52 protein-coding genes, 1 other RNA gene and 1 other annotated feature (1 of these 54 cut by a window edge) are annotated in these 47,808 nt (G+C 47.4%); of the genes, 20 read left to right on the top strand and 33 right to left on the bottom strand.

Going from position 1 to position 47,808, the window contains the following annotated elements:
• Positions 1 to 6: 6 nt before the first annotated feature.
• An RNA gene (gene ffs, locus QM657_RS14065) (signal recognition particle sRNA large type) lies at positions 7 to 268 on the bottom strand.
• 66 nt (positions 269 to 334) lie between these two features.
• Positions 335 to 802 (bottom strand): tRNA adenosine(34) deaminase TadA, encoded by a 468-nt coding sequence (gene tadA / locus QM657_RS14060; RefSeq protein WP_415067330.1) that lies wholly within the window; start codon positions 800 to 802, stop codon positions 335 to 337.
• A gap of 69 nt (positions 803 to 871) precedes the next feature.
• Between tadA and QM657_RS14055 the strand changes: the two genes are divergently transcribed.
• The gene (locus tag QM657_RS14055; RefSeq protein ID WP_415067329.1) at positions 872 to 1,567 is read left to right on the top strand and encodes an anaerobic ribonucleoside-triphosphate reductase activating protein; all 696 of its coding nucleotides are present in this window, start codon (positions 872 to 874) and stop codon (positions 1,565 to 1,567) included.
• Positions 1,568 to 1,595: 28 nt separating this feature from the next.
• Here QM657_RS14055 and QM657_RS14050 read toward each other — a convergent pair whose 3' ends face one another.
• Positions 1,596 to 2,867, bottom strand: coding sequence for a DUF6128 domain-containing protein (locus QM657_RS14050; RefSeq protein WP_415067328.1), 1,272 nt, complete (start codon positions 2,865 to 2,867; stop codon positions 1,596 to 1,598).
• A gap of 116 nt (positions 2,868 to 2,983) precedes the next feature.
• On the opposite strand from QM657_RS14050, the gene nagB reads away from it, so the two are divergent.
• The 7 genes from nagB (at position 2,984) to QM657_RS14015 (ending at position 8,161) form a co-directional block, all read left to right on the top strand.
• Positions 2,984 to 3,718 (top strand): glucosamine-6-phosphate deaminase, encoded by a 735-nt coding sequence (gene nagB / locus QM657_RS14045; protein WP_415067327.1) that lies wholly within the window; start codon positions 2,984 to 2,986, stop codon positions 3,716 to 3,718.
• 299 nt (positions 3,719 to 4,017) lie between these two features.
• Positions 4,018 to 4,848, top strand: a complete 831-nt coding sequence (locus QM657_RS14040; protein ID WP_415067326.1) for a hypothetical protein — start codon at positions 4,018 to 4,020, stop codon at positions 4,846 to 4,848.
• Positions 4,838 to 5,674, top strand: coding sequence for an ABC transporter permease (locus tag QM657_RS14035; protein WP_415067325.1), 837 nt, complete (start codon positions 4,838 to 4,840; stop codon positions 5,672 to 5,674). The genes QM657_RS14040 and QM657_RS14035 overlap by 11 nt, the downstream gene beginning before the upstream one ends.
• Complete coding sequence (locus tag QM657_RS14030; RefSeq protein WP_415067324.1) at positions 5,628 to 6,638, top strand: ABC transporter ATP-binding protein; 1,011 nt, start codon at positions 5,628 to 5,630, stop codon at positions 6,636 to 6,638. The genes QM657_RS14035 and QM657_RS14030 overlap by 47 nt, the downstream gene beginning before the upstream one ends.
• 66 nt (positions 6,639 to 6,704) lie before the next feature.
• A complete protein-coding gene (locus QM657_RS14025; RefSeq protein WP_415067323.1) occupies positions 6,705 to 7,106 on the top strand; it encodes a bacteriohemerythrin in 402 nt (133 codons plus the stop codon).
• A 53-nt stretch (positions 7,107 to 7,159) separates the two neighbouring features.
• The gene (locus tag QM657_RS14020) at positions 7,160 to 7,579 is read left to right on the top strand and encodes an HIT family protein (RefSeq protein WP_415067322.1); all 420 of its coding nucleotides are present in this window, start codon (positions 7,160 to 7,162) and stop codon (positions 7,577 to 7,579) included.
• Positions 7,580 to 7,612: 33 nt separating this feature from the next.
• Positions 7,613 to 8,161 (top strand): TIGR01440 family protein, encoded by a 549-nt coding sequence (locus QM657_RS14015; protein ID WP_415067321.1) that lies wholly within the window; start codon positions 7,613 to 7,615, stop codon positions 8,159 to 8,161.
• Positions 8,162 to 8,316: 155 nt separating this feature from the next.
• Here the strand turns inward: QM657_RS14015 and QM657_RS14010 are convergent, their stop codons facing one another.
• Positions 8,317 to 10,050, bottom strand: a complete 1,734-nt coding sequence (locus tag QM657_RS14010) for an oleate hydratase (protein WP_415067320.1) — start codon at positions 10,048 to 10,050, stop codon at positions 8,317 to 8,319.
• A 208-nt stretch (positions 10,051 to 10,258) separates the two neighbouring features.
• Here QM657_RS14010 and QM657_RS14005 point away from each other — a divergent pair, with 208 nt between their 5' ends.
• Complete coding sequence (locus QM657_RS14005) at positions 10,259 to 10,492, top strand: hypothetical protein (RefSeq protein WP_415067319.1); 234 nt, start codon at positions 10,259 to 10,261, stop codon at positions 10,490 to 10,492.
• On the opposite strand, the gene dhaS is transcribed toward QM657_RS14005, so the two are convergent.
• The 5 genes from dhaS to metG all read right to left on the bottom strand — a co-directional run bounded on the left by dhaS (position 10,489) and on the right by metG (position 15,520).
• Positions 10,489 to 11,052, bottom strand: a complete 564-nt coding sequence (dhaS, locus tag QM657_RS14000) for a dihydroxyacetone kinase transcriptional activator DhaS (protein ID WP_415067318.1) — start codon at positions 11,050 to 11,052, stop codon at positions 10,489 to 10,491. The two genes, QM657_RS14005 and dhaS, sit on opposite strands and share 4 nt — an antisense overlap.
• Positions 11,053 to 11,068: 16 nt before the next feature.
• Positions 11,069 to 11,938, bottom strand: coding sequence for a 16S rRNA (adenine(1518)-N(6)/adenine(1519)-N(6))-dimethyltransferase RsmA (rsmA, locus tag QM657_RS13995; protein WP_415067317.1), 870 nt, complete (start codon positions 11,936 to 11,938; stop codon positions 11,069 to 11,071).
• A gap of 29 nt (positions 11,939 to 11,967) precedes the next feature.
• Positions 11,968 to 12,735 (bottom strand): TatD family hydrolase, encoded by a 768-nt coding sequence (locus QM657_RS13990; protein ID WP_415067316.1) that lies wholly within the window; start codon positions 12,733 to 12,735, stop codon positions 11,968 to 11,970.
• Positions 12,736 to 12,747: 12 nt separating this feature from the next.
• On the bottom strand, positions 12,748 to 13,473 hold the full coding sequence (locus QM657_RS13985; protein ID WP_415067315.1) for a TraX family protein: 726 nt from the start codon (positions 13,471 to 13,473) through the stop codon (positions 12,748 to 12,750).
• Positions 13,474 to 13,540: 67 nt separating this feature from the next.
• Entirely contained in the window at positions 13,541 to 15,520 is a 1,980-nt protein-coding gene (gene metG, locus QM657_RS13980; protein WP_415067314.1) for a methionine--tRNA ligase, read from the bottom strand.
• Between the two features lie 74 nt (positions 15,521 to 15,594).
• Positions 15,595 to 15,874, bottom strand: a binding site (T-box leader).
• Positions 15,875 to 16,048: 174 nt separating this feature from the next.
• On the opposite strand from metG, the gene QM657_RS13975 reads away from it, so the two are divergent.
• A complete protein-coding gene (locus QM657_RS13975) occupies positions 16,049 to 17,869 on the top strand; it encodes a DUF885 domain-containing protein (RefSeq protein WP_415067313.1) in 1,821 nt (606 codons plus the stop codon).
• A 76-nt stretch (positions 17,870 to 17,945) separates the two neighbouring features.
• On the opposite strand, the gene QM657_RS13970 is transcribed toward QM657_RS13975, so the two are convergent.
• The 3 genes from QM657_RS13970 to QM657_RS13960 form a co-directional block, all read right to left on the bottom strand.
• Complete coding sequence (locus QM657_RS13970) at positions 17,946 to 18,482, bottom strand: GerMN domain-containing protein (protein ID WP_415067312.1); 537 nt, start codon at positions 18,480 to 18,482, stop codon at positions 17,946 to 17,948.
• Positions 18,483 to 18,572: 90 nt separating this feature from the next.
• The gene (locus QM657_RS13965; protein ID WP_415067311.1) at positions 18,573 to 19,028 is read right to left on the bottom strand and encodes a MarR family winged helix-turn-helix transcriptional regulator; all 456 of its coding nucleotides are present in this window, start codon (positions 19,026 to 19,028) and stop codon (positions 18,573 to 18,575) included.
• A 107-nt stretch (positions 19,029 to 19,135) separates the two neighbouring features.
• Positions 19,136 to 19,663, bottom strand: a complete 528-nt coding sequence (locus tag QM657_RS13960; protein ID WP_415067310.1) for a nucleoside recognition domain-containing protein — start codon at positions 19,661 to 19,663, stop codon at positions 19,136 to 19,138.
• 118 nt (positions 19,664 to 19,781) lie between these two features.
• Here QM657_RS13960 and QM657_RS13955 point away from each other — a divergent pair, with 118 nt between their 5' ends.
• Positions 19,782 to 20,141: an arsenate reductase family protein gene (locus QM657_RS13955; protein ID WP_415067309.1), complete on the top strand. Its 360-nt coding sequence runs from the start codon at positions 19,782 to 19,784 to the stop codon at positions 20,139 to 20,141.
• 12 nt (positions 20,142 to 20,153) lie between these two features.
• On the opposite strand, the gene QM657_RS13950 is transcribed toward QM657_RS13955, so the two are convergent.
• Positions 20,154 to 20,477, bottom strand: a complete 324-nt coding sequence (locus QM657_RS13950) for a hypothetical protein (RefSeq protein WP_415067308.1) — start codon at positions 20,475 to 20,477, stop codon at positions 20,154 to 20,156.
• Positions 20,478 to 20,629: 152 nt separating this feature from the next.
• Here QM657_RS13950 and QM657_RS13945 point away from each other — a divergent pair, with 152 nt between their 5' ends.
• Complete coding sequence (locus QM657_RS13945; RefSeq protein WP_415067307.1) at positions 20,630 to 21,697, top strand: undecaprenyldiphospho-muramoylpentapeptide beta-N-acetylglucosaminyltransferase; 1,068 nt, start codon at positions 20,630 to 20,632, stop codon at positions 21,695 to 21,697.
• 1 nt (position 21,698) lies between these two features.
• Here the strand turns inward: QM657_RS13945 and QM657_RS13940 are convergent, their stop codons facing one another.
• The 15 genes from QM657_RS13940 to QM657_RS13870 form a co-directional block, all read right to left on the bottom strand.
• Complete coding sequence (locus tag QM657_RS13940) at positions 21,699 to 22,235, bottom strand: RNA polymerase sigma factor (protein ID WP_415067306.1); 537 nt, start codon at positions 22,233 to 22,235, stop codon at positions 21,699 to 21,701.
• Between the two features lie 17 nt (positions 22,236 to 22,252).
• On the bottom strand, positions 22,253 to 22,669 hold the full coding sequence (locus tag QM657_RS13935; protein ID WP_415067305.1) for an HIT family protein: 417 nt from the start codon (positions 22,667 to 22,669) through the stop codon (positions 22,253 to 22,255).
• Positions 22,670 to 22,687: 18 nt separating this feature from the next.
• Positions 22,688 to 23,308, bottom strand: a complete 621-nt coding sequence (locus tag QM657_RS13930; RefSeq protein WP_415067304.1) for a rhomboid family intramembrane serine protease — start codon at positions 23,306 to 23,308, stop codon at positions 22,688 to 22,690.
• Positions 23,309 to 23,442: 134 nt separating this feature from the next.
• Positions 23,443 to 24,345, bottom strand: a complete 903-nt coding sequence (locus QM657_RS13925; protein ID WP_415067303.1) for an Rpn family recombination-promoting nuclease/putative transposase — start codon at positions 24,343 to 24,345, stop codon at positions 23,443 to 23,445.
• Between the two features lie 281 nt (positions 24,346 to 24,626).
• Positions 24,627 to 25,964, bottom strand: coding sequence for a DUF6382 domain-containing protein (locus QM657_RS13920; RefSeq protein WP_415067302.1), 1,338 nt, complete (start codon positions 25,962 to 25,964; stop codon positions 24,627 to 24,629).
• Between the two features lies 1 nt (position 25,965).
• Positions 25,966 to 26,376, bottom strand: coding sequence for a hypothetical protein (locus QM657_RS13915; RefSeq protein WP_415067301.1), 411 nt, complete (start codon positions 26,374 to 26,376; stop codon positions 25,966 to 25,968).
• Positions 26,352 to 26,786: a prepilin peptidase gene (locus tag QM657_RS13910; RefSeq protein ID WP_415067300.1), complete on the bottom strand. Its 435-nt coding sequence runs from the start codon at positions 26,784 to 26,786 to the stop codon at positions 26,352 to 26,354. The genes QM657_RS13915 and QM657_RS13910 overlap by 25 nt, the downstream gene beginning before the upstream one ends.
• A gap of 56 nt (positions 26,787 to 26,842) precedes the next feature.
• Positions 26,843 to 27,769, bottom strand: coding sequence for a TadE/TadG family type IV pilus assembly protein (locus tag QM657_RS13905; protein ID WP_415067299.1), 927 nt, complete (start codon positions 27,767 to 27,769; stop codon positions 26,843 to 26,845).
• Between the two features lie 13 nt (positions 27,770 to 27,782).
• The gene (locus QM657_RS13900; RefSeq protein ID WP_415067298.1) at positions 27,783 to 29,672 is read right to left on the bottom strand and encodes a DUF5702 domain-containing protein; all 1,890 of its coding nucleotides are present in this window, start codon (positions 29,670 to 29,672) and stop codon (positions 27,783 to 27,785) included.
• Entirely contained in the window at positions 29,672 to 29,857 is a 186-nt protein-coding gene (locus QM657_RS13895) for a Flp1 family type IVb pilin (RefSeq protein ID WP_415067297.1), read from the bottom strand. The genes QM657_RS13900 and QM657_RS13895 overlap by 1 nt, the downstream gene beginning before the upstream one ends.
• Before the next feature lie 15 nt (positions 29,858 to 29,872).
• On the bottom strand, positions 29,873 to 31,138 hold the full coding sequence (locus QM657_RS13890) for an immunoglobulin-like domain-containing protein (protein WP_415067296.1): 1,266 nt from the start codon (positions 31,136 to 31,138) through the stop codon (positions 29,873 to 29,875).
• 13 nt (positions 31,139 to 31,151) lie between these two features.
• Positions 31,152 to 31,991 (bottom strand): type II secretion system F family protein, encoded by an 840-nt coding sequence (locus QM657_RS13885; protein ID WP_415067295.1) that lies wholly within the window; start codon positions 31,989 to 31,991, stop codon positions 31,152 to 31,154.
• Positions 31,876 to 33,099 carry a CpaF family protein gene (locus QM657_RS13880; RefSeq protein WP_415067294.1) on the bottom strand — a complete coding sequence of 408 codons (1,224 nt, stop codon included), beginning with the start codon at positions 33,097 to 33,099 and terminating at the stop codon, positions 31,876 to 31,878. The genes QM657_RS13885 and QM657_RS13880 overlap by 116 nt, the downstream gene beginning before the upstream one ends.
• Before the next feature lie 11 nt (positions 33,100 to 33,110).
• Entirely contained in the window at positions 33,111 to 34,097 is a 987-nt protein-coding gene (locus QM657_RS13875; RefSeq protein WP_415067333.1) for a hypothetical protein, read from the bottom strand.
• A 29-nt stretch (positions 34,098 to 34,126) separates the two neighbouring features.
• Positions 34,127 to 34,645, bottom strand: a complete 519-nt coding sequence (locus QM657_RS13870; RefSeq protein ID WP_415067293.1) for a prepilin peptidase — start codon at positions 34,643 to 34,645, stop codon at positions 34,127 to 34,129.
• Positions 34,646 to 35,074: 429 nt separating this feature from the next.
• On the opposite strand from QM657_RS13870, the gene QM657_RS13865 reads away from it, so the two are divergent.
• The 5 genes from QM657_RS13865 (at position 35,075) to QM657_RS13845 (ending at position 39,940) form a co-directional block, all read left to right on the top strand.
• Positions 35,075 to 35,416: an ArsR/SmtB family transcription factor gene (locus tag QM657_RS13865; RefSeq protein WP_415067292.1), complete on the top strand. Its 342-nt coding sequence runs from the start codon at positions 35,075 to 35,077 to the stop codon at positions 35,414 to 35,416.
• Positions 35,417 to 35,556: 140 nt separating this feature from the next.
• Positions 35,557 to 35,775, top strand: a complete 219-nt coding sequence (locus tag QM657_RS13860; RefSeq protein WP_415067291.1) for a YaaL family protein — start codon at positions 35,557 to 35,559, stop codon at positions 35,773 to 35,775.
• Positions 35,776 to 35,806: 31 nt separating this feature from the next.
• Positions 35,807 to 37,141, top strand: a complete 1,335-nt coding sequence (locus QM657_RS13855) for an alpha-amylase family glycosyl hydrolase (RefSeq protein ID WP_415067290.1) — start codon at positions 35,807 to 35,809, stop codon at positions 37,139 to 37,141.
• Between the two features lie 4 nt (positions 37,142 to 37,145).
• Positions 37,146 to 39,056, top strand: coding sequence for a 1,4-alpha-glucan branching protein GlgB (gene glgB / locus QM657_RS13850; RefSeq protein WP_415067289.1), 1,911 nt, complete (start codon positions 37,146 to 37,148; stop codon positions 39,054 to 39,056).
• A 134-nt stretch (positions 39,057 to 39,190) separates the two neighbouring features.
• Positions 39,191 to 39,940, top strand: a complete 750-nt coding sequence (locus QM657_RS13845) for a phosphotransferase family protein (RefSeq protein ID WP_415067288.1) — start codon at positions 39,191 to 39,193, stop codon at positions 39,938 to 39,940.
• A gap of 75 nt (positions 39,941 to 40,015) precedes the next feature.
• Here the strand turns inward: QM657_RS13845 and QM657_RS13840 are convergent, their stop codons facing one another.
• From QM657_RS13840 to QM657_RS13820, 5 genes are all read right to left on the bottom strand, one after another.
• Complete coding sequence (locus tag QM657_RS13840) at positions 40,016 to 40,426, bottom strand: DUF3783 domain-containing protein (RefSeq protein WP_415067287.1); 411 nt, start codon at positions 40,424 to 40,426, stop codon at positions 40,016 to 40,018.
• 26 nt (positions 40,427 to 40,452) lie between these two features.
• Positions 40,453 to 41,439, bottom strand: coding sequence for a diaminopimelate dehydrogenase (locus QM657_RS13835; RefSeq protein WP_415067286.1), 987 nt, complete (start codon positions 41,437 to 41,439; stop codon positions 40,453 to 40,455).
• Between the two features lie 194 nt (positions 41,440 to 41,633).
• Positions 41,634 to 41,918 (bottom strand): septation regulator SpoVG, encoded by a 285-nt coding sequence (spoVG, locus tag QM657_RS13830; protein WP_415067285.1) that lies wholly within the window; start codon positions 41,916 to 41,918, stop codon positions 41,634 to 41,636.
• A gap of 25 nt (positions 41,919 to 41,943) precedes the next feature.
• Entirely contained in the window at positions 41,944 to 43,065 is a 1,122-nt protein-coding gene (gene glgD / locus QM657_RS13825) for a glucose-1-phosphate adenylyltransferase subunit GlgD (protein WP_415067284.1), read from the bottom strand.
• Positions 43,062 to 44,336 (bottom strand): glucose-1-phosphate adenylyltransferase, encoded by a 1,275-nt coding sequence (locus QM657_RS13820; RefSeq protein ID WP_415067283.1) that lies wholly within the window; start codon positions 44,334 to 44,336, stop codon positions 43,062 to 43,064. Before QM657_RS13820 ends, glgD begins: the two co-directional genes overlap by 4 nt.
• 279 nt (positions 44,337 to 44,615) lie before the next feature.
• On the opposite strand from QM657_RS13820, the gene asnS reads away from it, so the two are divergent.
• From asnS to QM657_RS13805, 3 genes are all read left to right on the top strand, one after another.
• Entirely contained in the window at positions 44,616 to 46,007 is a 1,392-nt protein-coding gene (gene asnS, locus QM657_RS13815; RefSeq protein WP_415067282.1) for an asparagine--tRNA ligase, read from the top strand.
• 91 nt (positions 46,008 to 46,098) lie between these two features.
• Positions 46,099 to 47,169: a metallophosphoesterase family protein gene (locus QM657_RS13810; protein WP_415067332.1), complete on the top strand. Its 1,071-nt coding sequence runs from the start codon at positions 46,099 to 46,101 to the stop codon at positions 47,167 to 47,169.
• Between the two features lie 3 nt (positions 47,170 to 47,172).
• Positions 47,173 to 47,808, top strand: partial view of an ATP-binding protein gene (locus tag QM657_RS13805; protein WP_415067281.1) — the 5' portion only. The gene runs 1,227 nt beyond the window's last position; only the first 636 of its 1,863 coding nucleotides appear in the window; its start codon is at positions 47,173 to 47,175; its stop codon lies beyond the right edge, outside the window.

The raw sequence follows: 47,808 nt of genomic DNA, 5'->3' as shown, positions 1-47,808 counted from the left end.
TTTAATCCGTGCGTCTCACTTTGAACCGCTACCACAAGCGTTACCCTGACAGTTAGCTCGGTCCAGGCTGCCTCACGGCACACAGATGATTTCACTTAGTGCTGCTGCATTCCTGCCCTGACACGGTTCATGAAGATCTGTTGCGTAAGACCCAAACGTCATCGCCACTTATCAGGGGCAGCCCTGCAATAGACGGCCCTGGGTAAGACATCACCCCTGCTAGAGCGGATTGCAGGTACAGGGCACCGCTATCTCCCCGGCTGCACGGAAACTTTATGACATAATCGGTTGAATCGGAGTTTAGTATACATGGAAATGGGGCCGTTGTCAAGGATTACGGCTGCTTTTTCTTTTCCCGCAGTTCTTTAAAAAAGTTTTTCATCATCTGGGAACACTCTTCTCCCAAAACCCCGGTTTCCGTAATGACCTGGTGGTTAAAGCCTTCTTCGTGAAGTAAGTCAAGGACAGAGCCGGCGCAGCCTGCCTTTGCGTTCATGCAGCCCATAACAACTCTGGGAATTCTTGCCTGGACAATGGCTCCGGCGCACATGGGGCAGGGCTCTAAGGTCACGTACATGGTGCAGCCTTCCAGCCTCCAGTCTCCCATTTTTTTACAGGCTTTTCGGATGGCGTTGATCTCCGCATGGGACAGGACATTTTTATCTATGGTGCGGCGGTTGTAGCCTCTGGCGATTATCTTATCTTCATAGACAATGACACAGCCTATGGGGACTTCGCCTGCTGCCGCTGCCTTTCGGGCTTGTCTCACCGCTTCCCGCATATATTTTTCATCTATGGTCATATTGGCTCCTTGTGGTTTCTTGTGGTATACTCGTATCAGTATATCACGAAATAAAGGAATGGTGAAGATATGAAGATTTGCGGACTGCAAAAAACCACGCTCCTGGATTTTCCGGGCCATGTGGCTGCGACGGTTTTTCTTGACCGATGTAATTTCCGCTGCCCTTTCTGCCATAACAGCGGACTTTTGGACGGATCGGCTGAGGCTTTGTTTTCTCAGGAGGAGGTTCTTGATTTTTTAAAGAAGCGGAAAGGGATTTTGGAAGGGGTCTGTATCACGGGAGGCGAGCCCACCCTGGCGGCTGATTTAGAGCCGTTTATCAGGGAAATACGGGAGCTTGGCTATCTGGTGAAGCTGGATACAAACGGATACAGGCCAAAAGTCTTGAAAAATCTGGTTCTTTCGGGGCTTTTGGATTACGTTGCAATGGATATTAAGGCGGGAAGGGAGAATTATTCTAAGGCGGCGGGGAAGGAAAACATTGACATAAAGAACATAGAAGAAAGTGTTTCTTTTTTGATGTCAGGAAAGGTGCCCTATGAATTTCGCACCACGGCTGTGAAGGGGATTCATGAGCTTTCAGACTTTTCTGATGTCGGAAAATGGCTGGCCGGCAGCTCTCCTTACTATCTTCAAAACTTTGAGGATTCGGGACAGATTTTATGCCCTGGATTTCAGTCTTTTTCTAGGGAGGAATTAGAGGAATTTTTAGATGTTTTAAAGCCGTTTCTGCCTGATGCGGTGATGAGAGGTACACAAATCTGACCGGTACGGCAAAAAAAAGGGGCTGATATCAGCCCCCCAGTTTTACATCCGTATACCAGAATCCAAATCTGCCATCTTCCATTGGCTGGTCTTTAGACAGCACAAAGTTCGGGAATCCGAACATGGAGGCCATGTAGCGCTCGTTGCTGTAATAATGGCCCGGAACTCCCAGAAGATAGCGGGGCATTCCCTGAGGATTGAAAAGCTTTGCAATGATTAAGTAGCGGTAATTATAGTATCCGTGCAGAAGAAAGCTGTTATTGCCGTAAACCCAGGCATCTCTGGGAAGAAGGCCGATATCCTGAGGCTTGATGGTGAGGATTTCACATCCATGCTCATAGTCAAAGGCAAGGATACGGGTATGTTCCCGTTTCAGTTTATCCCAGATCATATCGTGGGAGCTTCCGTCCGGTTCTTCTTTTTGACGGAGGCGTTCCAGTTGGTCGGGATTTCCGAGTACAGGCTGTTCCTCTTCGGGCATCTGACCGGTCTCATCTGCCGCCGGTTCCTGATTGTCATAGGGCAGGATGGGCTCTCCGAATGTCATCATCCGTTCGCGGGGTGTTTCCTGTTCCTGGCTGACCGTCTGCTGGCGGCTCTGCTGATTGACTTCATCAGTTTCTTCCGGCTCTGGCTCCTGGGATTTTTCTGATTCTTCCGGCTGGGCCTCTTCTTTTTCCATCATTTCTGTGGGGAGGTTTTCCTCCTGGGAAAATTCCTGGGCCTCTTCAACAGGGCTTCCTTCTTCTGCGCTGGAGGCATCCGAAGAGGAAACCGGTTCTTCTTCCGGTTCCTGGCTGGCTGACCGGACATTTTCCGGCTCTAAGGGGAATTCTTCTTCAATTTCCTTCACTGCCCGCTTGATCCGCTCTTCTGAAATGGCTTCCTGATCTTTTTCAAGAGATGCGGAAACGGCACTCTGCAAATCTACTTCTGCTGCGTGGGCGACAGAGTCCTCCCATATGGTCGTGTAGGACCGCCATGTGTTTTTGACATCGTGGACGGTCAGTCCGTAGCACTGATCCATGGAGATTCCGGAATGCTCTATATCGTCGGCAGGCACTGAGGTCCTGAATTCTCCGGAACCTCCGCGCACAAAAATATTTCCCAGATATATTTCCTGATCTCCGGACAGCAAGTAGACTCCGATGTCATTGCCTCCTACATAAATTCTTTTGGCACTGACCGTAACTTTACACTGGGTTCCCCTGGTTTCTATCTTGGCGAATCCGATGTTTTTTCCTTTGACTCCGCCTTCGTAGGCATAAATATATGAGATTAGTCTCCGATAGTTCGACATGCCATCACTCCTTTATAACTATTTTATGGAAATATCATTGCAACTATGACATAAAAATGATATCCTGTTGAAAGAATAAACAAAAATATTTTCAATACCGATGGAGGGTAAAAAATATGAAGATTTACCAGGCTAAAGATTATAATGATATGAGCCGGAAGGCCGCAAACATTATTTCCGCACAGATTATTATGAAGCCGGACTGCGTGCTGGGACTGGCTACCGGTTCCACTCCTGTGGGAACGTATGAGCAGTTGGTTGACTGGTATCATAAGGGGGATTTGGATTTTTCCAAGGTAAAGACTGCAAACTTAGACGAATACAAGGGGCTTTCAAAGGATAACGACCAGAGCTATTACCACTTTATGCAGGAGCATTTATTTAAGCATGTAAATATCAAGGAAAAGAACACCCATATCCCTGATGGTACGGAGACAGATGCTGAGAAAGCGGCTGAGGATTACGAGGCAATCGTGAGCGGCCTTGGCGGTGTGGATTTACAGCTGCTGGGCATTGGACACAATGGACATATCGGTTTTAATGAGCCTTCTGACGTCTTTCCAAAGGATACTCACGTGGTTGACCTTCAAGAGAGCACCATTGAAGCCAATAAGCGCTTTTTTGAGACCGTTGATGAGGTTCCCCGCCAGGCTTATACCATGGGAATCGGCACGATTATGAGGGCAAGGAAAATCCTGCTTTTGGTCAGCGGGACTGAGAAGGCGGAAGTTCTGTATGAATCCATCTGCGGGCCGGTTACTCCCCGCGTTCCTGCTTCTATTTTACAGCTTCACCCTGATGTGATCATCGTAGCTGATGAGGCGGCTTTATCCAAGATGGGAATAAGCTGATTCCCGTTTCATTCCGCTTGACTTTTATTTTTTATGCTGTTATTGTTTTAAACAAATCTTGAAAAAAGGAGGTGAGACGCTGTGTGCCGTACTTCGATGAAAATCAGTTCTTTATGGATGAATATTGAGCATATTTCCGTTATTTTGGGTAATTTTGATCTGTCCGTGTATCAGTGCGCCCATTTTTACGAAAAAAACAGCGTCTTGCCTCAAATTTTGTCCAATAGCAGGTAACTTTTGTTGACTGGTATGTGACTGAATTTCCGGCCGGATGCGTTCGCAATGGAGGAATTTCATTCATGAAACAGAAAAAAGAGTTTCTTACCGGCTTCGGCTCTCATTCCAGAGCCGTTTGTTCCACTATGTTCATGTGCACCAAACAGATTTTTGACGGCGGTTTCCTGTCTGTGTCAGGCGGATATTTTGTTCAGGCCGTCCAGTTTGTCATGCTTATTTTTATCTGGAAGTCTTTAGGGGAGGACCGTATTTTATCTAACGGCCTCTCCTTGGACCAGTTGATGACTTATACCCTTATGGCGGCGATTTTTCATCAGGAGCTGAATATTATTTCTCCTGCCACCGCCTCCCTTTGGGAGGGTTCGGTCATCGGGCGCTTTCTTCGGCCCATGCCTGTAGAAGTCAGCTTTTTTGCGGAAACCATTGGAAAATGGTGGATTCCTAATTTTATATTCTTTGGCCTGCCTCTGTGGCTTTTATCCCCTCTTTTGGGAATCAGTCCCTGGCCGGCCGGGGTCTTATCAGGAATTCTGGCTGTTTTCAGCCTTATTCTGGCGGCTTCTCTGGGTTTTGCCATTGATCTGCTCTTTGCGTCTCTGGCTATTTATTTAAAAAACGGCTGCTTTGCCGCTCTGGCTGTGCGGGAAGCGGTTTATTCCCTGCTGTCGGGAGAGATGATTCCATTTTCCTTATTTCCCTTTGGAATCGGGAACCTGTTTTCTCTTCTGCCCCTTGGGTCCGTTGCCCACGGGCCTTTGACCATTTATACGGGAACGGCGGAAAACCCCTTTAAGGTTCTGGGGCTTCAGGTTTTCTGGAACCTTATTCTGTGGACCGCGGCGGCCCATGTGTTTAAAAAAAGCAAAGAAAGGATGATTTCTTTTGGCGGATAATATTAAAACTCTCTTCCGGCTCTACGGGCAGTATGCAAAAATGGACCTTTTATGGCTTCTCCGTGATACACGGTATTTTCTGCTGCAGCTCGTATCCGATGCTGTGACCGGAATCTGTACGGTTACAGGTGTGTTCCTGCTGTCTGTCAGCTTCGGAGATTTCTCCGGCATGAGCCGGGAGGAGGTCCTGTTTATGATGGGCTATTCCGTATTTCTTGACGGAATTTATACTGTGTTTTTTGTTGGAAATAATACTTCCATGGTCAGCCGGATCATTGGCCGGGGGCAGCTTGACCACATTATGATTCAGCCGGTTCCTCTATGGACCCAGCTTCTGGCCCAGGGCTTTGCTCCATTTTCCGGCTCTCCCCTGCTCTTATTGGGAACAGGGCTTTCCTGGTATGGGGCTGTAAAGGCCGGGGTGGAAGTGAGTCCGGGCTGGGTTATGCTGTTTCTCTTTTACGGAGCCTGCTCCTGCCTGATTATGCTTTCTTTTTTATATCTTTTATCCTGTACGGCTTTTTATTCTCCTGCTGCTGCAGAGGAAATTGCCGGAACGGGAAGGGATTTATTTTCTTCTTTAAAAACTTATCCTTTGGGAAATATGAACAAAACTGTCAGAGGGCTCTTCCTCACAGTGCTTCCCATCGGACTCTCTTCCTGGCTCCCTTCCCTCATTTTGCTTAAAACCGGGGAAAAGGGCGGGATTTATATTCCGGCAGCAGCGGCTCTGCTCTTTGCTGTTACGCTTTTATTCTTTAAGAAAGGACTGAAACATTATGCACTTTGCGGCTCACCCAGATACACCGGCTTTGGCCATCGATAATGTGACGAAACAATACTGCCAGTGGCAGAGAAGCGGGAAAGCCCGCGACATCATAAAAAACATGTTCCACCCGGAAAAACGGGTGGTAACGGCCCTTGACAACTTATCTTTAACCATCCGTCAGGGAGAATTTGCGGCCTATGCAGGGTCTAACGGGGCGGGAAAAAGCACTACCATAAAAATTCTCTCCGGCATCCTGCTGCCTACAAAAGGGCAGGTGTCTGTCCTCGGATTCGATCCGGCAAAGGAGAGGACCGCTCTTATGCGGCACATTGGGGTGCTGTTCGGGCAGAGGACGGAATTGTGGTGGGATCATCCCGTCATCACCAGCTTTGAGTGGAAAAAGGCGGTCTGGAACATTCCGGAAAAAGTTTATCAGGAAAATCTAAGGCTTGTGACAGAGCTTTTAGACCTTGGGGACATATTGAAGACTTTTGCCAGGGAGCTGAGTCTGGGGCAGCGGATGCGGGCGGATATCGCCATGCTGCTTTTGCACGGCCCTGAGCTGATCTTTTTGGATGAGCCCACCCTGGGCCTTGATGTTCTGGCTAAACAGCAGATGATCCGTTTTTTGAAAAAGATCAACAGAGAGCGGGGCACTACCGTTGTGGTGACCAGTCATGACATGGATGATCTGGAGGAAATGGCCCAGAGGATCGTGCTCCTCAACAAAGGGCAGATCGCTTTTGACGGGAGTTTTGACGAGCTGAGAGGTGTTCTGGGGGGATTTTACAGAATTCAGATCACCACGCCTTCCCACGAGCCTGCACCAGCGCTCCCGGCCCTGAAACTGCTGAGCTCAGAAAACGGTCTGCACGAATATGAATTTGACCGGAAGAAGCTGGAAATCCACGAAATTCTGGGCATGCTGGCCGAATTCACCCAAATTCAGGATGTGGAAATCAAAAAAGCACCGATTGAAGATGTGGTGGCGGGCCTGTATTTAAGCTGGAGGGAAATTTAACAGTTGGATTTCTTTTCAAAATGAGGTAAAATATGTATAACCTACAAAGATAAGGAGGCCATAACCATGGCATATACATTTACAAAAGAATTAGAGACAGGAAATGCGTCCATTGATTCGGAGCACCGTCAGCTCATTGATGCGATCAACAACCTGCTTGCTGCCTGCGGAGCAGGAAAGGGGCGGTTGGAGCTTGCCAATACGACTAAATTTTTGCAGGAGTACACTGCAAGGCATTTCAGCAACGAGGAAAAGCTTCAGCTTCAATACCAGTATCCGGATTATGCTGCGCACAAGCGTTACCACGATGACTTCAAAAGGGTTGTGGCGGGAATCTGTGTCAAGCTGGAGAAGGAAGGCCCTACCATCCCTCTTGTGGGAGAGGTTAACAGCACCATTGCGGGCTGGCTGATCAGCCACATTAAAAAAGAAGATGTAAAGGTTGCCGCCTATATAAAGAGCAGGTAATAATCTTCTAAACCACGGGAATAATACATAATCAGAAAGAGGGTATCGGCACAATGAAAGACCCAAACTGCGCATATTGCATGCAGGGAGACTTAGTAGCCAAATTCGGCTATTTGATCTGCGAAATGGAAACGGGATTTTTATATTTATTCAGGGAACAGAGCAAAAAAGGCAGGGTGATTCTGGCGTATAAGGATCATGTCAGTGAAATGATTGACATCAGTGACGAGGAGAGAAATGCCTTTTTTGCTGATACGGCCAGGGTTTCCAAGGCTGTTCACAAGGTATTTCACCCGGATAAGGTCAATTACGGCGCTTATGGAGATACAGGCTGTCACCTTCACATGCACATCGTTCCCAAGTACAATGGTGGGGATGAATGGGGCAGTACCTTTGCCATGAATCCGGACAAGGTGTATTTAACTGAGAAAGAGTATGAAGACATGGCCGCTGCCATCAGGGCCGCTTTATAGGTTATGAAATGATTGTAAAAGGAGGTGTCCGCTGTGTTGGAAGAAATCAGGTTACAGGCTGAACAGGCGGCTGAAGAATTGCTGGAGGCTGCTCATTTAAAGAAAGGGAATCTGGTTGTGATCGGCTGCTCCTCCAGTGAGATTTCCGACCACCGCATTGGTTCTCATTCCAGCGAAGAGATTGGTCAAGCAGTTTTTTCGGCCATCCATGAGGTTTTTAAGGCTCGTGAAATCTATGTGGCAGCCCAGTGCTGCGAACACTTGAACCGGGCGCTGATTCTGGAGCGGGAAGCGGCAGAGCTTTACGGCTATGAGCCGGTGAGCGTGATTCCCCAGCTAAAGGCCGGAGGTTCTTTTGCTTTAGCGGCTTACAGGACGTTTCAGGAGCCTGTGGCTGTGGAGGCAATCAAAGCCCATGCAGGAATTGATATTGGAAATACCCTCATCGGGATGCATTTAAAGGCTGTGGCTGTTCCTGTCAGGCTTAAGATCAACCGCATCGGGTCTGCCCCTGTGGTGGCTGCCCGCACCAGGCCCAAGTATATCGGGGGAGCACGGGCGTGTTATGAGGACTCTAAATAGCAGGCTGATGCCCGATGGATTTTTTTGAAAATACTGCATAAAAATGCGCCTTGAACCGGAGTGTGCTGTCCTTATATAGGACAGCATATCACGGTTTGGGCGCATTTTTCTGTCTTGCCTGATGTTTACGATATTTTATTTGCGGTCTTATCCTCTTAGCGGTATGAGGTCTGGACTGCCTTTGCTAAAACCTTGGGGTCTTTGACGTAAGGTGTGATCGGACAGATTTTTTTATCCGATCCCATAAGGGTGTATACGGCTATTCTGGCGGCGCGGACTGAATATTCCTCGGTGAATACCATATCATCGGGGATTTCCACAAACTGGCTCACCATGGCAAAGTTGGTGGAGCCTGCAGGAACTACATTGGGACGGTCAGTCATTTTGCGGGGCTGGAACTGGGCATCCACGTAGGGCATCATACAGGGGATGACATTGACTACGTCGGCAAGGATTTCCTCTAAGCGGTCTTCCATATGAAGATGGTGAAGGAGCTCTGTCAGCATCTCTTCTCCGGTGCAGTCCTTCATGGGCTTCTTTACATAATCGCCCACCCGGTCGGTATAAAGTCCGTAGCCCCAGAAAATAGTCTGGTCCATGGGCTGGTTGATGAAGTGAGGCTGGGCGGCCACTACAATGCTCATGAGCCAGTTAGAGTCTTTAAAGGTCATTAAGGCTCCGCTTCCGGGCACATTTCCAGAATAGTTCTCAATCATTTTTAAAAGTTTATTGCCCCGGCTGGTGACGGTAAAACTTTCCCAGTTGGTCTCCTGTACGTCGCAGAAAAACGGATAGGGATTTCCAAGGCCCGGCTTCTTTGCGGCGACCTTGCTCCAGAGCTCTCCTGATATGGGTCTTAAATTAGGGGCAGGAGCGGGGGTGCGAAGGTCTCCCAAGGTGGCGCTGTCGGTCATACAGGCATTGGTCATGATGCAGATATCGCCCTTTTGAAGCTCGATGGTGCGCTCTTTTCCTTTGTCTTTTAAGTGAAGCACTTTTGCCGTGATTCCAGCGCCGTCAGCGAAGTCAATGTCCTCCACAACACAGTTTTCCTCAAAAATGACTCCCTGTTTTCTCAAATACTCTTCCAGAGGACGGATGACACTGTCATACTGGTTTAAAGGAGTTCTTGTCACTCCTTCCAGAGTTTCAATTCTTGAAAATTCCAAAATCATCCGGCGCATATAACGGCGGAATTCAAACAGACTGCTCCAGGTCTGGAATGCGAAGGTAGTCTGCCACATGTACCAGAAATTAGTGGTAAAGAAGTGGGGCATGTCTGCAAACCACTCTTCAATGGTCATGTCATCCAGCTTTTCTTCCGGGGTGTTCATGAGCTTTAAAAGAGCCATCCGCTCCTTCTGGGTAAATCCCATGCTTTTCACATCCAGAATGTTTCCTCTTTTGTCGATCAGCCTGGCCTTTGCTTTTGTGGGATGGGCGTGGTCAAAATTTAAGATTTCCTCGGTCACGCTCCTGCCTGGATTGCTTAAGGATGGGATGGACCGGAACAGCTCCCAGAAGTTTTCGTAGGTTTCTTCATTGAGCATCCGCCCTCCCCGGCAGACAAAGCCTTTTTCCGGGGTGCCGATGCCGTCGTTGCTGCCGCCTAAAATCGGAAGTCCTTCAAAAATTGTGATCTGCTCTCCCGGCATATTGCAGTCCCTCACCAGATAGGCTGCTCCTGCCAGGCTTCCTAAGCCTCCGCCTACAAAATAGGCTTTTCTGTCTTTGGGGCTATGAATTTTTTCTTCCGGTTTTTCCGGTTCACTTTGTTTTAAATGTTTCTGCTTTTTTGAATAGTCATAGGCTTTCGCTGCTGCCATGGCTGCGGCAGTGGCTGCCAGACTCCAGGTCAATGCCTTTCCAAAACTGTTTTTGTCCTTCATGATCAATGCTCCAATCTTTGATTTGATGTAAGTGATGGCCTCATATTAGCATACTTCGTTTTACTGGTCATCATACATGATTTTTCAATTGTAAAAAAAAACGACACCACGGAAATGGTGTCAAAAAACAGGACATTTTTTGTATTTTGTCTATCGAAATTATTTTCTTCTTCTTTTACAATGAGTAAAAACAAAAGGAGGGAGAATCATGTCAGTGACCCTGCGCAATCATATCCGGGAATCCGTACTCAGGACGGCACTTCTCCATCAGTTAAAAAACGGACAGAAATCTCCGGAGCGGGCCGCCAGAAATATGGAAGAGCTGCTGCTGCGTTTTCATCCCTGTTCTATGGAACAGTTTCATTATACCGAGCTTCTTGCAATGATCAAAAACTGTACTCTGGAGGAATGCTTAAATCTCATTATGAAAAAACTCTTCTAAACCTCTTCCCGGTTTCGAAGATAGCCGATCCGCTTGGTGGCACTAACTAAGCTCTTTAACCTCCGGACCATAAGCCAGGGCTCCTGCTTCATGCCTTTTTCCGCCCAGTTGACGATCATGCCGCAGATGCCGTAGGCGTAAAACTGGGCATCAAATTCCCGTTCTTCCTCTGTAAGCTTCTTTTTTTCGTCAAGGAACAGGATTGCCTCTAAAAACAGAGCCTTTGCCATTTCCAGAAGATAGCTTTCAAAGGTGTGTTCCTGCTCTTTTATGGTATTGATGTAAAAGGCTTTCTCTTTCCGCATATTTTCAAGCAGTTCCAGCACCTTCTGGTCCCAGTTCTCAAGGGTGATATTTTCCGCAATGGCGGCAAAATTTTCATTGTAATAAATCCAGCTTAACAGCTCATATTTATCCTGATAATGATAATAGAAGGTCTGCCGGTTCAGACCGCATACAGCCGTGATGTCTGATATGGATATCTTGTTAAACGGCTTTTCCCTGCACACCTGTTTCAAAGCTTCTGCTATGGCACGTTTGGTAATCAGTGAATCCGACATGTCCCCTCCTGTAAATTTATTTTCTCATATTGGTAAAATAGTTGCTTAAAGCGGCAAACTGCTCTAAGGTCAGGGCCTCTCCTCTTATGGAGGCGCCAAGGCCCAGACTTTCTACGGCCTCTGTGATTTCCTCTTTTGTGAAGGAGACCTCCGGGGAATTGTTTAAGCCGTTTTGCAGGGTCTTTCTCCTCTGGTTAAAGGAAGCCCGGATGAGACGGAACATTAAGTCCGGATCTTCTGCCTTTACAGGGGAATTTTTATGCCGGGTCAGGCGGATTACGGCAGAGCCTACGTTCGGACGGGGCATAAAGCAGTTGGGCGGCACATTGGCTACGATGTAGGGCTGGGCATAGTACTGGACTGCCAGAGAAAGCGCTCCGTAATCCTTGGAGCCGGGCCCCACCTGCATCCGGTCTGCCACTTCCTTCTGAACCATGACCGTAATGTTGTCAATGGGGACATTTCCTTCAAAAAGTCCCATAATAATGGGAGTAGTAATGTAGTAAGGAAGGTTTGCCACCACTTTAATGGGGCGGCCTCCATTGTACTGTTCCGCGATCTGGTTCACGTCTGTCTTTAAAATGTCGCCGTGAATGACGGTCACATTGTCGTAGTCCCCAAGGGTTTCTTTCAGAATGGGGATTAAGTTGGAGTCAATCTCTACTGCCACCACATGTCCCGCATTTTCCGCCAGATACTGTGTCATAGTGCCGATTCCCGGCCCGATTTCCAGCACACAGTCATCCTTTGTCACACCTGCTGATGCGATGATTTTATCCAGCACGTGGGTATCGATTAAAAAGTTCTGGCCGAACTTCTTTTGAAATGCAAATTCGTGTTTTTTTATGATCTCAATCGTTTTTTGGGGATTTCCCAATGATGCCATGCTCGTCCTCCGTTTTCGCTTGCTTCCTGTTATATCAATCCGTATAATTTTTTTCCGTTGCGGTTGGTAATTTCTATGACCTCTTCTTCTGAAATCCCCTTAATAACGCTGATCTCTTTCACCACATAAGGAAGGTTCAAAGAGGAATTTCGCTTTCCCCGGTTGGGAACCGGTGCCAGATAAGGGCAGTCTGTTTCTAAAACCATCTGCTCCATGGGCATATATTCCACCACCTCCCGCAGTTTTCTGGCGTTTTTAAACGTCAGCACTCCGCCGATTCCAAGGTAATAGCCCATGTTTAAGTATTCCCTTGCAATTTCCTTTCCATAAGAAAAGCAGTGAATGACTCCGCTTAAGTTCTTTTCTGCATGGGCTTTCATCAGGTCCAGGGTGTCCTTTGCCGCATCCCGGCTGTGGATGACCACGGGAAGCTTTACTTCTCTTGCAAGGTCTAACTGGCGGATGAACCACGTTTTCTGAGTCTCATGATCCGGTTCCTCCCAGTAGTAATCCAGGCCGATTTCCCCGATTGCCACCACCTTTTTATTGGCAGAGTGTTCCTTCAGCCAGTTTAAATCTGCCTCCCTCATTTCCCCGGTGTCATTGGGATGAATGCCGATGGCGCCATAGACGTTAGGGTATTTTTCTGCCAGCTTTAAGGTGTTTTTGGAAGTCTCCATGCTGGCCCCTATATTGGTCACCGCCTCAATGCCATGCTCTGAAAGGGAGCCCAGCAGCGAGTCTCTGTCTTCATCAAATGCCTCATCATCATAATGGGCGTGTGTATCAAAAATCATAATATTCTCCTTTTAAGTGATGCTCAAGCGCAGCAAATACAGCAAAAGAAGGTGGACCGGATAAAACCAGTAGAAAAACTGTTTTAAATTCTTTTCCCCTCTTTTCCCGTTATACATGCGGATGGGGATAAACGCCAGAGCCGCTGCGCCGGAAAGGCTTAAGCTGGATACCACTGCCAGCATCCCTCCAAACAAGGTCTGAAGCTTTTTATTTCCACGAAACACATAGAAAATCAGGATCATGCCAATTCCAATGGCATCGTAATCACTTCTTATAAAGGAAGCGATTGCCATGCCTGCCAGAGCTATAAGGCCCTGTTTTACCGAATTTCCTGCGGCCTTGTCATAAAAATACAAAACGCAGAGGCCCAGAAACAGGGTGAAATAGACATTCTGGTAGCCGGGCTGAAACCACCGGTCAAAGATGGCCAGGTCAAAAGGGACCTCAGAAATAAAGGCAAAGGCCAGAAGCCGGATTCCATACTTTTTCACATCTCTCGTATGAAGAAAGCCTTCTGTCAGCAGAAAGCAGAATATGGGAAAGGCCAGCCTTCCGATGGTTCTAAGCACCACGTATGCCAGGGGCCAGAGGCTTCCTTCCTGGATCACATTGTCTCCTAATATGCCTCCTGCAACTAAAACCACGCCTGCATGGTCCAAAAACATGGTTACAATAGCAACCATCTTCAACGTATTTCCGGTAATTCCTTTTACAGAAGCTGTTCCTGTCTCGTACATGGAATTCTCCTTTTTTAATAAGGCCGGATCAAAAACCCGGCCTTTTCTTCATTCTCATATATATTTATCAGCAGATTTCTGCTCCTGAAGGCATTGGCTTTTCAGGAACCATGAGGGATAAGTTTCCGTCTGCATCCTCTGCACAGAGAAGCATGCCCTCAGACATGACTCCCGCCAGCTTTGCAGGCTTTAAGTTTACCACAACCATCACCTTTTTGCCAACCATTTCTTCCGGTGAGTAATGGGCCTTGATGCCGCTGACGATCTGCCTTACCTGGCTTCCGATCTTTACCTGGGAGCATAAAAGCTTTTTGGATTTGGCAACGGCCTCGCAGGCGATGATCTCACCTACCTGGAACTGGAGCCTGGCAAAGTCATCGTACTCGATTTCTGCCTTTGCTTCTATATCAATGCCGTCTTCAGAGCCTACCTCAGAAGCTGTTTCTCCTGATCCTGACTCCTGGGCTGCATTCATGGCTTCCACCTTTTCAATGACTTCCTTTATATCCATGCGGGCAAAGAGGATTTCCGGTTTGTCGGTCACCTGATTGCCAGAAGGATAGAGGCCGAATTCATTCATCTGGGACAGCTCTCTTTTTGTCGTGTTAAGCTGGGCCAGGATTTTTTCTGAGGTTTCAGGCATGAAAGAGGCCAGCAGGGATGCACCCACGGTGATGGCTTCTGTCAGGTTATACAGTACGGTTGCCAGACGGGGCTTTGATGCTTCATCTTTGGCAAGAACCCATGGAGCTGTTTCGTCGATATATTTGTTGCTTCTTCGGAAGATGTTAAAGATAGCTGTCATGGCATCGGCAACTCTCAGCTTTTCCATCTTCTCCTGAACCTTTTTCACTTCTTCCAAAACCACTGCCTTTAATTCCTGGTCAACGGCTTCTTCCGTATTCTCATTGGACACAATGCCGCCAAAGTATTTATTGGACATGGAAATAGTGCGGTTTACCAGGTTTCCAAGGATATTGGCAAGGTCTGAATTCATACGCTCCACCATCAGCTCCCAGGTGATGACACCGTCATTGTCAAAGGGCATTTCATGAAGCACAAAGTAACGGACTGCGTCCACGCCGAAGAAATCCACCAGAGTGTCGGCATAGAGCACATTTCCCTTGGACTTGCTCATCTTTCCGTCTCCCTGCAGCAGCCATGGGTGGCCGAATACCTGCTTTGGAAGGGGCACGTCAAGGGCCATAAGGAAAATGGGCCAGTAAATGGTATGGAACCGGATGATATCCTTTCCGATCAGGTGAAGGTCAGCAGGCCAGAATTTTTCAAACTGGGGAGTGCTGTTTCCATTGCAGTCATAACCGATGCCGGTGATATAGTTGGTTAAGGCATCCAGCCATACATACGTCACGTGTCTGGGGTCAAAGGATACAGGAATGCCCCACTGGAAGGTGGTTCTGGATACACACAGATCCTGAAGGCCCGGAAGAAGGAAGTTGTTCATCATCTCATTCTTTCTGGACACAGGCTGGATAAAATCAGGATTCTCATTGATGTGCTGAATCAGCCGGTCAGCATATTTGCTCATACGGAAGAAATAAGCCTCTTCTTTCGCAGGCTTTACTTCCCGTCCGCAGTCAGGACATTTTCCATCCTTTAACTGGGATTCTGTGAAAAAGGACTCACATGGGGTGCAATATAAGCCTTCATAATGGCCTTTATAAATGTCGCCCTGGTCATACAGCCTCTTAAAGATTTTCTGAACCTGCTCTTCGTGGTCCTTATCTGTGGTCCGGATAAATTTGTCATAAGAGGTGTTCATCAAATCCCAGATACTCCTGATCTGATCCGCAGCGCGGTCTACAAATTCCTTTGGTGTGATGCCTGCCGCTGCCGCCTTCTCTTCAACTTTCTGGCCGTGCTCGTCAGTTCCTGTCTGGAAAAATACATCATATCCCTCAGCTCTCTTGTAACGGGCAATGGCATCTGCTAAAATGGCCTCATAGGTGTTGCCGATATGTGGCTTTCCTGAAGCATAGGCAATGGCTGTGGTGATATAATATGGCTTTTTGTCAATATTACACATGTGTTTTCCTCCTGTTATAAAATGAAATAGACTTTCTGCAAAGAAAAAACCCGCCTTAAACATCCTTTCGGAAATTTAAAGACGGGGAACAGTCCCGTGTTACCACTTTAATTCATCTGCGCCTTACAGCACAGACCTTAACGGCTGCGTTCACATCCATAGATACCTCTATGGCTGCTGTTAACAGTCTGACACGATAACGGGTGTAACCGTCGGAATTTAAAAGCAGATGGCTGCCAGTTCAATTCCGCTGCTCCAAGGCCATGTTGGGAAATGCGCTCAAGCTTCCTTTTCAGCTTCCGGAAGTCTCTGTTCATGAGGTGGATTTCTTACTCTTCTTTTCTCAGCATTCTTACAGATATAGTTTGTCGGTATCCTTAGTGTAATGGCTCCCGCCTGGTTTGTCAAGCGGGTAGGCTCCATATGAGCTTATTTGTCATGACTTTTTTTTAAGGATCATATATATAATAATAGTGAAGGTTGGAGGAAGATTCCTTTATCCTGACACAAATTACGGAGGAATCGTATATGAAAAACTGCATCTCAAGGAAAATCCCCTGTCTTTTTCTCATGATTCTGGCGGTTTTCCTGCTCGCTTCCTGTAAGGCCCTGCCCCAGAAACCGACTTCCGCTGATACCGGGAAATATGAACAGTACCGGGCCGGTGATACGGCCATGCAAGACCAGTTCGATCAGTTTACAGAAGATTTGTTCCGGGAGGAAATAGAAAACTCCGGAATCAGTTTTCATTTCAGCATCGCAGATCCTGCTGCACGGGGATTTCACACCATTCCTCTGACTCTCGGCGATTTTTCCCTGGATAAGATGAAGGAGAGCGCTGAGGAATTGAAGCAGTTGAAAAAGAAACTGAGGGAATTTGACCAGCGCCGGTTAACGGCTGAACAAAGGCTGACCTACAAGGTCCTTGATTCCTACATAGACACAGAGCTGACCTCCGAAGGGCTGGAGCTCTATGCAAAGCCTCTCACAAGCACCATTGGAATTCAGGCACAGCTTCCCGTTCTGTTTGCAGAATACAGCTTTTACACCAAAGATGACGTGGACCATTATCTTTCTCTTCTTTCCACCATTGATAATTATTATGGACAGATTCTGGAGTTTGAAAAGAAGAAATCGGAAGCCGGGCTTTTTATGTCTGATTCCGCTGCCGACCACGTATTAAAATCCTGTGAAGCCTATTTAATCCAGCCGGACCACAGCTTTCTGGCGGAAACCTTTAACACCCGGATCGATGCTCTTACAGATTTGACAGACGAGGAGAAGGCCGCTTATAAAGAACAGAATTTAAAGGTTTTAGAGGAACACTTCGTCCCTGCCTATAAAAATCTGATCAATGGAATTACTGCCCTCATGGGAACCGGGACCAACGACAAAGGCTTATTCTGGTATCCGGAGGGAAAACGCTATTTCGAGTACGTGGTGAATTCCGGAACCGGGACCTCTTACGGTTCCATTGAGCAGCTCACAAAGGCCATCGAAAAACAGATGGGAGCCGACATACAGGCTTTAAGTGAGATCACAAAGGAGCATCCTGAGGTTCTTGACTCCCTTGAAAGCTATTCCTTCGAATATCAGTCACCGGAGGAAATCTTGGAAACCTTAAAGGTTCAGATCACAGAGGACTTCCCGGAGGCACCGGAGTGCACCTATACGGTCAAACACGTTCCCGCAGCTTTGGAAGCTTCCTTAAGCCCGGCCTTTTATCTGGTTCCGCCCATTGACCGCTATGAAGAAAATACGATTTATATTAACAATAACCCCCGCTTCCAGAACGAAGACTTATTTCCCACTCTCGCACACGAAGGCTATCCGGGGCACTTATATCAGAACGTTTACTTCCTGAGTAAAAATCCAAGTGATTTGAGAACCATCCTCTCCTTCCCCAGCTATTCGGAAGGGTGGGCCACCTACGTGGAATTTTATTCTTACACTCTGGATAACGGGCTGGACCCCAATCTTGGAAAACTTCTGGCCCACAATACAGCAGTTACTCTGGGCATCTATGCTTATCTGGATATCTGCATCAACTATGAGGGCTGGGATCAGGAACAGGTGGGAAAATATCTGGGAACCTTTTACAACGTGGAAAACACCGATATCGTGGACTCCATCTACAGCAGTCTGGTGGAAAACCCCGGCAACTACATGGAATATTATGTGGGGTATTTAGAAATCATGGAAATGAAGGGAGCGGCTCAGCGGATTTTAAAGGAAAACTTTGATTTAAAAGCATTCCACACCTTTCTTCTGGACACAGGGCCTGCACCGTTTTCTGTCATACAGCCCTTATTCCGAAGCTGGCTGAACGAGCAGCTTCGCGGCAAATAAAAAGAGAATTCAACAAAAAATATGCGCCCTGGGAAGGCTTATGAAGCTGCCATATTCCCAAGGCGCATGTTTTATATTATTTAATTTCCTTGTAATTTTTCACATACTGCAGATAGTCGTTATCTCCCTGCTCAATATGACCGCTGGAATAATTCTTTCCATTCACCAAAAGCTTTAACTGGCGCAGTTCAAAATTCTCGGTAAAGGTATTACCCAATGCCGTCAGCATAAGGAGCTCTCCTGCTGAACCGCTGGTCGGAACCTTGGAAAGGTCCAGAGTGCCTGTCTCGTCTGCTTTATCAAACTTTAAAACTTCTGTTCCCTCTTCTAAAACGCCGTATTCAATCAGCTTGTCCACAAGAGCTTCTGCAGTCAGTTCATCCACCGCATCCATGGCCTGATTGAGGCCTGTTGCGTCATCATTCTGGCTGTATACGGAAATGATTTCCATAGGCTCCACATTGGGATCAGGAACCTTATCAGATGCTCCTCCGGTAGGGCCCATCATCTGAGGGTCCGGTGCCTTGGTCTCCACCTTTGGCTGGGTGGGAGTACAGGCTGCCAGAGAAGACAGCAGCATAATGCTCAATAAAAATAAGAAAATTCTCTTCATAATCGGGTATTGCCTCCTTAAATTCTAGTAAAGCGGACATTCACAATGGGTCTCTCTGCTTGTCCATAAACCAATAAGCCGCTCTGCCGCTTACTGGTTCAAGCCCCGGAACCATCGATTCAGCTTGGTCAGCGCTTTTGTTAAAACTTCTATCTCATTTTCACTTAAGCCTGAAATAGCACCTTCGATCATTTCCTGGTGGAATCTGGCATGGTGCTCATAGACTTCTTTTCCTTTTTCCGAAAGAGAGATATAAACAACGCGGCGGTCTTCCTTTCCCCGTTGGCGGATCACATACCCTTTTTTTACAAGACTGTTCATGGCAATGGTCAATGTGCCCACCGTAACAGATAATTCCTTTGCTATGGCCGACATATTCTTTGGCTCATCGATTCCGATGGCCTCTATTACATGCATATCATTGTTCGTGACATTATTAAATTCCGGTGTAATGACAGCACGCTGTTCTATATCCATAATATCCCGAAACAGTCTTACCAATACTTCGTTAAGAGTTCCGTAAGTATCCACGTCTATCCCCTTCATACCTTTATGACAATAAAAGCTTCCCCGTAATTATACATGATTATGTATTCCAAGACAACCACCTGAATTCTTATGAAATTCTTAAAATCACCATTAAAAAATCCCTTTTATACCAAATAACGGCTTAAAAGGACGCTGACTGCCACTCCTGCGGCAGTTGCAGCCAGGGCGCCGGCCAGGGTGTAACGGGTTTTCTTTATTTTTACAGTTCCAAAATAAATGCTCAAGCAGTAAAATACCGTTTCCGTACAGCTCATCACCACCGAAACCAGCATTCCCACATAGGAGTCTGTTCCGTATTTTTTAAAGATATCAAGAACAAGACCCATTGCCGCTGAGTTTGACACCAGACGGACTAATATCACCGGGACAGCAGGGGCCGGAAGAAACAAAAGGGCCGCCGGCTTTGTCAGCAGCTCTGCCAGAAAGTCTAAAAATCCGGAAGCCCGGAGAACTCCCACAGCCGTCATAAGCCCGATCAGGGTGGGCATGATACCCGCCACAGTTTTCATTCCTCCCTTGGCTCCGTTTATGAAGTCATCAAAAACAGGCCGTTTGGACAGTATGCCAAAGCCTACAATATAAAAAATAATGAGGGGCACTGCTGCCTCCGATAAAAACAATAAAAATCTCATACTTCACCTGAAATCACTGAATTGTTATAGTTTATTCCAGCAACAGCCTTTTCATTCAGCCGGTTTCAGGATATAATAATGGGGAAACAAAAGAGAAACCGAAAGGAGATCTGCAATCATGAAAGTTTTATTTTTACAATATCCGCCCTGCAGCACCTGCAAAAATGCAAAAAAATGGCTGGATGCCCATGGGGTAGATTACGATTCCAGAAATATAAAAGAAGAAAATCCCAATGCCGGCGAGCTTACAGAGTGGATTGCCAAAAGCGGCCTTCCCATAAAACGGTTCTTTAACACCAGCGGCATCCTCTATAAGGAAAAGCATTTAAAGGACCTTCTTCCAGGCATGAGCGAAAAAGAACAGATCGATCTGCTGGCAACAGAAGGGATGCTGGTAAAACGCCCCTTAATCATCGGAACAGATTTTGTCCTGGCCGGATTTAAAGAAGAGGAATGGGAAAAAAGCTTAGTGAAGTAAAGAGCTTTTCATTCAGAGAAAGACCCCGACAGCATAAACTGCTGCCATGATTATGACCGCCATAAAAAGAGTGAGGGGCTTTTGAAAAAAACGGACCGTCCGGAAGCTTTGATGAAAAAGCCTGATCTGCCGCCTCATGACAGTTTCTGGGCCCCTTCTGCCAAGCTCCTCCACAATTTTTTGAAATTCCCCTGTGGGAGGGGCGGTCTGCCCAGGTGTTAATTCCAGGTTTTTTTGCATATAATCAACCAAATGAGCCTCCAGCTTTTCCTGGGACTCTGCGCCGTACATGATCCGTTTTAAAACGGACCTTTTTTCCTTGTTCTCTCTTTCCATCTTTCCGTTTCCACCTCTTATATACAAGTTATCCTCAAATTCCCGGCTGCTTCGGGGTTGACTTTTTACGGCTAGCGTTTACTATAGTATTATAAAATTATTACAGGAACATTCTTGTTTCTGCAGCAGATTGAATTCTGGAGGCAAGCTTTATGAAAAAAATCATTTTAACCGGCGGAGGCACTGCCGGCCATGTCACTCCGAACCTGGCTTTAATTCCGTCTTTAAAAGCAAAAAATTACGATATACGCTATATAGGATCTTACCAGGGAATCGAGCGGACCCTCATCGAGAACGCCGGCATCCCCTATTACGGCATCTCTTCCGGTAAATTCCGCCGGTATTTTGATTTAAAAAATTTCTCCGACCCTTTCCGGGTGCTGAAAGGATATGGAGAAGCGTTAAAACTGATCAGGGAATGCAAGCCGGATGTGGTATTTTCAAAGGGCGGCTTTGTAACCGTACCTGTGGTGCTGGCTGCAAAGCACTGCAAGGTTCCCGTCATCATCCATGAGTCGGATATGACGCCGGGCCTGGCCAATAAGATGTGCATTCCGTCTGCCGCGACGGTCTGCTGCAACTTTCCTGAGACCCTGGCCTATCTTCCAAAGAAGAAGGCAGTTCTGACAGGCTCACCCATACGGAAGGAGCTTTTACAGGGCGACCGGATGAAAGGGCTTTCCCATGCCGGCCTTTCTCCTAACAGACCTGTCATCCTGGTCATCGGAGGCAGCTTAGGCTCTGTTACAGTCAACAAGGCAGTGCGGGGCATTCTTCCAAAATTGTTAAAAAATTATCAGGTGATACATATCTGCGGAAAGGGCAATCTGGACAAAAGTCTTGCCAATACCCCAGGATATGTACAGTTTGAATACGTTGACGCGCCCTTAAAGGACCTCTTTGCCGCTGCCGACCTCATGATTTCCAGAGCAGGCGCCAATGCCATCTGCGAAATTCTGGCCCTTAAAAAGCCCAATATTCTGATTCCTCTTTCTGCCTCAGCCAGCCGGGGAGATCAGATCTTAAATGCCAAATCCTTTGCCAGGCAGGGCTTTAGTTTCCTTCTGGAGGAGGAAAAATTGTCCGGCGATTCCCTTCTGCAGGCTGTCACTGAAACCATGAAAAACCGGCAGGACTTCCTGGCAAAGATGGAGCAGAGCCAGCTAAATAACGCTGTCGACTCCATCATTGACAAAATTGAAGCTCTGGCCGGTCACTAAATTATCTGATATCGAAGCTGGGACCGAGAATCTTTTTTAAGCAGACTCTGGTCCGGTATATCCGGGAACGGCACACAGTTCCCGGAATTTTTAATTTTTCACAGATTTCAGGGATTGTCCGCTGTTCCAGGAAATAGAGAATTGCAAGTTCCCTCCATTCCTCCCGCATGCTGAATATCCCGCTGGTTATCCTTAAAAGTGCTTCTTCTCCAAGAATGACATCCAAAGGATCGGTGACCACAAAACCTGGTATTTCACTGACCGCATCTTCCTCATCTAGGCTCACCTTTTGGTAATGGCCGTTTCTGCGAAGGCTGTCAATGGACTTGCTCTTTAAGATTTTAATCAGCATGCTCTTTTTTCGGGCATCCGTCCATGTTAATGAGTAATTTTGAAAGTAGGAAATAAAGGTTTCCTGTACCACGTCATCCAATTCTATATCCGGTACATTAAGTGCTTTTGCGATCCGCCTGAGCAGGCCCTGATACTGTCCGTATATGGACATCAATAACAAATTTTCATCTTCATGTATGTTCATTGATTTTATTCCTCTGATTATAGGGCGCTTCTTATAGCGGCTCCTGTTTGTTTTAATTCTTCCGGATCTGCTTTTTCCGGTGCCCATGAAACCATGTCAGGGCCTTCCTCATAGCGGGGGATCAGATGCACGTGATAATGAAAAACAGTCTGACCTGCTTCCTTTCCATTATTCTGCACAACGTTAAAGCCCCTGCATCCCAGTGATTTTTTCATGGCATCTCCGATTTTAGCTGCCAGGGGAAGAACTTTTGCTGCCGTTTCCCTGTCTAAGTCACACAGATCCCTGTAGTGCTGCTTGGGAAGAATCAAAGCATGGCCCTTGGAAGCGGGTCCTAAGTCCATAATCGTGCGGAACATATCATCTTCGTAAATCGTTTCAGAAGGGATTTCTCCATTCGCAATTTTGCAGAAAATACAATCATCTTTTCTCATACTCTCACCTCTTTTTAATCAATCCCATATTTCCCTGTAAGGTCGTCTGCCGGGTTTGCGGTATAAAAGAAGACCAAACAAAATGCCCAGCACCAGCCCTGCAATATGGGCCGTATTGTCCACACCCGTACTGGTGAAACCAAAGTACAGGGAGCTGACAATGACGATTGCCAACTGGCGTGTGCTTAAATCTTCTAACTGACCCTTATTAACGGCTACCGCATATAAAAGACCGCCGATCACACCGAATATGGCACCTGAAGCGCCTGCAGAAACCACGGCCCGGTATTCCCTCACATTCACTGCCATGGACACCACATTGGCCCCCACTCCGCAGAGCAGATAGAATATCAGATACTTGATGTGGCCCAGAGCCCTCTCCAGGTTGTCACCCAAAATAAACAAAATGAGCATATTGTTCATAATGTGGTTAATACCAAAATGCATAAAAATTGAAGTGAGCAGACGATAGTATTCCCCGTTTTCCAGAACAAGAGGCGCATACATGGCTCCGTGAGACACCATAAATCCTGTATGGGACGTCGAACCGGTCATTTCCAGATAAAAGAAATAGACTACATTCGCTGCAATCAGCCCCATATTCACATATGCCCTTCTTCTCCATCCCAGGTTTTCCATTACCACTCTCCTTCAAAATAATATGTTTATTTTAGCACAAGCGGGCGGAGTATGTAAATATAAACACGAAATTTCAATGATGAAGTTTTTTCTGCATACAAAATGCAGGTCAGATGAAGTAGTTCTGACAGCATTTATGGGATAACCTGGATTCCCGTTCTCTTTGCAACCTCCAGAACCATTTCTTCTGAAACCCCCAGCATTTCAACAGTATGCTGCACACAGTTATCCTTTTTCAGAAAATTGGCAACGACTATTTCCATGCCTTCCTGCACTCCTTCCTGTCTGCCTTTCGTTACTCCCTGCTTTTCAGCATAATCCATTACAGTACACATACTGACAGCTCCTTTCTCTGCTTCCTTCATAATAACCGGCTTGCAATCTTTAAAACGTTTATCTCTTCCAAAAACCGAGAAAAAATCCAGCATCTCTGACACATGTGTTATTTCCTGTTCATGATACCGCAGTTCTTCTTCCCGTTTCTCCCTCACTGCACAGAAATAATCTGCAATGATCCGAAAATCAGAGGTGAATTGATTTCGGGTCTCCTCCGGGATAAAAGCGACATCAATCACATTGATATGCAGATTTGAAACAATTTCCGGAAAGTACTTCGCATAAGGCAGATTCTGATCAATAGCGGACAGTATATCCTTAGGGCCGTCCCACGGACTCATGCCAAAATGCAGGATCAGGGTTATAACCGGATGCTTAGGGTGTTCATCCTCATCAATCTGTTTCTTATAAGAAGTGAAATCATACCCCATCACCCGAAAAACCATGTCCTTATCCACCCTGCTCTGATTCTCAATTCCAATAACGGCAAGGGTGGTCTTCTGTTTATCATACTTTACAACATCCCGAATATGCTCCCGGATCTTTTTATCTGCATCTTTATATCTGGAAGCTGTCCGGCCATCCGCAATATTGGAAGGCTCCAGCAATCTTTCTCCCTGGAATGCCAAAACATTGATGATATCTGCGAACACATCCGCATAATCCTCAATCAGCTTTTCACTTAAGTCTTTTTCTGCCATCACATTCTTCTCCCAGGCATATTTTTTCTTTTCTCTGTCACTATAGGAACAGTACACAGCCTTCCCGTTTTATATAGAACAGTGGATATGCCTTACAGGGATTCCAGACGCCGAAGGCTCAGTTCTTTATCAAACTGAAACACCCTCTTCAAATGGCGGTTTTCTGAGTAAATTATAACAACATTTGCTTCTTCATGCAATTATAATCTTACACATTCTTCCCCGCCGGCATATCTTCTAAATAATATACAGCAGATCAACCTATCTGCAAAAACATCTGATTATGTAAATATGAATGCAAAATCCGCAATAAGGACCTCATCTCCCTTTTTTAAGACCACAGTCTCATTGGTTTCCAGCAGCCGTCCATTGACGCAGGTCCCATTGGTGGAATTTAAATCGCTGATCCGGTATTCTTCTCCCTCCCGGTCTATTCTGGCATGAATCCGGCTGATGGTTTCACTGCTTAAAACATAATCCACCAGCCCCTCCTGTTTCCCGATCAGATAAGGGATGTAGCTGATCCCAATATCTTCCATATCAGGAGCCGTTGCCCGCAAATACCGGATAGATTCATCTTCTGTCCTGTCTGTCAGAAGAACCGTCTGCAGTGCGGTTTCCCTCCTCACCTCTTCCTGCTTCGGTTCCTTATCCTTTTCTTTGCTCTCTTCCTCAAAAGTCATCCTCCAGTCATATTCTTCTCTCTCCTGGCGGAGGCCTAAATCCTTCATTACAGTGCGCTCCTCCTTAGAAGTTTGGGGCTCCTTTCGGGCCTTAAGTAAAACTGCACTGGCAGTAAGAACGCCTGCTCCAAGGCTTCCATACCAAAATTTCAAGATTCCTTCCATACCAAAAATCAGCCATAAAACCGCAGCGGTTCCGGCTGCCGCGGCCAATGCTGCAGCTGCTGCCGTCCACAGTCCCGGCTCCCAAAGGTTTTCTTTCTTCTTTTTATGGAGGGAATCTTCTCTCCCTGTTTCTTCCATGGAAAAATAAGGTGCTCTCAGTTCAGGAGTTTCACTGATTTTTCTGCTATCCCTGAGTGTTTCCTTTTCCTCTTCCTGCTTTTCTTTCTGTCCCCCATTCCTTCCCACAATCTCCATTAAGTCCCTTATTCCGTAATTTTCCTTGAGGCTTTCCTGATACAGGCCGTAAGCCGTCACCACACACTCCTTATCCTGGTGGTTCACCTTTCCCAGAAGGTATCTCAATAACCCGCTCATTTCCTCCGGAAATCCGCCCTGCCTTCCCGGTATGAGGCAGAGGTAAATTTCAAAGGTTTCAGGGTTTACATAAATATATTCCGGTTCCAGAAGAATCTGCTTTTCATGAAGCAGATAAGCCTCCATCCGGTCCAGCGTCTGGGCTGTTTTGTTGATCAGTTTCTTTAATTCCCCTTCCCCCAGACTGTGATATTCCAAAACCCGGTTCAAAGGCTGCTTTGAAGTGATTTCGTAGTAATAATATCTCCTGCCGTCTATCTGTTTCATCTGGAATCCCAGCAGTCCCTCTATCCGGTTTTTCTCCATCATATAGATTTCATAGCCGTCATATCCGGCATCTTCCGGTTCAATGATCAAATAGTTATGTTTCATTTCCCGCCTGTATGTAGTCTTCATCTCATTCCTCCTGATGAATCAAGGTCAGTATCCGTAAAAAATTTTCAGGGTCAAACACATCCCGTTCCAGTTCAAGGCCCCACTTTCCACCCTTTCCCGACGCCTTTACCTTCCTCCCTGTAATGGGATTTCCGGATAAGTGAATTTGAAATTCATACTGTTTCCAGGAAAAAGGAGTTCCGGCTCTATTAGAGGCCCACGAAGCAGCCTCCGAAGGCAGTTCCGTCTCATTATGGGAGAGCCGCTCTGCAGATTCCGTCAGAGCCATGGCTCCCACCACCTCATCCCGCAGACGGTATGCTGACTGAACGGAAAACAGCAGGGCCCAAAGAACCAGGGCCATGACAAAGGATGCCTCTATGGTATAACTTCCGCGCAGACCTCCCTTCATAATGCCACCAGCCCAATCCACACCGGAACCAGAAACGGCAGGAAGGCCACGGGCTTCTTCCTCACATCTCTCCCCTTCAACCGGCTGTAAAGATAAATTCCTCCGCAGACGAATCCGCTTAAAAAGGTTCCGTAAATCAACAGCTTAAGGTTTAAAACAGGGGTTAAGTAAAATCCGCTGACGGTAAAGAACCAGCCATCCCCTGATCCGATGGCTTCATCAGTCAGGCGGCTCACCATAAGAAGTCCTGCTCCTATCAGGCAGCTCAGCAGCCTTTCCATGCCAAAATCTGCCCGCAGAAAGGACAGGAAAATACCTGCCAGCCCGGCGGAGGCCAAAAGCCATACCCTTATATGCTTCTCTCTCCCGTCCTGCCAGGCTGCCAGCAGTAAGAAAACGCCGAATGCGATTTTATTTATACTTTCAAGCACAAATACACCTCCTCCCCCCCAGGGGGTCTTCTCTTTGCCCTTTTGGCAAATTCACCTCACTGTGAACAGTATGAACAGCCGCCTAAATGGCGTACCTCAGACAACGGCACCGCTTCTGCGTATGCGGCAATGGAGGAGCAGTGGGCATCGCTGTGATACCGTTCCCCTCCGGGCATAATATAAACGCTTCCGTTTTCCTGGGCAAACCTGCCGCACCGGCTGCAAGGCAGATACTTTCTGCCAGAAGCGTTGCGCACACTTTCTGCTTCCTGAAAAGAAATCTTTTTCAGATCATTGTACAGATAATGGCAGGTCCTGTCCCTGTGATATCTGGTGCTGCTTCTTCCCACGTAGACCAGCTCATCCTCTGTATCCCCTTCCTCTTTGACCCCCTCCCTGCCAATCCAGGCTCTGCGGCAGCTCCTGGCCGTCATGGGCACACTGTCCAGTCCAAAGGTGGAAAAAGGAAGCTTTACCTGGTAATTCATGACCAGGTCTATTATTTCCCCATCCCTTAAAACAGAGGAACGGGAAAAGGACACAGATTCCAGCCTTTTAAAATCCAGGTTTTTCTCCACCCGTTTTTTTACATAAAATAATACTCCCTGTTCTGTCAGTCCCTCTAAAAACTCGTCCGGAACGCCTTCCAACCCGGCTTCCTCCAGCTTTTCTCCCAGCTTAAGCTGATCCAGGACATAGGCATACTGGCTCACCTCTTCTCCGGCCTTTTCCAAAGCTGTCTGAACCTTCCGTTCCTGGTTCATCAGCTCCATGGGCATCATCAAAATCACCATGAAAAACAGGAAAAGAGGCAATGCGACAGCTGCTTCTACGGTCAGGCTCCCTTTTTCCCGGAGGCCGGAGGCGGATGATAATGCCCTCTTTACAAAAAGCCCGCATTTCACGAGAGGGACTTGTACCTGGAGAGTAACTTGTTTTTTATCTTTTTTTCCTGAAAGCTCCTTGAAAAAGGGCATCATCATCCACCTCCTTTCCTCAATATGCCTTTTCTGTCCGGACCTCCATCCGGTAATAGGGATCTCTTCCTCCGAAAAACATATGCCTTGCATTGGCCGTCCCCTTAATTTCCGCCTGATAGACGCAGTGAGCCATCCGAAAGCCCTGCTGTTTCCGGCAGATATTCATCTGAATCACATCCATCAGCCGGTATCGGTGAGTTTCTCCGTTTCCTATAAAAAGAAGGAGCTTTAAATAGCCGGAATAGCTCATTCCCTTTTCATCCCCATCTCCTCCCGGACACGTTCCTGTGCTTCCCAGCTCTAAAAGTCCGGTCAGGGATAGATTCCAGGTCTCCTTTGTCTTGACAAATGCCGCCTTTTTCCCCTCCAGCAGCATTTTTACATCTATGATGGATTCTCCCAATGCCCAGACGCTCATGATGAAAAATGCCACAACTCCTGCGAGGGGAAGCAAGCCGACAGAACCGGTAATCACGTTTGCAAGAGCCTTGGCTTCATCACGCTTTTGCCGGTCTGACAGAATGTGGATCAAATTCATGCCTTCCCTCACCATCAAAATATCTCCCACTGCCTTTTTTAAGTTTTCCTCATCCGTATTTTTCCCTGCGATTAAATACTCCAGCTCATACTTCACCTCCTTATCCTCTTCGGAAAGAAAGTCTGTAAGAAACTGATCGCAGTATTCCTGAAACAAAATCCGGTCCACCAACCCGTCCATTTCTGCCTGCCCTTCTTCCAGGGAGGCGGATGGAAATTCTGTAAAATCCAGGACTCCCTTGGATATCTCACTGCCCTCCGGAAGAACCAGATTCATAAGACCGCTTTGGACAAAGCCTTCCACCTGTTCTAAAAGCTTCTGCTTTTCCGGGTCTTTGACTCCGTTGGAATAAGGCAGCGCCGGAATACGGATTTTCTGCCATATTTCTTCTACTGATCCCCACAGTTCTTCTTCATCGGGACCGTCATCCTCTTCATCGTCGTCATCATCCCATTCTGAAATGATTTCTTCTACTTCGACGGAACGCTCCTTTGCCCGGTCTATGATCTCCTTAATCCGGGTCATCTTCTCCGGGAGGGCTTCAATTTCCCTTCTCCGCGCTCCGTCTTCATTGACATAAGACTCATAACAGGCCGTTTCCTCCCGCAGCGTGTCACGGACCTCCTGGCTTAACTCCTCCCGCGCCTGGGACATGGCAGCCTCCGTTCCCTTCAATTTCTCTTTCAACTGATCCGCCATCTTCCCATAGGCTCTCACAAGGGAAGGAATCCCGTTCATCTCCTGTTCAAGCTCTGCAGCCTTTCTCCGAAAGCCCCGCCCGTCATAATCGGACAGCTCAGAGGCGGCTTCCTGCCATAACTCTTTCTGCTTTCTCAAAGAGTCGCTGATATCCTGAAATGCCCGTTCCAGACGGACAGCCTCCTTCGTATGTCCGCTGTAGGCTCCTGATAAGTTTTTTACGGCCCCAGCTTCCTTTAACAGGGTCATCAGATTTTCCGCCCCTGTCTCATCGGTGAGATTTTCAAATATTCCATATTTCATATAGTCCAGGATATCCTGTTTTAAATACTGCCCTCCCTGATCCGTCATGCGGTAGACCTGCAGGGCCTCAGCATTTTCTATTTCCATGGAATACCAGCCGGAACTTTCCGTATAAGGTTCCATAAATTCCTTCCAGGCCTCTTCCAGTTCAGCATTGTCCTTTCCCTCCAAAAGGAAAAGGCGGTACTGGTCCCAGGCTTCCTTGTGGTATTGGCTGAACAGAGAGTCCATGGCTGAATCTGCGGCCATCTTTAAATAATACCTGGAGCCTGCGGTCCGTGCGGACTCTAAAAGTCCGCACATCAGGCTGAATATGCACATCAGCACCATGCTGAAAAACACTGTTATCTGACCGCTTTTTCTCATTAGTACACCTCTTTGGACTGACTGTTGATCTCCTTAAAAATATTATCAAGAAGAGTTGTTATCTGTTTTTTGAACATGATTACAAGTCCGATTAAAACCACCAGGATCAACACGATTTCAATCACGCCTACACCGTCTTCTTCCCTCAAAAAAGCCATTGATTCCTTTTTCAGTAATTCTCCCATCTTATCACCCCCTTTCTAGTAAAATGCCAGAAATGCAGGAACCACAATCATGACCATAACCACTCCCAGCATCAAAAGCAGGGGAAGCAGCAATTTCGTTCCCGCCTCCTCTCCCAGCTTTTTGGCCAGGTTCTTTCTCTGCTCAAAGGCGGAAACCAGCTCCAGCTCCAAAGCAGGGCGAAGCTGGCGGCTTCCATTTTTCTGGCTCTGTTCCAAAAGGGCGGAAAGCTTCAAATAAGATTGAAGCCCGCACCTTCTTCCAAACTCCCCGTAAGCCTTTCCCTCTCCCAGTCCGCTTCCTAACTGCCTCACCGTCTTTACCACTTCCTCATAGGCAGGCCGCCCTCTTTTCTTTCCCGCGCTTAAGGATTCTTCATAGCCTGCTGCCATCCGTTCCAAAGCCCCTCTGACCGTAAGCCCTGCTCCCACATAGACCACCAGCTTGGAAACCACCTCAGAGTAATCAAAAAGAAGCTGCTGCTCTCTCTCTTTGGCCTGTTTTTGCTTGTCCATTTCTTTCTTTGCATGAAGGAGGGCGGCCAGCAAAATTCCGATGATCGGTAAGAACCGGTAATCCTCATCCTTTACCAGGCTGTAGGTCAGTGTCTGCCCGTCATAAACAGCCGGAAGCAGCAGCCTGTCTTCTGTCTGCTGGCTCACATCTGCCTTATCCACCCACTTTTTAAAAGCTGCTGCCAGTTGTTCCTCCGGAGTGAGCACCGGCGGATAGACGACAACTTTATATTCATATCTGCGCTCATGAGTTCCATCTGTCAGCCAGGCACCGAGCCAGACAGGTTCTCCGGCCTCAGAAACGTCTTCATTATGAACAATCCCAAAGGAGTCAACCAACTCAGGATTTTCCGATTCCCAACTGATTTTAAACCCGTACCCGGACAGGCCGGTCTTTAAATTTAAATCGGTTCTCACCTCCTCCAAGGATTCATTTTCTCCCAGAATCTGTACCTTGAGTTCCTCTCCCAGCTTCTGAAGCAGCTCCCTGGCCTCCTGCTCCCTATACCTTCGTTCCCTTACGGGCAGGTCAACGGTTATTTCCCCGGTTCCCTCCTTCTGGTGAAAGCCTGATACGGAGAGCTCATAAGAGGTCTCCCCATTTCCCGGTCCGGCCCTTTTAAGCCCTTCCTGGGATAAATCCCCTCTGCCTTCATTAATAGCGCTCATGACGGCATATAAAATTACTCCTCCTGCCGCGCAGGCTGCCTGGGTTTTCGTGACAGGCAGCTTTGACAGTTTAAACCTGTTTTTTTCCTTTCTCTCCATTCCATGCTCCCTCCTATATCTCAATCCGCATAATTCTTCTGGCAATGACAAATGCGGCTATGTAGGCGGCCATGCAGACAGTCATGAGAATTCTTCCCACACCTGTGCCGTACATCAGATCAAAAAAGCCGGGTGAAGTCATATCAATATAAAGGACAATGAAAAAAGGGATGGCATTCATGATCTTCTGTTCAAACTGCTTGGAAGCCGTCATGGTCAAAATCTCCTGCCTCACCTGAACCTTATCCCGGATCACGGAGGCGGTCCGGCTGATGATGGAAACCAGCTCTCCTCCGCTTCGTTTTGCTGCCGCAAACACCTCTGCAAAGTTTTTCACATCGTCAAGTCCGCTTCGCCCGGCAAATTCCAAAAGGGCCTGTTCCACCGAACGGTTCATCCGGATCTGGCCTGCGATATGGCCGAATTCCATGGAAATCAGCCCTTCCTCTCCATACAGCAGATTCAATTCCCTGACTGAAGCGGAAAATGCATTTTCCACCGAATATCCGGCACTTAAAAAGGAAGATAAGAGTAAAATCCCTTCTTTAAATTCCAGATTCAGCTTTTGAAGCCTCTTTTCTTTTAATTCTCTTTTTTTAATTATGGGAAAAATAATTCCAAATGGAAGAAATATCAGAAATGCCGCCATGCTGCGGTAAAAGACATAAGCGAACAGCCCGCCTGCTGCCACGCCCTGAAATCCGTATAAACACCACTGAGCCGGTGTCAGAATATACTCATCGTATTGTAATGCCTGCTGCTTTAAGCTTTTCGGTGTTTTGAAGGCTTCCCACCTTTTTAAGGCTCCCCTGCACACCTTTTGTTCCTTCCCGGCTTTCTTCGTCTTCTTCAAACCGGAACAGGGTATTAAGCCTGATTTCTCCGTTTTCATAGCCAGCCACCTCCGCAATGGACAAAATTCTCCTGCTCTTATCCCGCAGGCGTCCTAAATGTATCAGGATATTAATGGCTGCCCCGATCTGGCTTCTGACAGCCGCAAGCGGGATGTCCGCTCCCATCAGCACCATGGTCTCCAATCTGGACAGCATATCCCTGGGACTGTTGCCGTGTCCCGTACTGAGGCTTCCGTCATGCCCTGTATTCATGGCCGATATCATGTCCAGAGCCTCCTTTCCCCTCACCTCTCCCACAATAATTCTGCTGGGGTTCATTCTCAAGGATGCCCTGATCAGGTCCCCGATGGTGATCTCCCCTTCTCCCTCTCCATTGGCTTCCCTCGTTTCAAGCCGCACCAGGTTGGGAATATGGGTGATCTGGAGCTCTGCAGAATCCTCTATGGTCACAATTCGTTCATCCTGGGGAATATAAGCTGAGAGGGCATTGAGAAAGGTGCTTTTTCCCGAATTGGTCCCGCCGCTGATGAAAATGTTATATCCGGCCTCCACAATGGATTTTAAAAAGGCTGCCGCCTCTTTGGTGACTGAGCCAAGGGCCAGAAGCCCTGCCATGGTAATGGGCTCCGGGAATTTCCTTATGGTCACCGCAGGGCCGTCTATGGCAATGGGCGGAAGCACCACATGGACTCTGGAGCCGTCCGGAAGCCTGGCATCGGCTATGGGCCTTGATACATTAACGGTGCGGTTTACCCTGCTGACGATCTGCTGTATGGTATCCTCTAACTGTTCCTGGCTGTCAAAGGACTTTTCCCACTGGGCCATATGCCCCTTTCTCTCCACAAAGATGCGGTCTGACCCATTTACCATGATTTCAGAAATCTCCCTGTCATCCACCAGCTCCTGAAGAGCCCCTAAGCGCCGGAAGGAGTCAAAGAGCCTTCCCCTGAGCCAGACCCGGTCCTTTAAAGGCAAAAAGCTGTTTTGTCCCTGACTCAAAAGGCGCCGGTCTATCATCTCATACAGCTCCTCATCACTCACCGCCTGCCTTTCATCCAGCTCTCTCATAATGTCTTCCCGGAGTCTCCTCCTCTGTTCCTCGTCCATCCCTGTCCTCCTTACGGCTGTTTCCTCAAAAGCTGCCTCGTGTAATCTCCCAGCTCTCCCCATAAAAGCTGCTCCAAGTAATTGTCCGTCCTTCCCGGATTGCAGTGGTAAGGAAGTTTCAGCTTCTGAATGCGGTTTTTTAAGGGTTCATGGCCGGAGGAAAGGAGATACTCTTCAAATTCCTCGATCTTTGCCGCGGAGACGCAGTCTTCCTTCACCGGCATATACACCACATCGCAGATTTCCAGCACCTCCAGAGCCTTTGCTCCAAACTGTCCTAAGTCTAAAATCACAGCCTCATAGGCGCTCTCTCTGGCAATCCTCTCCACCAGTTCCGCCATTGACTGAGCCGTCATCTGGAAAAGGTCCTCCGGATAACGGACCGGAGGCACATAGTCCAAATCTCCCCAGGTATAGACGAGAGAGCCTAAACGCCCCCAGTTAAATTCATTCTGGCTGTAATAATACAAAAGCTCCGATAAGCCTCCCCTGTATTCTTCTCCTGTCAGATGCTTTAATCCGGAGCAGTCCTCCAGATTCAAGTACAGCACCTTTAAATCACGGGCCATCAACTGGCCCATGGTCAGGGCGAGAGAGGTCTTTAAGCACCGGTTTACCGGGGAATAAATGCCGATGATCCGCCCTGTGCCAGACACTCCGGCAAATACCGGATCTCCTTCTGCCGAGCAGTAACAGGCCATCACTTCCCGCATCATGCTGTCTGCGGCCTGGTATTTATAAATCTGCACCGGCCCTCCTTCCTCATACTCTTCTTCCTCACCCGCCAGCCGGATCACCCTGGCTGCCCCGATCTTTTCCGCCTCCTCTGCCGAAACAGAGGAGTGGATCAGCAGCAGCTCAATCTCATGATCTTTCGCATAGGCCTTTAACCCCTGCAAAGAGGTGAACGCTTGAGCGGAAAAAGGGACCTGCCCCCTATGGCTGACATATTCAGCAAACCGTTCCCCATAAGCAGGGTCCGGGTCATAAACTGCCATCACTTTTTTTGCCAAATAAAAACCTCCTTCTAATACAGTATTATGATGTAAACCACCATTCCCAGAAACATGCACAGGCCCAGAGGGATGACCACCTCATAACCGTCTCTGGAAGAGCTGTAGTAAGCGGTAAACTTACCCGTCTGGCGTACACGCTTTACATAATCCACAAAATAGGATAACCGCTTAAACAGAATTCCCTTTGAAGCCATCTTGACAAAGGACCAGACAGCACCTATCAAAAGTCCGGGCAGAAGGGCTGCGGCCCCGGCCATGGGACCCAGGTAGGCAAAAATCAGCCCAATGACCTTAATGTCCCCCGCTCCTATCATCCTGCAGAGAAAAAGCGGAAAAAACACGGCTGCGGCGGCTGCAAATTTAAAGCAGAACAGAAACAGAATCTGCCAGAAAACAGCGCCCTTTAAAATTTCCGCCGACTTAAGCAGGTCCAGCAGAATGCCGCTTATAAATCCCGACAGCACCAGCCAGTTGGGAATCCGGTGCTCACGGACATCAAAATAAGCCCCTGCCCCTAAAATGAACAGCAAAATAACGTGTCTGACGATACGATCAATCCCCCTCTTTTTTTAAATATAAGTCCTGGAATTTTTTGCTGGAATATCAGCCTTGGAATAATAAAAATGATACCAAAGAATGTACGCAGAAAGCATACACGAATGTGCCTTTATTATGCACAAGTTACCAGCCGATGTCAACAGTTTTTTCCAAGAAATATTGTATACATCGCTTTTTCCCAAAGTCTTCCTAATTATTGGGATTTCTCTCCTGTTTTTCATATTTTGAACAAATTTTTCTTATTTTTTTGTTTTTTTACAGCATATATTACAATTTTTCACCCTGAAAACATTGACGTTCTCTGCTCCGGATGGTAGAATATAATTAGTTTATCTTTTTAAACCAAAGGAGGGATTTCACCGTTGGAGGCCCAGGATTTTAATAAACTTTTTCAGGATTGCATGCCTCTTTTTATCGCCCTGGGAGATGAGGTCCGCCTGACTATTATTTCAGCCCTTGCACGGACAGGCCTTTATGACAGCCGGGGAAATGATATGTCAGGCGCAATCAGCGGCTACACTGCTTCAGACAGACAGGGGATGAAGGTAAAAGAGATCACGGAGCAGACCAGGCTGTCACGCCCTGCCGTCTCCCATCACCTGAAAATTTTAAAAGACGCGGGCCTGATTGATGTCCGCCAGGAGGGGACAGCCAATTATTATTACCTCACCATTGGGGACAGCACGCAAAAGCTTTACTCCCTGGGACAGTTTTTACAGGGACTTTCAAACCGTATTTCATAAAATCGAAAATTATACAGGTAATTTATGAATAAAGTACCATTTTCCAGATATACTAAACCTTACAGGTATAAGAATGTCCGGACAGCCTATGGCTGATCAAGGAGGTCCTGGTATAAAAATATGAATCTGGAGATGACAATATGAAAAACGGGCTTTTAAAAAAACCTTTGGCTCCATCGGAAGAGGAATGGAATTTAAGATGCGAGATCGAACGTTCCAAAACCGCTATCGATGCCGCCAGAAATCACTTTGAGCAGGTTGTAGACCCAACCTTAATCGACTGTTACATTTACGAGCTTAACGCAGCCCAACTGCGTTATCAGTTCCTCCTTCGCCGCTTTAAGAGCAGGGAGGTATAAAGTACATCACTAGAAACCGGAGGATAAGTATATGAGCAAGTGGTATGAAGGGGGAGTGTTTTATCACATCTATCCCCTGGGACTTGTGGGAGCACCGAAGGAAAACAGAGGAGACTCTGTCACCGACCATTTTGGAGAGCTGGAACAATGGATTCCCCATATCCGTTCTCTTGGGTGCAATGCGATCTACATCGGGCCACTGTTTGAATCCTCTACCCACGGATACGATACCCGCGATTACCGGATGGTGGACCGCCGCCTGGGAAGCCAGGAGGGCTTTTTAAAATTTACAGCCCTCTGCCACGAGGCAGGAATCAAGGTGGTGGTAGACGGTGTGTTCAACCATACCGGAAGAGATTTTTTTGCGTTTCAGGACATTGTTAAAAACAGAGAGCAGTCTCCTTATAAGGACTGGTATAAGGGAGTCAATTTCGGAGGAAGCAGCCCCCTTGGGGATTCCTTTGGATACGAGGCCTGGCAGGGGCATTATGAACTTCCCTGTCTCAACCTCCATCACCCCATGGTAAGGCAGTATTTATTCGATACCGTAAATTTCTGGATTCAGACCTTTGGTATCGACGGCATCCGGTTAGACTGCGCCAATGTTCTGGATTTTGGATTTATGAATGAACTGCGAAAAGAGACTGACCGTATGAAGGAAGACTTCTGGCTCATGGGCGAGGTCATCCACGGAGATTACGGCAGGTGGGTCAACGATTCCACGCTCCACTCTGTCACCAATTACGAACTACATAAGAGCATTTATTCCGGTCACAACGATCACAACTACTTTGAAATTGCCCACAACGTAAAACGGCTTGACCCCATAGGGCTTTGGCTTTATACCTTTGTGGACAATCACGACGAGGACCGGATCGCCAGCAAGCTGCAAAACCCAGAGCATTTATATCCGGTTTATACGTTATTATTTACCCTTCCGGGCATTCCGTCTGTCTATTATGGCAGTGAATTCGGAATAGAAGGAAAAAGGACCAATTGGGATGACTTTGCCCTTCGCCCTGCCATTTCCCTTTCAGACAGGGAGGCAAAATCCAATTCTCTGTCGGGTTTCATAGGCAGGCTGGGACAGATTCATAAGGAAAATCCCCATTTTCACGGAGGGCGGTATCAGGAGCTGCTTCTCACCAACAGGCAGTACGCCTTTGCCAGATTTTACGAGGGACAAGCCCTTGTCACAGCAGTCAACAACGATGACAGGGAAGCATTTGTGCAGATCGCGTGTCCGTCACAAGGGGACATTGCCGTAGATCTTCTAAGCGGGGAAGAGTACCCCGTTAAAGATCAGAAAATCCAGTTAACCATTCCGGCAAACCGGGGTGTCATATTAAAAATTATGGAGGGGTGAGCATATGGCAGAGAAGAAAAAGGAAATCGGAACAGGTTTTATTACGGAAGTAGACCGGTATCTTTACAACAATGGAAGGCATTACGAGATTTATGAAAAGCTGGGAGCTCATCCGAAAACCTATGAAGGAAAAGATGGGATGTATTTTGCAGTCTGGGCTCCTCACGCAGAACAGGCAGGGGTTGCAGGCGACTTTAACGGCTGGAATCCGGACACCACTCCCATGGAACTGCTGGCTGACTCCGGAATCTGGGAAGCCTTTGTTCCAGGCGTGGGCGTTGGAGAGCTTTATAAGTTTGCCATTACCACAAAGAGCGGAAAGATTCTTTTTAAAGCCGATCCCTATGCAGCCCAGGGAGAGTACCGTCCCCAGACAGCTTCTGTTACGGCTGATTTATCCGGATTTAAATGGAAGGATGGCCCCTGGCTGGAAAAGCGGAAGGCAAACGCCCTGTTAGAAGGGCCTGTCAGCATTTATGAAGTCCACTTAGGTTCCTGGAAGAAGAAAAGCAGGGAAGAAAAAGACGGGTTTTACACCTACGTGGAAGCGGCTCACGAGCTGGCGGATTACATATCAGAAATGGGATATACCCATGTGGAATTGATGGGAATTGCAGAGCATCCTTATGACGGCTCCTGGGGCTATCAGGTGACAGGCTATTTCGCCCCTACCTCCAGATATGGGACGCCGGAGGAGTTCATGTACTTTGTGGATTACATGCACAGAAAAGGGATCGGAGTCATCTTAGACTGGGTTCCCGCTCATTTTCCAAGGGATGCACACGGGCTGGCTGACTTTGACGGAGAAGCCTGCTATGAATACGCTGATCCGAGAAAGGGAGAGCATCCGGACTGGGGAACCAAGGTGTTTGACTACAGCAAATCAGAAGTCAGCAACTTCCTCATCGCAAACGCACTTTACTGGGTAGAAAAATTCCATGTGGACGGACTCCGGGTGGATGCGGTGGCCTCCATGCTCTATTTAGACTATGGAAGAGACAACGGAAACTGGGTTCCCAACAGCAGGGGCGGCAATGAAAACCTGGAAGCCATTGAATTTTTCAAGCACTTAAACAGCGTGATGAAGGAGCGGGGAAACGGCGCCATGGTCATTGCAGAGGAGTCCACAGCATGGCCCAAGGTTACGGGAGAGCCCAAGGAAGACGGACTCGGCTTTACCTTCAAATGGAACATGGGCTGGATGCACGATTTCCTGGAATACATGAAGCTGGACCCCTATTTCCGCAAATTCAACCACGATAAAATGACCTTCGGGCTTTCCTATTTTACCAGCGAAAAATACATTCTGGTGCTGTCCCATGATGAGGTCGTTCATTTGAAATGCTCCATGATCAATAAGATGCCGGGGCTTTTAGAGGATAAATTCTCAAACTTAAAGCTGGGCTACACCTTTATGCTGGGGCATCCGGGCAAAAAGCTCTTGTTCATGGGACAGGATTTCGGACAGTTCCACGAATGGGATGAAAAGACGGCTCTGGACTGGTATCTGGCCGATGAGCCTCTGGGAAAAGAGCTTAAGGAATATGTGAGCGATCTTCTCCATCTCTATAAAAAGCATCCGGCTCTTTATGAAAATGACTACGACTGGAACGGTTTCTCCTGGGTCAATGCAAACGACAGCGAACACAGCATTTTCAGCTTCATCCGGTACGGCAAAAACGGCAAAAACAATCTGCTGTTTGTATTAAACTTCACTCCTGTGGCTTATCCGGACTTCCGTGTAGGCGTTCCGAAACGGGGCAATTTCACCCTTGTTTTAAATGAGAGCCACGGACTGTACAAACGGGGAGAAAAAGCCCCTGTCTTCCGTTCCGCACAAAAGGAATGGGATGGACAGGAATACTCCTTTGCTTACTCCCTTCCCGCCTATGGAGCAGCGGTTTTCCGGTTTTAATTCCAGGTCATAAGCAGCCTTTCAGACTTTGATAAAAATTTAACTATACATTTTACAGGAGTTGTAGTAATATATAGGTACAAGTCAATGCATTGCTTGCTTTAAACTTATGGTATGGAAGGAGAGAGGTTTTTATGGCAGCAGAATTAATTGTGACAACTGCAACAAAAAAGGTCTTTCGCGATGGAGATAAAGCGCTGAAGGTTTTTAACGCGGATTTCCCGAAAGCAGAGGTTTTAAACGAGGCCCTGATTACCGCCCGTGTGGAAGAGGTGGGCGGAGTTAACGTTCCAAAAGTGTTGGAAGTCAGTGTCTTTGAAGGAAAGTGGGCCATCACCTTTGATTTCATCGAAGGCAAGACCCTCCAGCAGCTCATGGATGAAAACCCTGAAAAGTTACCGGAATACATGGAAAAGATGGTGGACCTTCACTTGAGCATCATGTCAAAACAGTGTCCTCTTCTCAATAAGCTGAAGGATAAGATGTCACGCCAGATCATGGATACAGAAGTATTGGACGATGTGACCGTGTACGATATGCGGACACAGCTCGACAGCATGCCAAAGCATACAAAGCTGTGCCATGGGGACTTTAATCCGACCAATATCATTGTAAAGGATGACGGAACCATGTTCGTCCTGGACTGGGTACATGCCACCCAGGGCAATGCCAGCGCCGATGTGGCCAGAACCTACTTGCTCTTCTGCCTCCAGGATCAGAACAAGGCCGATATGTATATGGACCTCTTCTGTAAAAAGACGGGAACAGCAAAAAAGTACGTTCAGAAATGGCTTCCCATCGTTGCAGCAGCCCAGTTATCCAAGAAAAGGCCTCAGGAAGCACAATTACTGCAGCAGTGGGCCAATGTCTGCGATTACCAGTAAAGATAAAATCAGTACATATAACAAAAATGGTATCCCAAAAGCCGCAATCTGGCTTGGGATACCATTTTTTCTGTTTTATTTCTGTTCCCTTTTGGACATGACCTCATGTTCCTTCACGAGCTCCTGGTACAGATCATAAAGCTTCCATTTGCAGTTGGTGTCGGTCACCACTGCCTTTAAAGCGATACGCTCCACGCCTGCCCGCCGCAGGCTCATCAAAAACTCATCCAGCCTCGCATTGGAAAAGTTCTTCATGACCAGAACCTCTTCCTTAACAGGCGGACACACCTCTGCTTCCTGTTCCTCAAACCCTTCAAGGCCTGCCAGATAGCCTACGGTCTGTCCCATCTGCTCCTGGGAAATATTTTTAATCCGGATGCCCATGCGCACCAGCACTGCCTTCATCTTAGCAGCCTTTGTATCGTTGCCCTTCTGCTTGTCCGATTCCGGCTGATAGTACAGAACCATCTCTTTTCCTGCTGCCACTTCTGTCCCTCCTGTTCCTGCTCAGATTATAACAGGTTTTTCCTCAATTCTTCCCCGCTTAAGGAGCTTAAATACGCCGGAGCGATATCAAAAACCGTCTTGCAGCCCTGCTGTCCCTCCTGATTTAAGCGGTATGCGGCTCTGGCATAAGCTGCCAGCACGGAAGCCGTAAACTCCGGGTTAGAATCCAGCTTCAAGCTGTATTCGATCACATGGCTGTTCTCATCCTCCCAGCCGGTTGTCCCGGTTCTGATGACAAATCCGCCGTGGGGAATGCCCTTGTGATCCCGCATCAGCTCTTCCCCTGTAATAAACTGAACCGTTGTATCATAATCGGCAAAATAATTTGGCATGGTCACGATCTCTTCTCTGATCCGGTCTAAATCAGCCCCTTCTTCTGCCACCACAAAGCACTCACGGGTGTGTTTCTGTCTGGTGGTCAGCTCTGGGTTACTTCCGTTTCTCACCGCTTTTAACGCTTCTTCCACCGGAACCGTATACTGTCTGGCATCCTTAACACCGGAAATTCTGCGGATGGCATCGGAATGGCCCTGGCTGACGCCCTTGCCCCAGAAAGTATAATCGCTGCCTCCCGGCAAAACAGCTCCTGCGTACAGGCGGTTTAAAGAAAACATGCCTGGGTCCCATCCTGCGGATATGACTGCCACCTTTTTCCCCTTCCCGGCAGCCTCGTCCACCGCTTCAAAATGCTGGGGGATTTTGGCATGGGTATCAAAGCTGTCAACCAGATTGAAATGCTCTGCCAGCTCTTTCGTCTGCACCGGAAGGTCTGAAGCGCTTCCGCCGCACAGAATCAGCACATCAACAGAGTCCTTAAAAGAGAGAATTTCCTCATAGGAACACACCGTGGCACCCGGTGTCAGCACCTTTAAAGACTCCGGATTTCTCCTTGTAAATACTGCGGTAAGCTCTAAGTCCGGGTTATGCCGGATGGCACACTCCACGCCTCTTCCCAGGTTTCCATAGCCTACAATACCGATTTTTATTGTCATATCTTAAGCCGCCTTTCCAGAAAATTTTTCGTTTTTTATTATAACTCCAAAAAGAGCCATGTGTAAATCCTGTTTTGAAAATACTTTTGCATGCCCAGGAAAGAGGCAGTCTCAAATGTTCTGTTTAAAACATCAAAAAAAGCTGATGTTCCGGCAGATATGTCTTTGCCTTTCCAACAGCTTCTTCCTTTTAACTATGCCATTGCTACTGCATCCGGTATTTCCAGGGTCGTAGTCTCATACTTATCCAGAATCACCTTCTGAATCATATCACGGGTTCCTGAATTTATGGGATGGGCAATATCCCGGTATTCTCCATCGGCCGCTTTGCGGCTTGGCATGGCGATGAATAAACCATTTTCCCCCTCAATCACCTTAATATCATGGATAACAAATTCGTTATCTAAAGTAATGGATACAATGGCCTTCATCTTTCCTTCTTTTTCAATCCGTCTCACTCTCACGTCTGTAATCTGCATGTTAAAACCCCTCCCACCGCAATCCTTATAATGCGTATCTCTCGTTCTTTTCCAAAACGACTTTTATGTCATCCGGAGACCCGATATGGGTAGTGTTGGCCCGGATGGTGTCCCGGCTCTCCACGATACAGTTTTCAATCACCGTATTATCCCCTATATATACGTCATTTAAAATAATGGAATTCTTAATGACACAGTTATTCCCCACATATACCTTTTTAAATAAAACGGAATTCTCCACCACTCCATTGATGATGCTTCCGCTGGAAATCAGGCTGTTCTTCACTGCTGAACCGGGATTATACTTAGCCGGCGGCAGATCGTCGATCTTGGAATAGACCTCAGGAGACTGGCAGAAGAAGTAATCTCTCACTTCCGGCTTTAAGAAATCCATGTTGGTCTTATAGTAGGATTCCACGGAAGCGATGTTGCTCCAGTAAGAGTCCAGCTTATAAGCATAGATTCTCTTCAAGTTCCGATAGCGCACCAGAATGTCGCTTACAAAATCGTAGGAATCTTCCATGACGCAGCGCTCGATCAGCTCGATTAACTGGCGTCTGCGAATCACATAAATTCCGCAGGAAACCGTATTGGAAGTGGTCACCATGGGCTTTTCTTCAAACTCTGTAATCCTTCCGTCCTCGTTGGTCTGAACAAATCCGAAACGGGTGACATCCTCTCCCGGCTGAAGTTCGGAGCACACCACAGTGATGTCCGCTTTTTTCTCAATATGATATTCCAGAACCTTGGCATAATCCAGCTTATAGATGCCGTCGCCTGCTGCGATCACAACGTAAGGCTCATGGCTGTTCTTTAAAAATGTCAGGTTCTGATAGAGGGCGTCGGCCGTACCGCGGTACCAGTCACTGCTCTCTGCAGTGATGGTCGGGGTAAATACGAACAAGCCTCCCTGCTTTCTTCCAAAATCCCACCACTTGGATGAACTCAAATGCAGATGAAGGGACCTGGAATTATACTGGGTCAAAACTGCCACGTTCTGAATATGGGAATTTGTCATGTTGCTGAGGGCAAAGTCAATGCTGCGGTAGCTGCCTGCAATCGGCATAGCTGAAATCGCCCTTTTACTGGATAATTCCTTCATCCTTCTACTGTTTCCGCCTGCTAATATAATTCCTATTGCTCTCATCGCATACCACCTGCCTTTATGATGTAATCTCCGCTAGCCAGTTCTCCGCCATGGTAGTCCTCTGGCGTTGTCTCCCCCACGATTGCCGTGTTTTTTCCGACCTTCACATTGCTGGGAACTGTCGAATTCTCTCCCACTGTCACCAGGTCAAACTGGTATACCTTGGGATCGTATTTGCTTTCGCTGTATTCTCCGACTCCAATCTCCGTATTGTCGCCGATCTTTACGTTCTCAGCAATAATGGCTTTGTAAACCTTGGAATTCTCTCCCACAACGCTTTCACGCATGATGATGGAATCCCTGACTACAGCGCCCTTTTTGATGAAGACACCTGCACCAATGACAGAATTATAGACCTCTCCGCAGATTTCCGAACCTTCTCCGATGATGCTTCTGTCAATGACCGCATTCTCTGATACGTACTGAGGCGGAATGATGTCGCTCTTGGTATAGATCTTCCAGTACTCCTCATAAAGGTTGAATTCAGGAATGATGTCGATGAGCTCCATATTGGCCTCCCAGTAAGAGCCAAGGGTGCCTACATCTTTCCAGTAACCGTTGTATTCATAGGCGAATACCCGTCCGCCTGATTCGAAGCAGTGCGGAATGATGTGCTTGCCGAAATCGCAGCCCGGAACTTCGGACATCTTGATCAGGGCGTCTCTGAGCACCTTCCAGCTGAATATGTAGATTCCCATGGAAGCTAAATTGCTTCTGGGGTTCTCCGGCTTCTCCTCAAACTCCGTGATCCGGTTATTCTCATCAGTGATCAGAATTCCGAACCGGCTGGCCTCTTCAATAGGTACAGGCATGGCAGCAATGGTGATATCAGCATTATTGGCTTTGTGGTATTCCAGCATGACCTCATAATCCATCTTATAGATATGGTCGCCTGACAGTATTAAAACGTATTCCGGATTGTAGGTCTCCATATACTCTAAGTTCTGGTAGATGGCATTAGCGGTACCTGTATACCAGTCGCTTCCCTTGCTCTTTTCATATGGCGGGAGAATGGTAACACCGCCTACATTGCGGTCCAAATCCCACGGAATTCCAATTCCTATATGGGTATTCAAACGTAATGGCTGATACTGGGTCAGAACTCCGACTGTATCTACTCCGGAGTTGATACAGTTGCTTAGCGGGAAATCAATAATGCGGTACTTTCCACCAAAAGATACTGCTGGTTTGGCCACCTTCTGCGTGAGCACGCCCAAACGGCTTCCCTGTCCGCCAGCTAAAAGCATGGCAATCATTTCTTTTTTAATCACGTTTATCACCTCTTGCTGTTAGAATTTTATTGTACTAGCATTATACCATACATTTGAAGAATAGTGAACAAATTTTTGAATTATTACGATATTTTTTTGTGCATTTTCCGACATTATTCATGCCTTTTTTGTAACTGCACAGACTTTGGGTCACAAATACCTATTTTCAGTACATAACTTTATCCATATCCCATGTTTTTGTGCATCCCCCCTTGAATCAGCGGCCAAAATACAGTATAATCTTGGTAAGTATGCCAACACGCAAAAGGAGAAACCATTATGGATTTGACAACAGTAAGACAAATATATAAGGACAAGGAATCCTTCTTAAATACCAGGGTCACCGTAGGCGGCTGGGTGAGAAGCTTAAGAGATTCCAAGTCCTTTGGATTCATTGTTTTAAATGACGGAACTTATTTTGAAACACTTCAGATCGTCTATCATGACACCATGGAGAACTTTGCCGACGTTTCCAGGTTAAATATCGGAGCTGCCGTCATCGTAACCGGAACGTTAGTCGCCACACCGGAGGCAAAGCAGCCATTTGAGATTCAGGCTGAGGAAGTATTCATTGAAGGACCTTCCGCACCCGATTATCCTCTTCAGAAAAAACGACATTCTTTTGAATATTTAAGGACCATTTCCCATCTGCGCCCCAGAACCAACACCTTCCAGGCTGTGTTCCGTGTCCGCTCCTTAATCGCCTATGCCATCCACCAGTTTTTCCAGGAGAGGGACTTCGTTTATGTCCACACTCCCATTATCACCGGAAGCGACTGCGAGGGCGCCGGCGAGATGTTCCAGGTCACTACCATGGATTTGAAAGACATTCCAAAGACCAAAGAGGGGGATGTGGACTTTTCCCAGGACTTCTTCGGAAAGCCTACCAACTTGACGGTAAGCGGACAGCTCAACGGTGAGACCTATGCCATGGCATTCCGCAACATCTACACCTTCGGACCTACCTTCCGTGCGGAAAACTCCAACACCACACGCCATGCGGCTGAGTTCTGGATGATCGAGCCTGAGATGGCATTTGCCGATTTAAACGATGATATGGAGCTGGCAGAGTCCATGTTAAAGTATATCATCCGCTTCGTTTTAGAGCATGCTCCCGAAGAGATGGACTTCTTCAACCAGTTTGTGGACAAGGGTCTTTTAGACCGTTTAAACCACGTGCTGAATTCTGAATTCGCCCATGTGACTTATACGGAAGCCATCGAGCTGCTGGAAAAGCACAACGATGCCTTTGATTATAAAGTGTCCTGGGGCTGCGACTTACAGACAGAGCATGAGCGCTATCTGACAGAAGAGCTGTATAAAAAGCCTGTTTTCGTCACCGATTATCCGAAGGAGATCAAGGCCTTCTATATGAAGCTGAACCCCGACGGAAAGACTGTAGCCGCTGTGGACTGTCTCGTTCCCGGAATCGGAGAGATCATCGGCGGAAGCCAGCGTGAGGACAACTACCAGAAGCTGGTGGAGCGCATGGAGGAATCCGGCCTTAATAAAGAAGATTATGAGTTTTACCTTGACTTAAGAAAATACGGGTCCACCCGTCATGCAGGCTTTGGCCTGGGCTTTGAGCGCTGCGTCATGTATCTGACAGGAATGGGCAACATCCGCGATGTGGTTCCTTTCCCAAGAACTGTTAACAACTGCGAACTTTAATCTGTGAAACAACTTCCCTTCCTTTATGGCAGGGAAGTTGTTTAAAATCAGGCCATATATGGCTAAACCGCAAAACAGCGAGGTAATAACAATGAAATTCATACATATTGCAGATGTTCACTGGGGGATGAGCCCGGACAGTGACAAGCCGTGGAGTAAGGAACGGAGCCAGGATATTAAGGATACCTTTGCAAGGGCTGTGACCCAGGCGAAGTTTCTGGAGGCCGACTGCCTTTTCATATCCGGAGACTTATTCCACCGCCAGCCTCTTGCCAAAGACTTAAAAGAAGTGAATTATTTGTTTTCTACCATACCCACAGTTCATGTGGTCATCATTGCAGGCAATCACGACCGGATCAGAAGCAATTCTGCCCTTTTAAGCTTTACCTGGGCTCCCAATGTGACCTATTTGATGGGAGATGAGCTGGAAAGCGTTTATTTTAAGGAAATCAATACGGAAGTCTATGGATTCAGCTATCATTCCACGGAAATCCCGGAGAACCGGCTGGACCATTTAAAGGTGCCAAACAACGGGCGCATCCACGTCCTTTTGGGCCATGGCGGAGATGCCAACCACATCCCCTTTGATAAAGGCGCCATGAGCAGCCTGGATTTCTCTTATATCGCCCTGGGACATATCCACCGTCCTGAAATCCTTCTGGAAAATAAAATGGCCTTTGCGGGCTCTTTAGAGCCTTTAGACAAGTCCGAATCCGGCCCCCACGGAATGATGGTGGGTGATATCAATGAAGTGACCCGTGTGGTGACTTCTCTAAAGTTCATCCCTTTGGCAAAGCTTCAGTATATCTCCCTGGTGGTCAACGTAACCACTGCCACCACCAACACGGAGCTGGCAATGAAGATCACCCAGGAAATCCAGAACAGGGGAACGGAAAACATCTTCCGCTTCCGCATCCGGGGGATGAGGGACCCGGACATTTCCTTTGACCTAGAAATGCTCTCCACCCGGTTTAAGATCATGGAAATCATTGACGAATCCGAACCTCAGTATGACTTTTCCGCCCTCTTTGCAGAACACCCCAGCGATATGATCGGCTTCTTCATCCAGGCCCTTCAAAAGCCGGAGATGAGCCCGGTGGAAAAAAAGGCCCTTCACTACGGCATCAATGCCCTGCTGCGCACAACGGACGAAAGGAGCTGACCCATGAAAATACTGGATATCTATATCAACGGCTTCGGGAAATTCCATGGAAGAAACCTCTCTTTCCAGGATGGGCTCAACATTGTCTACGGCAAAAATGAGGCCGGAAAATCCACCATACACACCTTTATCCGGGGAATGCTCTTTGGCATCGAACGCCAGCGGGGACGGGCTTCCAAAAGTGATCTCTATACCAAATACGAGCCCTGGGAAAACAGCGGCACGTACGAGGGACAGATAAGGCTGGAGCATAAGAATCACATTTACCGGATCGAACGCACCTTTCAGAAGAATAAGAAGGAATTTAAAATTGTAGATGAAACCGCCGGAAGGGAAGTGGAGCCTACCAAGGCATTTTTAGATGATCTGCTGTGCGGTTTAAGCGAAGCCGCCTACATCAATACAGTCAGCATCGGGCAGTTAAAAAGCGCCACAGACGAGGGGATGGTTTCTGAGTTAAAAAATTACATCGCCAACTTAAATACTACGGGAAATTTATCCCTTAACATCACAAAGGCTGCTGCCCTTTTAAAATCCCAGCGAAAGGAGCTGGAGGCTCAGATGGTTCCTGAAGCCGCCCGCACCTATACTTCTCTCTTAAGTGAGATCAGGAATACGGAAAAGGAGATTTCCTCTCCT

Source organism: Lacrimispora sp. (genome assembly GCF_047605665.1).
Lineage (GTDB): Bacteria > Bacillota > Clostridia > Lachnospirales > Lachnospiraceae > Lacrimispora.
This window is presented reverse-complemented; position numbering and strand designations above follow the sequence as displayed.

Bases quoted from the DNA above. Each gene is read 5' to 3' on its own strand.
- spoVG (WP_415067285.1), bottom strand. From the start codon at position 41,918: ATGCAGATTACAGACGTGAGAGTGAGACGGATTGAAAAAGAAGGAAAG.
- QM657_RS14040 (WP_415067326.1), top strand. From the start codon at position 4,018: ATGAAACAGAAAAAAGAGTTTCTTACCGGCTTCGGCTCTCATTCCAGA.
- QM657_RS13890 (WP_415067296.1), bottom strand. From the start codon at position 31,138: ATGGAGAGAAAGGAAAAAAACAGGTTTAAACTGTCAAAGCTGCCTGTC.
- QM657_RS13985 (WP_415067315.1), bottom strand. From the start codon at position 13,473: ATGTACGAGACAGGAACAGCTTCTGTAAAAGGAATTACCGGAAATACG.
- QM657_RS14010 (WP_415067320.1), bottom strand. From the start codon at position 10,050: ATGAAGGACAAAAACAGTTTTGGAAAGGCATTGACCTGGAGTCTGGCA.
- tadA (WP_415067330.1), bottom strand. From the start codon at position 802: ATGACCATAGATGAAAAATATATGCGGGAAGCGGTGAGACAAGCCCGA.
- QM657_RS13940 (WP_415067306.1), bottom strand. From the start codon at position 22,235: ATGAACATACATGAAGATGAAAATTTGTTATTGATGTCCATATACGGA.
- QM657_RS13860 (WP_415067291.1), top strand. From the start codon at position 35,557: ATGAAAAACGGGCTTTTAAAAAAACCTTTGGCTCCATCGGAAGAGGAA.
- dhaS (WP_415067318.1), bottom strand. From the start codon at position 11,052: ATGTCGGATTCACTGATTACCAAACGTGCCATAGCAGAAGCTTTGAAA.
- QM657_RS13970 (WP_415067312.1), bottom strand. From the start codon at position 18,482: ATGAAGAGAATTTTCTTATTTTTATTGAGCATTATGCTGCTGTCTTCT.
- QM657_RS13935 (WP_415067305.1), bottom strand. From the start codon at position 22,669: ATGAGAAAAGATGATTGTATTTTCTGCAAAATTGCGAATGGAGAAATC.
- QM657_RS13810 (WP_415067332.1), top strand. From the start codon at position 46,099: ATGAAATTCATACATATTGCAGATGTTCACTGGGGGATGAGCCCGGAC.
- QM657_RS14055 (WP_415067329.1), top strand. From the start codon at position 872: ATGAAGATTTGCGGACTGCAAAAAACCACGCTCCTGGATTTTCCGGGC.
- QM657_RS13930 (WP_415067304.1), bottom strand. From the start codon at position 23,308: ATGGAAAACCTGGGATGGAGAAGAAGGGCATATGTGAATATGGGGCTG.
- QM657_RS13990 (WP_415067316.1), bottom strand. From the start codon at position 12,735: ATGATTTTTGATACACACGCCCATTATGATGATGAGGCATTTGATGAA.
- glgB (WP_415067289.1), top strand. From the start codon at position 37,146: ATGGCAGAGAAGAAAAAGGAAATCGGAACAGGTTTTATTACGGAAGTA.
- QM657_RS13925 (WP_415067303.1), bottom strand. From the start codon at position 24,345: ATGGCAGAAAAAGACTTAAGTGAAAAGCTGATTGAGGATTATGCGGAT.
- QM657_RS13965 (WP_415067311.1), bottom strand. From the start codon at position 19,028: ATGAAGGGGATAGACGTGGATACTTACGGAACTCTTAACGAAGTATTG.
- QM657_RS14050 (WP_415067328.1), bottom strand. From the start codon at position 2,867: ATGTCGAACTATCGGAGACTAATCTCATATATTTATGCCTACGAAGGC.
- QM657_RS13875 (WP_415067333.1), bottom strand. From the start codon at position 34,097: ATGGCAGTTTATGACCCGGACCCTGCTTATGGGGAACGGTTTGCTGAA.
- QM657_RS13835 (WP_415067286.1), bottom strand. From the start codon at position 41,439: ATGACAATAAAAATCGGTATTGTAGGCTATGGAAACCTGGGAAGAGGC.
- QM657_RS14030 (WP_415067324.1), top strand. From the start codon at position 5,628: ATGCACTTTGCGGCTCACCCAGATACACCGGCTTTGGCCATCGATAAT.
- QM657_RS13955 (WP_415067309.1), top strand. From the start codon at position 19,782: ATGAAAGTTTTATTTTTACAATATCCGCCCTGCAGCACCTGCAAAAAT.
- QM657_RS13975 (WP_415067313.1), top strand. From the start codon at position 16,049: ATGAAAAACTGCATCTCAAGGAAAATCCCCTGTCTTTTTCTCATGATT.
- rsmA (WP_415067317.1), bottom strand. From the start codon at position 11,938: ATGGCATCATTGGGAAATCCCCAAAAAACGATTGAGATCATAAAAAAA.
- QM657_RS14005 (WP_415067319.1), top strand. From the start codon at position 10,259: ATGTCAGTGACCCTGCGCAATCATATCCGGGAATCCGTACTCAGGACG.
- metG (WP_415067314.1), bottom strand. From the start codon at position 15,520: ATGTGTAATATTGACAAAAAGCCATATTATATCACCACAGCCATTGCC.
- QM657_RS13855 (WP_415067290.1), top strand. From the start codon at position 35,807: ATGAGCAAGTGGTATGAAGGGGGAGTGTTTTATCACATCTATCCCCTG.
- glgD (WP_415067284.1), bottom strand. From the start codon at position 43,065: ATGAGAGCAATAGGAATTATATTAGCAGGCGGAAACAGTAGAAGGATG.
- QM657_RS13920 (WP_415067302.1), bottom strand. From the start codon at position 25,964: ATGAAGACTACATACAGGCGGGAAATGAAACATAACTATTTGATCATT.
- QM657_RS13895 (WP_415067297.1), bottom strand. From the start codon at position 29,857: ATGGGAGAATTACTGAAAAAGGAATCAATGGCTTTTTTGAGGGAAGAA.
- QM657_RS13945 (WP_415067307.1), top strand. From the start codon at position 20,630: ATGAAAAAAATCATTTTAACCGGCGGAGGCACTGCCGGCCATGTCACT.
- QM657_RS14025 (WP_415067323.1), top strand. From the start codon at position 6,705: ATGGCATATACATTTACAAAAGAATTAGAGACAGGAAATGCGTCCATT.
- QM657_RS13900 (WP_415067298.1), bottom strand. From the start codon at position 29,672: ATGAGAAAAAGCGGTCAGATAACAGTGTTTTTCAGCATGGTGCTGATG.
- QM657_RS13960 (WP_415067310.1), bottom strand. From the start codon at position 19,663: ATGAGATTTTTATTGTTTTTATCGGAGGCAGCAGTGCCCCTCATTATT.
- QM657_RS13880 (WP_415067294.1), bottom strand. From the start codon at position 33,099: ATGGACGAGGAACAGAGGAGGAGACTCCGGGAAGACATTATGAGAGAG.
- QM657_RS13950 (WP_415067308.1), bottom strand. From the start codon at position 20,477: ATGGAAAGAGAGAACAAGGAAAAAAGGTCCGTTTTAAAACGGATCATG.
- asnS (WP_415067282.1), top strand. From the start codon at position 44,616: ATGGATTTGACAACAGTAAGACAAATATATAAGGACAAGGAATCCTTC.
- QM657_RS14020 (WP_415067322.1), top strand. From the start codon at position 7,160: ATGAAAGACCCAAACTGCGCATATTGCATGCAGGGAGACTTAGTAGCC.
- QM657_RS13845 (WP_415067288.1), top strand. From the start codon at position 39,191: ATGGCAGCAGAATTAATTGTGACAACTGCAACAAAAAAGGTCTTTCGC.
- QM657_RS13865 (WP_415067292.1), top strand. From the start codon at position 35,075: ATGCCTCTTTTTATCGCCCTGGGAGATGAGGTCCGCCTGACTATTATT.
- QM657_RS13905 (WP_415067299.1), bottom strand. From the start codon at position 27,769: ATGATGATGCCCTTTTTCAAGGAGCTTTCAGGAAAAAAAGATAAAAAA.
- nagB (WP_415067327.1), top strand. From the start codon at position 2,984: ATGAAGATTTACCAGGCTAAAGATTATAATGATATGAGCCGGAAGGCC.